This window comes from Dulcicalothrix desertica PCC 7102, assembly GCF_003991905.1.
Taxonomy (GTDB): Bacteria; Cyanobacteriota; Cyanobacteriia; order Cyanobacteriales; family Nostocaceae; genus Dulcicalothrix; species Dulcicalothrix desertica.
In genome coordinates this window covers 292,908-350,578 of sequence record NZ_RSCL01000009.1, presented here as the reverse complement: position 1 = coordinate 350,578, position 57,671 = coordinate 292,908, and the positions used below count along the sequence as shown (strand labels likewise).

Genomic DNA, 57,671 nt, shown 5'->3' with positions numbered 1-57,671 from the left:
GTTCTCTGCTAAAAAAGATTGTTCGTGAACAAACCAACTGTTGATACTGGGTTCAGTGGCAGCACCAAGTAAAACAAATTGGGCGCCGCGTTCGAGGGCATGATAAATTGCATGGTGAACTAAGTGTACACCCTTTTGAGCATCAAGGCGCCCAATATAAGCAATTAGGGGTTTATCACTATCGCTTAACTTTAACCGTTCGCGTAAAGCCTTTTTATTATATTGCTTCTGTTCAAAATCTTCACAAGCGTAATTGAAAGGAATGTATTTATCAACTTTAGGATTCCAAAATTCAAAGTCAATACCGTTGAGAACTCCTTGGAACTTATCGCGATGTAAGTATAAAGTGTGTCCTAAGCCGCAGCTAATATCAGTATGTTCGGCTTCCCAAGCATGATGCGGTGATACTGTTGTAACAGCATTTGAGTATACAATACCCGCCTTCATCATATTCAGTGCAAACGGATTAAAGTTATCCTGTAGCTTATCGTACTGATAATAATATTCAGGACGGTTCAAACCAGTTGCTTCTAAAACCTCGTTTCCACATGTACCTTGGTGTTTGAAATTGTGGATAGTATAGCAAACGCGCTGGAATTCCATACCGTTATACTTATATATCTCGTATAACATGACAGGTATTAAACCAGTTTGCCAGTCATGACAATGAATAATATCTGGGCATTTATTACTTTGTTGCAAGAACTGCAAAGCTGCTTTACTAAAGAATGCAAACCGCATATTGTCGTCATTGCACCCGTAGTAACACCCACGATGGAAAAAGTTGTCTTCTGAATGCGGTTCAATAAAGAAGCAAACTCGACCGTGTACCCAACCGCAATATACAGAGCAATGAATTCGTCCACCATACCAGGGTACCCAGAGGTCGCGGTACGCATCATGTAATCCCCATATATGGTCATAGCGCATACAATCGTACATGGGAAGAATCAATTCGACACAATGCCCCTTGTTCTCTAACTCCCTACTTAGTCCGTACACGACATCGCCCAAGCCACCTGCTTTTATTACAGGCGCACACTCTGAGGCTATTTGTACAATGTACATTTTTTACCCCCCCGGTTAATAAAAATTAATCTTATCCATCTTCTAAAATATATGCAATATGTACTTTAAAGCAAAATATTTCACTATTATTCATCGCAACGCATCGTTTTCTAAATCTTATCAAACTAAAGTATGACTATTTTCGATGGAGACGAGGCGCCATTTATCCCAACTTTTTCCCGATACCCAAGCGAAAGCGAAATTTATAGTATATATACAAGAAAGCCAACAAACGCATTCAAATAAATATAACGGAGATTAAAAATATGTCTAATGAAGCAATTGAATTATCACTGGATGAACTTGATAATGTCGCAGGTGGTTTATCTTTAATACTAGGTGATATTGGTGGGTTTGCGTCAAGTGCCAACAATAGTTTTTATCAAAAAACTTTGAATGTTGCTCAACAAACCTATGCAGGCCCTAATGGAAGCTATACTGGTTCACTATTCAATTTTAGTGAAGTAGCATCTAGTGCTGGGCAAAATATTGTTATTAGCTAGGTCTTCTGAGATGTTGGTGTGTAACTTCAAGCGTCACGCACCCGAAAAAATGATTATAATATTTATGCGTGATAATTTTTTTTGATATTTACGCTACTTTCTCAAAAAGAAAGTATGTTACTATTTTACAGATTATTGAGTAAAAAACATTAAGAATTATTGAAAATTACTCAATAATCGTATCATGGACTCTTCTAAATTATCAGCAAATACCCCTTTTGGGAATATAGATTCAGTTAGCGCTTTTATACCAAAGAATGACCTGATAGACAACCCAGGTTTTAGTTTTGATTTTAGTAAGTCTTCTAATTCATCTTCAGGAGAAATATCGAACCAACAATATAATATACCCAGGTCTAATCCAAATCCTAATTCCATTTTTAGTAATCCTGCTACATACGCCGATTTTAATGGGGATGGCAGAAAAGATTTATTGTGGCGTAATGATAAGACGGGTGAAACAGCTATTTGGATAATGGATGGCAAAAATATATCTGAAGGTAAGTTTGTGCCAAGTATGAGTTCAGACTGGGAGTACAAACTAGGTGATTTTAACCGCGATGCCAAAAGTGATATTTTTTGGCGCAATAGAAAAACAGGTGAAAATAGCTTGTGGATAATGGATGGTGGTAATGTTGCTAGCTCCACTCAACTACAAACCATAGACTCTAATTGGAAACTAGATATTGCTGATTTTGATGGTGATGGTAAAAGTGATGCATTTTGGCATAATACCGCAACTGGTGAAAATGCAACTTGGTTGATGGATAATAATAACGTCAAAACCGCAGCTTATCTGACTCGAACAGAGGATTTAGGTTGGGAACCAACGATAGTTGATTTCAATGGTGACGGTAACACAGATTTGTTTTGGCGTAATAAAAAAACCACTGAAACCGCAATTTGGCTGATGAATGGCACCAATTTCTCTGGTTCATTCTTGCAAAAAATGGATGCAAATTGGGATTATAAGATAGGAGATTTTAACGGAGACAGCCGAAATGATGTTCTATGGCACAATAAAGCCACAGGTGATACATCAATGTGGTTAATGAATGGAACTCTACTTTTCAGCAGTGACCTTGAGAAAGTAAATTCGGATTGGAAAGCTGATATCGGTGATTTTAATGGAGATGGTAAAACCGATATTTTTTGGCGTAATCAAACAACTGGAGAAAATACAGCTTGGCTGATGGATGGCTCATCGGTTTCTACTTCAGCATTTTTGGCTAAAACTGACCCATCGTTGAAATATACTATCGGTGATTTCGATGATGATGGTAAGACTGATATTTTCTGGCGTGACACCACAAGCGGTGACAATAAATTATGGTTCATGAATGGTACTACTGCTTCGGAAAGTACCGTAATTAATGCTGGCGCCGAATGGAAAACCAATATTAACTAGTAGCACAGGCCGGAAAGCCTGTGTATTATTTACCCCGCCTGTGTTTTAGGTCAGACGGGGCGCCAATTAATAATTTTTTTTGCGCTTATTCTTAGACGGTTTCAACTGGCGCCACAAACGATTTAACCAATTATTATTCTTACGAGATGTACGCTTAGAATTATTCGGTTTCATTCCCTGTTGTAAACGCGCTTCTTCTGTTATTGGTACTGCGTTTTTATCGGGAACTATTTGTGTTCCGTATCTACGTGCATATACCTGTGTAAATTCGGCGCCGAAAAATAAAATTTGAGCAGCGTAGTTAACCCAGAACAAGATTACTACTATCGAACCAGCGGCGCCATAAGTAGAGTTAAATGTGGCTCTTGCTAAGTAAAAACCTAGTAAATATCTACCAATTGAGAATAATAACGATGTTATCGAGGCGCCGATTAAAACATCACTCCAAGCAATTTTAACATCTGGAAGAACTTTAAAGATTAATCCGAATAATATAGTCGTAACAACAAAAGATACAAAAAATGTGACTAACTGCCAAATACCATCAATACCTGGTAATAGATTTTGAAAATAACCGACTGTAGCAGATAAAGCAGTACTCATCACAAGTGATACTAGCAATAAAAACCCGATTCCCAAAATCATCGTAAACGATAAAAACCTTTGGCGAATCATGTTTTTTACTGCACGTCCAGGTTTGGGCTGTACTTCCCAAATTGTATTGAGTGAATCTTGTAATTCTGTAAATAGACCAGTAGCACCAAATAATAGTACTAGAACACTAATTGCTGATGCAATCGTTCCTTGTTGAGGTTGACTTGCGCTTTGAATGGCGCCTTGAATAAGAGCAGCACTTTCTTGACCTACTAAACCTCGAAGTTGTACTTCGATAGCACCTCTTGCTGCCTCTTCACCAAATACGGCGCCGACAACAGCAATGATAATGATTAACAAAGGAGCGATGGAAAATATCGTGTAATAAGATAATGCGGCTGCTAACCGTGAAGCCTTATCCTTTGACCACTCTTCAAACGTCTCCTTAAACAGACTAACAACCTTATTAAATATCAAGTGACTCTCCTTTACTGCCTAGCGTCAACTCCACTGAATTCTATTAATACTCCACACTACTGAGGTAAGCATCCTTCTACAGACACTTCTCATCGCAGTCAAAAGAAATAAATTATAAATAAACCGGGTTTATAGGAAAAATCTTGATTTTTATGACAAGACTCAATAAAAAAAACAGTTTTTATAAATTACTGTATATATTGTAATGACGCAAAAAAGCGCTTTCCAGAGTGGTAATGCATACCGCTGTATCAGAGTGTAATGTGGAAGTCCGCATTTTCTCGGTTTATTAAGTAATCACAATCAAGGCAATATTTATAGATGTAAGTTAGAAATTGCTCAATAACAAAGCTTTGTAAGATAAAAAACAAAACGTGAAAATATGAGGGAAATAATGAACACAGCTGACTTAGACTTTTTCAACACAAACGAGATTACCGTAACCATACCTAAGCCATATCTTGAAAGATTGTATAATTTGCTCAAAGATAGCTCACAAAACAATGACCAGTCTTCAAAAGCAAAAGATGCCCAGTTACAAGAGCGAGTGCAAAAAATGCTTCAACAGCGTGAAGACCATGATATTTTGGCTTATTTAGATTGGGTGTTAAAGCAAAATAGCTAGAATTTTGATGACAGTAGTGCGTCAACTTGCGTCATGACCATTGCTGGAGTCACCGCTAATTTAGCAGACATCTGACGAAGATTACCCTCACTGTTAAAACCAATCCATTCGGTTATAATTTTGTAATCTGAACTCAATATACGATGAAGTTGACGGTCTTGTGGCGCCCACCGTTCGACTTCACCATCAAGTATTACGATACTTTTAGTGTGTAATGCAGCAGCTAAATATGATACAAAAATATTATTGCAAATTAAAAGTGAAGTATTAACTAAGAGCGCTGATAATGCTCCAATGCTGATTTTTCCCACTAAATTGACTGATGAAATTGAGGAAAGAGAAGCGACTGTGGCCGCTAAATTAGTTTGTTCTGCTGAACCTGTTAATACTACTTGATAACTGCGTTCTGTAATTGCTTCGGCAATTTTGGCTAAGTTTTCAGCTGACAAATGTCGTTGAAAATTATCTAAATCAATGCAGACATATTTATCTGGTGGTAGGTAATTTGTAACTTCAATTTTGCTCAACTCAATAAAATCTGTTTGTAAAAGTGGAAATTCTAATTCGTCGTCTTTAACTGGGATACCTAAAAATTTCATTAATTTTAGATGGCGCCATATTTCCGGTTGGTTATCAGGATAATGTATAAAGTGGGTGGGGTCTGGACAATAATAACCGCTCATATAAAATCCGGCGTTAATACGGGCACCGAGTAATGAAGTAAAGCTATTTATAATAGTACCGTTATCGTGCATTTGTAACGCTAAGTCAAACTGTAGAGCCTGAACTTTGGCTAAAAATTCTGGAATTTTGTGAACTGATGGTGATTCTGGAATACCTGGATATCCTGGAAATTCAATAAAATCGTCAATTAAGTGGCGCCATCGCTGTTTTATAATCTCTGGAGAGAATAATCCTATTAAAGTTATATGAGCATGAGGGAATGCTGCGCGTAATGCTCGCAAAGCTGGAATAATGCACATCAAATTTTCCAAACCAGGCAGCGCGCGCACTATTGCAATGCGTTCAATATGCTGCTTTAACAAAAGTTGATTCACTACCATTATTATTACCTGCGCCGCATCATCAAACAATATCCAACTATTTCCATGCCAGGTCATCGTGCTAACGGCATAATATACAATTGTTTTCTTTTATACTAAATATAGTCAATCTACGACTAAAGGTATACAGATATTTGTAATTTATACCAATAGCAGTATCATTCTCTACTATAAAATATAATTACTTTTAGCGATTGCCCAGCAAGGCGCCTAGTTAGAAGCAAGTATCGCGTATCTAATACAAACAATTGATTACGCGATGGAGCGAATGGAAGAAATGTTAAGACGCTCACTTAATCCACGTTTAGAGTGTTAATCAAATTTAAAAGGGCGGGCAAGGATGCCCACCCCACAAGAATTATTTGAAGATGTTGTTAATTTTCGTCACGTCCATGCACTTGTGCTGGTGGACTTGTTGCTTCGACTGCGGTAAATGATTCTAAGATTTTGTAGGTGTGGGATGCTCCTTTGGGAACTACCCATGAGTTACCTGGTTCAAGTTTTACTACTTGACCTTCGAGGTGTAACTCTGCTGTACCTTTAATGACGTAACCTACTGTTTCGTACTCGCGTGCTGTTGGTTCTTTAGCTTCACCTGGTTGTTCGTCTTGCCAAAGTCGCATCGAAAGGGTTTTTCCTGATGCTAAATATTTTTGTCCGAGTTGACCTGTGGGTGAGTAAGCAGAATCTACTTTTTTAACGCTTGTGTCAGCCATGATTATTTTCTCCTTTTATGGTGGTGCTGCGGCGCCGACTATTATTTCTACATTTGCTAAGGTTTTAAGACAATTTTGATGCAGTTGTCTTTTTTGTGCTTGAATATGTCGTAACCATGCGGGGCCTGATCTAATGGCAGAGTGTGTGTAATTACAAAGGTTGGGTCAATATCACCGTTTTGAATACGTTCGAGTAAAGGTTTTAAATATTTATGAACGTGTGTTTGTCCCATTTTAAAGGTTAGAGCTTTGTTCATTGCGGCGCCCATTGGCAGTTTATCAACAAATCCACCGTAGGCGCCTGCTATAGATACGTGACCACCTTTGGCACAAGAAACAATAACTTGACGTAATGCTGTAGGACGGTCGGGTTCTATTTTGACGGCTTGCAAAACTTGGTCGTGCAATGCCATAAAATCAGTACCATGCGCCTCAAGTCCTACTGCGTCAATAACTGCATCTGGGCCACGACCTCCTGTCATTTCTTTGAGCGCTTCACCTACATCTAGTTCTTCGTAGTTAAGAACCTCTGCTTTACACATGTCTTTCGCCATTTGTAAACGTTCAGGAATACGGTCAATAGCTATGACTCTTTCGGCACCTAACATAAACGCGCTTTTTATGGCAAACTGTCCAACTGGTCCACATCCCCATATAGCGACGATATCACCTGGTTTGATATGACAGTTCTCTGCTGCCATATATCCAGTTGGAAAAATATCTGTTAAAAATAAAACTTGCTCATCAGTCATTCCATCAGGTATTTTGAGTAAACCTGTATCCGCAAATGGAACACGTGCATATTCTGCTTGTCCACCAGCGTATCCTCCGAAGATGTGCGAGTATCCGAATAATCCCGAAGGTGAATGACCCATAACCTTTTCTGCTAACCAACCATTGGGGTTAGAGTTATCGCATAATGACCACAAGTCTTTTTGACAAAAGAAACAGTTACCACAAGCGATAGTAAAAGGAACAACAACTCTGTCACCAACTTTGACATTTTTGACAGATGTTCCTACTTCTACCACTTCTCCCATAAATTCATGACCTAATATATCCCCACTCTGCATTGTCGGAATATAGCCATTATATAAATGTAAGTCTGAACCGCAGATAGCTGTTGAAGTGATTTTAATTATCGCATCGCGCGGATTTAATATTTTTGGGTCTGGCACTGTATCTACTTGGACTTTATTGGCGCCATGCCAGCATACTGCTTTCATAATTATATTCCTTATTTATTTCTCTCTTCTCTTTTCGCTCTTTGCGTCTTTGCGGTTCGTTAAAAATAAACCACAAAAACACAAAGGTCACAAAGTAAGAGTTATGGTATTTGATAATAACCGCTACGAGTTCCTGTTACAGGTTCAACTGCTTTTTCTACTTGTTTTTCAGTAGTGCGTAAGAACTCTTTAGTCGCACGGGGTGTTTCTTCGTTCAAATTGAGTTTTTCTGTTACTGTTTCAGCGGTTTCTTCGATTTTTTCTTTAATTTCTTCTATGATGTTGCCGCTGCTGGTATTGTAGTTTTTGGTAGCGCTTTCGTAGCTATTTTCTCTTATGCTTTTGTGAACATCATCATCTGGCACACCTTTATAGTATACGCCTTCAGGCGATACTACTGTTCCATCGCTGCTTTGAGATTTATTTCTAGCTTGTTGTCCAACAGTGCCGTCGTCAACTTTGGTTCTATAGAACTCGGTCTCGTCAGCATTATTCTTGTAGTTCTCACCTTTGATACCGTTATTTTGTTTGTTTCTGTTGGTATCGCTATCGTAGCTATTTTGTTTGAGGTTTTTGTGAATACTATCATCTGGCGTACCTTTGTAGTATACGCCTTCGGGTGATACTACTGTGTTATCAGCAAATGCTGGTTGGATGTTGGTGTTACCAAATTGAATTGTGATGAATGCAAATGCTGCTATTAATAAAGTCAATGCTCTACGTAATATATTCATTGAAAAGTTACTCCATTGGATAGATGTAGAAATTTTGAACTCAATCGACGCAAAATTCGCCAAAAAAATTGTTTTTTACGGCTTTAAGACTACTTTAATACAGTTATCTTTCTTTTGCTGAAATATTTCGTAACCGTGCGGCGCCTGTTCAAGTGGAAGTTGATGTGTGACTACTTGTGAAGGGTCAAATTTACCTTCTAATATCATTTCGAGAAGCTTATGCATGTATTTTTGACCGTGCATTTGTCCCATGCGGAAGGTTAAACCTTTATTAAAAGCGGCGCCGAGAGGGATTTTATCAATGAAGCCTCCATATACACCCATAATGGAGAGGGTGCCACCTTTACGACAAGCTAACATCATTTGTCGTAAAACATGGGGACGGTCAGTTTCTAAACGCAATTTTTGCTTTGTTTGGTCGTAAAAGTCCTCAAATCCTACACCATGTGCTTCCAAACCTACAGCATCAATACAAGCATCAGGACCACGACCACCCGTCATTTCCTTTAATGCTTCACCTGCGTCTATTTCTTCATAGTTAATTACTTCAGCTTTGGCATATTTCTTGGCTAACTCTAACCGTTCTGGAAAGCGGTCAATACCAATAACTTTCTCAGCACCCATCATATAAGCACTGATCATTGCAAATTGACCGACTGAACCACATCCCCATACGGCTACAGTATCACCAGGTTGAATATTACATAACTCGGCGCCCATATATCCGGTTGGGATAGCATCCGAGATAAATAATAATTTCTCATCTGGTATATCTTTAGGAACTTTAAGAGTGCCAACATCCGCAAATGGAACTCTTACATACTCAGCTTGGGCGCCTGCATATCCACCAAAAGTATGAGAATATCCATAAATAGCTGAAGTGATATTACCAAATAGTTTCTCTTCCATCCAACCTTTATGGTTAGAATTATCACATAGCGACCACATATCATGCGAACAGTAGTGACAGTGACCGCAACCAATCATCGAAGGTACTACTACTCTATCACCGACTTTAAGATTACTGATATTACTACCAACATCAACTACTTCTCCCATAAATTCATGACCGATGATATCACCAGGCTGAACAGTAGGAATATAACCACCATATATATGTAAGTCCGAACCACATATGGCAGTGGATGTAATTTTCAAAATAGCATCGCGCGGGTTAATAATCTTTGGATCATCTACAGTTTCAACCCGCACGTCATTTGCTCCGTGCCAACAAACAGCTTTCATAATTTTACCTTACTTTCCGCGTGGTTGTCCTTCGGTTGTGGCTATTTCGCCAGCTTCCATTAACATCTTGAAGCGACGTAGCTCATCACCTATTTGCTGTTCTGGCTCTTCCCCGAAGAGTTTTGCAAAAGCTGCTGTTAAAGCGCCTCCTGGTGGAGTATATTCCATTACAACTTTCACTTCGGTACCTCTGTCTCCAGGTGCTTTTGTAAACCTAACAAAACCAGAGTTATCCACATCTGCATCTTCTACAGAAGCCCAAGAAATAAACTCATTCTCACGGTCTTCGAGAATTTCAGCATCCCATTCAATACTTGTACCTAATGGCGCCGTTGCAACCCAGTGTGAACGTTTGTTATCAAGCACTTTAACTTCTTTGAGATGCTTCATAAAATTAGGCAAGTTCTCCAAGTTACGCCAAAAACGGTATAACTCATCAGCAGGTTTGTTGATAGTTACCGTTTTTTCAACTTTAATAACTTGTCCTATTCCTATAGCTTCTTGTGCTTGTTGAATAGTACTTTTTTTCTTTACACCTTGGTAAAGTAGTCCACCTCCAGCTATAGCAGTCAATACTCCCCGTAGTGAACGCTGCTTCAAGCCCATTAGTACCATAGTACCGCCACCAATTAACGAAGCCCAGCGTTCAGTATCGCCTGCTTCGTTTTGATTACTACTTATATTTTCTGATGTTGATGCCACTTTTCTACTCCATACATACTATTAATATTTCTCTGTGGAGACGCGATTTATCGCGTCTTTACATAGATGAAAAGGTTTACATAGTGACAGCGGCGCCAGTTGTTGGGTTAGCTGGTTTCATATCGGCGCCAACTTTGGTACGATACAATTCAACTAAACGCTGCTCGGACATCATTAAGTCTTTGACAATTTCTGCAAAAATAGCAGTTGATATTGGGTCAGTAGTAGAAGGCATTAAATTGCTAAGGTCGCCAATACCAGTTTGCACGTCACCTAATGCTGAACGTAGCTGGAATATATCATCACTACCTGTTAGCGCAGTTTTCACTTTCGCATACTGGTTAGCTATATTCGCAGTCAACGAAGGTTTTTCGCCAAGTTGATTTAATCGCGCTTCTAAATATTGAATATGGCGCCCTTTGTTTTGAATCATCTCTCCAAAGAGTGATTTAATTTTAGAATCAGATTCTTTTTGCGAATATTGTTCGAGTGCTTCGAGGGAATATTTCTCACCAGCTAAAGCTGTATTGAGTGCTTTAACTATTTCACCCTTGGTTGAACCACCCCAAGCATCAGCTAATTTCCACCATTCTGCGTCTTTATTTCGTTCGTCTGGTAACGCTACATCCTTGCCACCGTAACCTAACCGACTCAAAATTGCTGTGCTAAATACAGCCAAATCTCCAGGTTGACGTGATGTAATTAAATTACCATCAACTACTAATGCTTCATCAATATAATTAGCGCCTGCGTTAATCATATCCTTCCGGATAGCCATATATCCAGTGGCTTTCTTACCCTTGAGCAAGTCACCTTCTATCAATAACTGAGGCCCGTGACAAACAGCAGCGACTATCTTGTTTTGTGCCATCGCTTCCTGCACAAATCTTACTGTATTACGGTTACAGCGCATTTTATCAGGCGCCATACCACCAGGTATAACAACGGCATCAAATTCAGCAGCAATAGCTTCACTTGTCGTAGCATCTGGTTTCACAGAGACTTTGCCACGCTTACCTTTATAAGTCTCGCTCATCCGAGAACCAAGGACAACTACATCCATTCCTGCTTGCTTTAAAGCATTATAAGGTACCTCAAACTCTGCATCTTCTACATCTGCTTCAATGAGAATAGCTACTTTCTTCTTATGATGACCATTACTTGACATATTATTTATCTCCAATTGTTGCTCTACAATATCAACTATGCTTTAACTTCATTTTTGACAGCAGGTAATATTTCGCTGTAATCATCAGAAAAATTTAAACGTACATCTTCAAACTCACCTGCGGATACTGCACTTTCTACAACACTAAATACCGCACGAGCGTGACTGGTGGCGACTTCCGTAGAAACACCTTCTTTGTCGCTCACCATTTTGATAAATTCGTCACACTTGAAATAATTCCCATTTTGACCTTCACGTCCATGTAAAAATTCACCTAATTCTTTAGGTAGTTGTGAAGCTAAATCTTTTGCCTCATCACCAACAATACGTTCGCGAATAGTTTCCAATGTTGCACGAGTAGCATTTATAGCTTCCTCACGGGAATTTAACTTAGCTGCATCTTGTACTTTCTTAATAAACTCGTCGTACTTCATAATCTTGGTTGAGGATATTTATTTCTATTGCATTACAAATCTACATATACAACTCGCTTTAAGAAGAAATATATGAGCTACAAGTCTAAATAAGCAATATAAGATATATTAATTATCCTTACTTATAGCCCATAAATATCAAGGAGCTAGTTGACGATTTTTGATACTTATTATGCTATCTATCAAAGAATTTCAAAGCTTCGCTCTAAAGAGAGATATACTAATTTTTTACCGTCCGAAATATAATATCTAAAAAAAAGTCAAATTTTACAAAACTTAGTCTAAAATAAAATAAAAATATTAAAAATACTGTTATAAACAAAAAAAACAGCTATGAGTCATGACATTCATAACTCATAACTATGCGTGAAGTGGCTATAGCGTGAATTGACAATTACTAGACTACGCATAATTCGCAAGTATATCTTCGCTCCAAAGGAATATCTCGGTGTATATGTATCTCTATCTAAAGTAGTACTTCTATTGGGGTATAGAGACTTGACGGAAAAACGTTATTGTGAAGTAGCGGTTGACCCCGCATAAGCACGAAGATTATGAAGATAGAATTTAATCAATGTAGAGACTGAATTAATACGGTCTCTACATTTGCAGCATAATTACGGCAAACGTGTGACGGTTGGTTGGTCTAGATAGTTATACACCAATTGAGAAACTTGGCGAATAAAATCCCTAGCTTGCGGACTATGATGAGGTCTTCTTACTAAAATACCAGCCAAATATTTTCTACCTGAAGGTGTTTGGATAATACCCGCATCTCCCAGCACAAATCTTAAAGTACCAGTTTTGTGAGCAATATTGGCGCCTTTCCCCAAACCAGAAGGTAATAATCTACGATTTTGGCATCGATACATTATATTTAAAACTTGAGTACGACTCGCATCACTAAGTAAATTACTGTTTGTCACTAAAGCTGATAAACGTACCAAGTCTTTCGCACTTGTTCTATTCGTTCCCCCAAAGTCTCCTAACATATTTCGCATTGCAGTCTGCTCAAGTCCCCACTTGCGAAAACGTTGATTTAATTTTGCAATACCTCCTAAACGTTCGATGACCATATTAGTTGCAGTATTATCGCTTATAGTCATCATTCGAGTTGCCGTCTCTAACAAACTAAATTTAGTTCCACTCCGACGAAAGCGCATATTCCCCGAACCACCCGCTAAGTGTCTGCGTTGCATCACCATTGTTTCATCCAGCCGAATTCTACCCGCATCAACTTCTTCAAATAATGCAATCAAAACTGGATATTTTATTGTACTGGCAGCAGGAAATATTCTTTCTCCATTAATATTTAAGTAATCACCTGTTTGTAAATCTAAGAAAAATAGTCCTGGTGTCAGCGACTTGTAGCGATTCATCAATGTTTTGATTTGAGTTTCTAACAATGACATCTCTTGTCTTAAACTAATAACACCAGCAAATTTAGAACTATTTATATTTACTTCTGGAACTGAGATAGGAACAGAGTCATTTCGCTCCTTCGGGGGAATGAATCGAAGTCCTGGTAATGGTATTGTATTTGTACTGAATGAAGTAGCTAGCTCGTTAACCTTTGTTGTTTGCTCCGCTTTTGCTGTCAATGGGAACAGGATAACACTTAAACAAGTAAGTAATAAAAAATTAGATTTCATGTGTATATTTTGTGAGGAACACAGAGATGTAACACGCAATTTAAAAAAGCGTGTTATAAAAAAATGCAATCGACAAACCATCGTATTTAACAATATCTATATTGTCAAGAATTCTATTTTACAGAAACCCGGTTTTTTTGTTGAAATATTGTAATAACAATAACTATTTTGCGTAAAAACCGGGTTTCTTCAGGTTTCTATTTCGCAATAAGCCAATGTTTATTGCAACGGGAGCGCCTATGTATCGTATGATTAATTGATGTACCATAGCGAGTGAGTTGTAATTTATGTATACAGCAAATTCTCTCAAAGCCGAACTAAACTCCAAAGGGTGGCGATTGACACCTCAGAGGGAAGTAATATTAGAGGTGTTTCAAAATCTGCCACAAGGAAAGCACCTAAGCGCAGAGGAACTATTTGCTCTGCTAGAAAAACGTCAAGAAGGAATTAGCTTGTCTACTATTTACCGTACCTTAAAGCTCATGACGCGGATGGGGATATTGCGGGAACTAGAGTTAGCAGAAGTACACAAACACTACGAGCTTAACACATCATCACCCAATCATCATCACCACATGGTGTGTGCCCAGTGTAATATGACAATCGAATTTGAAAATACTTCTATTCTCAAACAAGCAACAAAACAAGTTGAAAAATCAGGCTTAGAACTAATTGACTGTCAACTAACCATTTACACGATATGTCCCGAAGCAGTACGCAAAGGATGGCCAGCCGTTGTTTCATCTGACTGGGTATGCTCGCGCGCAATAAGAGCCGCTGAACTTGAAGAAGGCGCCTCTTTTTTATAAGTTGTACTCTACGTCCTTAATTTTAGGGGTAGGCACCGATTTACCAACAGTACACAACATGCAGGAAAACAACGTTTATGATTGTTGGTAAATACTTCACCCCCAAACCTGCTACCTTCTCTTGAAACTAGTTTCATACTAACTTACGCGATTGTGGCGCCTTTATCTGTGCCTTATATGTTACACTTATACGTGTAAGTAATTAATTCGAATATAAATGTATATAATTATACGTTATTTTAAAAAGCTTAGTTAAATTGACTTTAATTATGAGCATAGCTTTTAACCTGTATGATGCGCCAAAATAATTCACCTGTCTGTAGGCGCCAGTGAACCAATATATGCAGCAGCATTAGCAACAAACTGGGGAATATTCATAAAAGGTCGTACTGCCATATAGCTATAGATGAATTAATGTCTTAAATTTTTGTTGAGTCTGCAAACCCTGCTATATTTCTAGGGTAATGTGGTTCGAGAGTTAATTTAATTTACTCACGCTGATTATTAAATTACACCTTTAAATCACTTGAGTAGAGTAGGAGCCAATACCCAACTAAAGAGGGATGTCAATAGCTTCCTAAAGTTGGTCAGATGGTATGCAAGCCTGTACCTCAAGGTTGACATGATTACAAAAGTTTTGGAGAAACATCAATGGGACAAGCAAAAGTAGGTGACACAGTAACAGTACACTACACAGGTAAATTGACTGATGGCACAGTTTTTGACTCTTCGTCAGGGGGCGACCCGTTAGAGTTTACAATTGGTACAGGACAGTTAATACCTGGATTTGAGGATGCAGTTGTAGGAATGAACGCTGGTGACTCAAAAACTACTCATATCCCCGTAGAACAAGCATATGGTACATATCGTGATGACATGGTTATTGAGGTAGACCGTGAACAAATGCCACCCGAACTAGAGCCAGAAATTGGTCAACAGTTACAACTCCAGCAACCCACAGGTCAAGTTATACCCGTCGTCATCACCGAAATATCAGACTCTACCATCACTCTAGACGCAAATCATCCTCTCGCTGGCGAAGATTTGGTCTTTGATATTCAACTAGTTGGTATCGGCGCCTAAGTTTCGTAACATCGTAGGTTGGGTGAAGCCGCAGGCGTAACCCAACATAAACCAACTTCTAACTATTTTCCGTCCCTAATTCCACTTCTTGCATAACTTTGCTCTCGCCAGAAATATATTTTTTGGTTCTGGACTAGATAAACGGGCGCCTTCTGGCTTTGCGCGGTTAGCTATTGGGTTAACACTTTTTGTTGATTTAATACAAGGCATTGTCAACTTAATCAAAAATGAAGCAAAGTAATTCGATAGGTAAATACAGTAGCCAAGTCCTGGTGAAAGACTTGGCGCCACATTTAAAGTAAGTCTACCACTACTTAAAATATCTTAATTACATATGCACCAAAATTAATAAACCAAGTTACCTGTACCTGTTAACTGACGCAAAGAATTGAGACAATACGGACAGTCACAGCCAAATAGCTTAATTGCAGCATCGCTCTCTTCTTCTGTAAAATCTAACATTGCAACATTTGTATTTGTTGCCCCATTCACAACAGTTTGCGATACTACAGGTTTGGCGCCTAAGCTCCTCTCAGAATCACGAATACAAATAAAATTATGATGTCCGTGAGGATTGGTGATACATGTTTTATTGTCGCGTGTATGAATTAATTTCTGCTCTAGACGCTTTTCTACCGCGTGTGCAGGATTAATTAACGATAGTGTTGACATTAATGAGGTAAACACAGTAGAAGTTGAAAGCAAAATGAGAATGAATTTCTTGTTCATAGCCTTTCTTAAAAAAACAAGCTTGACCGCCTAAGTTGTTCGATAACCTATGTCATGGTCAAGCTATTTGTTAATAGAATACCCGTCCTTGACTAAAATAGGCGCCTAAATGTTTCTTATTTTTAAAATTTTTAAGCGCGAATAATTTATATGGTCAGATGTAACCATGCACGTTATAATTAGAAAATTTGCTTAAACAACTATTTGCTTTTTCGGGCACTAAAGTCGATAATGATAATTCATTTCAAGTGGCATATCTTGAAATGGCGATATATCATATATTTTTTGGGTATACTTTTTTAGGATTACCAGCAAAGGTGTAAAGAATGTTAAGTAATATTTCAATATCACCACGAAAGTGGCGCCTAATCAATTTGAGTTTAATGGCATTTTTAAGCTTTTACTTAGTTGTTGGTTCCGAAGCAAAAGCACACGCAATGCACATCATGGAAGGTTTTTTACCTAAAGAGTGGGCAATATTTTGGTTTATAGTTGCCTTACCGTTTTTTGTATTAGGTTTACGCAGCATCACACGCATCACCAACGAAAAACCTGAGTTAAAATTACTCTTGGCATTATCAGGCGCCTTTACCTTTGTACTATCAGCATTAAAAATACCCTCAGTTACGGGTAGCTGTTCACACCCAACAGGTACAGGACTAGGCGCCATATTATTCGGCCCATTAACAATGTCAGTACTCGGAACCTTAGTATTAATATTTCAAGCATTATTATTAGCACACGGTGGTTTAACGACATTAGGAGCCAATGCATTTTCAATGGCAATAGTTGGGCCAATCGTTGCCTTTTGGATATACCGTTTAATTGTGTCAACTGGTAAACAAAGATTAGCAATATTCTTAGCATCTGCTGTAGCCGATTTAATTACATATATAGTCACATCTATACAATTAGCCTTAGCATTCCCTGCCGCAACAGGTGGCTTTGTCGCTTCATTCCTAAAATTCGCTGGTATTTTTGCAATCACACAAATACCCCTAGCCATTAGCGAAGGACTACTAACCGTCTTAGTCTGGAACTGGTTAACTAACTACGGGCGCCAAGAATTAGAAATGCTGAATTTAATACAGAAACCAGGTTTCTTCAGCACTGAACATAACAATCTTCAATAAAAAAGAAAGAAACCTGGTTTCTCAAGTTCATTACAATATAAAAGGACTCATCATGTCAAACAAAACTAACAACTGGTTACTATTCCTTGGAGTAATAACACTAGCAGTGGCGCCATTATTATTCGTAAAAGGAGAATATACAGGTTCAGACGACAAAGCTAAAGAAGCAATAACCGAACTACACCCACAGTATAAACCTTGGTTTCAACCTGTATTCGAGTTACCTAGCTCAGAAGTTGCAAGTTTGTTATTCTCAGTACAAGCAGCAGGTGGTGCAGGTGTAATAGGTTATGTAATAGGTCTATATAAAGGACGCACCGAAAGCAAACAGCGTAATGAAAATACAGATAGACACACTCGCATACACTAATAACTTGCGGTGGCTGCCAGTTAAGCATAAATTAATATTGGCAACTACCCTTTTTGTAATTACTTATGTTTCTCATCCCCCTGTACAAATTCTAATTTTTATCTGGATGAGTATTTGGATAGTCGGATATGCACGTATTCCGATAAAAAATTTTTTGAGATTAATTTATGTTCCTTTCTTATTTTGGTTAACAAGTGTACCTGCTTTAGCTATCAATGCAGTTAATACTACTAATTTAACCAGCATACAACTCGATTCATTAGCCGGTTTAACAATTGGCTCATACTATATATATATAAGCGTACAAGGAATAATTCAAGTACTTACAATATTAACGCGGGCATTGGCTGCACTTTCGTGTTTATACTTTATCATGTTAACGGTTCCTTTTGTTGAATTGCTGCAAGCTTTACGTAAATTTGGCTTTCCCCAGCTTTTAGCAGAACTATTATTATTAATGTATCGTTTCATTTTTATTTTACTAAACACAGCAAGCGAACTATGGACAGCACAGCAAGCAAGGTTTGGGTACCGCACTTTTAATTCTGGCATGAAAAGTTTAGCGCTATTAATTGGACAATTATTTCAACGCACAATTGAGAATTATCGTCAAATGTTATTAAGTGTAGAATCGCGTGGTTTTAATGGAGAATTTCGTGTTTGGTATCCAGAACGCTATAAATCATCTAAGCGTTATTTGATAGAATCTATTTTTGGCTGTACATTATTAATTATATTAGAAATTTTTCTTAGAGATATTTAACAATGCATGAATATTTACTTGAACTTGAACAAGTATATTATACATATACAGGCGCCAATAAAAACGCCTTAAACGGATTAACATTAAAAATACCCACAGGTAAAAAGTGCGCGTTAATTGGACAAAACGGTTGTGGCAAGACTACTTTATTCTTACTAGCAAACGGATTATATAAACCTAACCAAGGTTCTGTGATTTGGCAAGGTAAACCAATACAGTACAATCGTAAATCTTTAATGCAACTGCGTCAACAAGTTGGTTTAATCTTCCAAGACCCCGAACAACAGCTAGTTGCCTCAACCGTCGAAGAAGACATTTCTTATGGTTTGTGTAATTTAAATTTACCAGAATTAGAAATTAAAACACGAGTCGAACAAGCATTAGAAGAATTTGACCTCATAGAACTCGCACAAACACCAGTTCATCATATGAGCTTAGGTCAAAAAAAACGAGTTTCTATAGCAGACGTAATGGTATTACAACCCCAACTACTTCTTCTCGACGAACCAACCGCATACCTAGACAAACTACATTCCCGTAAACTTATCACAACTCTAAAAAATATTCATCAAAATGGTACAACAGTACTGATGGCATCGCATGACCTTGACTTAATATATCGTTGGGCAGACTGGTTATTTGTCATGGATTCTGGACTACTAATATTAGAAGGAGAACCCAAACAAGTATTCAACCAGCGTAACATCATTGAAAGCTTAGATTTAGAAGTGCCGCTCATCCATGATATATTATCCATTCTCGAAACCCAACAACGAAAAAACCTTAGAAAAATTAAAATATCAAATATCCAAATATACCCTTTAAGGCACCCACAGAAAAACTACCTTAAATGTGATACTATTGAGCGAAGTTTTTTGGGTACAAATGTATGAAAACTCGAATAAAAAAAATCAGAGTTAAAAAGAACTTTTTTTGGCGCCGATTAATACTAATATCACTTATTATCGGTAGCAGTATATTAACTTACACCCTATTAAGTAAACGAAATCAACAAGAACTATTTGGGCAAGCGCAATATCCTATTCAAATGCCACTCAATACTTTCTCATCCGAAGTATTAAATCAAACATTGCCCTTTCAAACAGAGGCGCCTGTAAATAGTATATCTTTTAACGCACCATCAAATTTTGCTGGAACAGTAGTACATGACATCAAACTTCCCAAAACAGAGAAATATGTAGCTTTAACGTTTGATGACGGTCCTTGGCCTAACACCACAGACCAAATATTAAAAATACTGCGTCAAAATCATATCAAAGCCACCTTTTTCATGATAGGACAAAACGTCAAAGCCTATCCTGTTCAAGCAAAAAATGTACTGAAAGACGGTCATGTTATTGGCAACCATACATGGCATCACTGGTACATGCATATGAATCCACAGTTAGCAGCATCTGAAATTGAAAGTACAGCAGACATAATATACAAAACTACAGGCGCCAAAACAACATTATTTCGTCCACCCGGAGGAATTTTAAACAACGGTTTAGTAGACTATGCGAAAAATCAAAACCACTCAATCATTCTTTGGTCAGCTGACTCCGAAGACTATCGTATATCCTCTGCATCTACATTAATTCAACGAGTCATGAAAGTGGCGCCGGGTGGTATAGTACTAATGCACGATGGAGGAGGAAATCGTAGTCATACCGTAACAGCATTACCACAAATTATAAGTAAACTTAGAAAAAAAGGCTATAAATTTGTCACAGTTCCAGAACTTTTAGAATTACAAAACAAACAACAAACACCTACAGCAGCAACAAATTAAATTATACATAATTAAATATCTTGCCACTCACGAGCATCTATAAAACAAGATAAATATTTAAATGGGACTACGTACTCTTGTGAATATGTAGTTGTGGGAGCTTTCAATGATGGTAGTGGTAATTTGAAGTTATGTTCACAACAATATTGTTTAATTTTAGAACTAACTGCCTCTCAACTCGCAAATGTTGCTTCACAACGAGACTTTTATGTCTATCAAATGTCATGGCAACAAGCAAGCAGTATCGTTTCCGATTGGAACTCTTCGATGCGTTGTGGTATTAGTCGCACTGATGGTATCGGTTGTATCGGTACTTCTGACAACGGCGCCGAAATTGCCATATATACAGAATGACCTACGATTGATATACCATTGACGTAGAGACCGGATTAATACCTGCGGGAAAACCTCCGGTTTACACGTCTCTACAACAACGTGTCAATTTTTAATCTATCCGGAACCGTTGATTCTAATTCTGTATCTAACCTTTAAATATCAAAAGTCACCAAATATTTATTTATTAAGTAGTGGTTGCACTGATGATTTTTAGCTACTATGTGCGCTATTTTACAAATAATGCTTTGAGTACTTAATGGGGGTATCTAAAATGACACCGGAGGAACACAGCAAAGAACTCGAACGTATCGAACGCGTTCACGGAGTGTCCCGCAGGGAAATTCGTCAGCGTGAAACTGAATCACGTTTGCGCGATTTAGAGTCAAAGTCTAATAAGCAAGAGATTCAATTTTATCAAACTACCAGAGTTCCGCATAACCAAAACGAACAAGCGAAGGGAAAATTATGGAAACCCAAGGTAATTCTAGGGTTAAAGTTATTTGGTGTTGGGGTTGCGGCAATAGCTTTGGTTAGAGTTGCTGCGGTTGTTGCTAATTTGCTAATTGTGGGAACACTATTATTTGTAGGGTATAAATTGTTTTTCGATAAAAAGAAATAGTATATAGCAAGGATTATTTGAAGATGGCAGGAAATGAGACTGATACTTTTCTCAATGATTTAGAGCGTGTAATTCAGGTACGCGCGCAAGTGGCTGCATCCCTTGATAAAATGGCTGATACCATTAATCAAGCTGTAGGGGATAGTACACGCGATATTGATGATATACGTGTAGCAAGTAATAATCTCCGTACAGGAGTATTTCGCTTAATGGTGTTGGGTGACATGAAGCGAGGTAAGAGTACTTTTCTCAACGCTTTAATTGGAGAGCGGATTTTACCGAGTGACGTTAATCCTTGTACTGCCATCTTAACTGTACTTCGCTACGGTGCCGAAAAAAAAGTCACGGTGCATTTTGACGATGGCAAACCACCTCAAACTATGGACTTTGATACCTTCAAGGTCAAATATACCATCGACCCAGCTGAAGCAAAGAGGTTAGAACAAGATAATAAACAAGCTTTTCCTGGTGTTACTCATGCCATAGTAGAATATCCTTTACCTTTACTCGAACGCGGAATTGAAATTGTTGATAGTCCCGGTTTGAATGATACTGAAGCACGTAATGAGTTATCATTGGGCTACATTAATAACTGTCACGCTATTTTATTCGTTTTACGTGCGTCACAACCTTGTACGTTAGGTGAACGACGATATTTAGAGAATTATATTAAAAATCGTGGTCTTTCTGTATTTTTCCTGATAAATGCTTGGGACCAGGTAAAAGAAGCACTTATTGACCCCGACGATGAAGACGAGTTACGTGAAGCTGAAGAACGATTACGCAAAGTCTTTCACGCTAACTTAGCAGAATACTGTTTAGTCGATGGTCATAATATATATGATGAACGAGTATTCGAGCTTTCCTCTATCCAAGCGCTTCGTAAACGGTTGAAAAATCCTCAAGCTGATTTAGATGGTACAGGATTTCCGCAATTTATGGGCGCCTTAAATACTTTCCTTACCCGTGAACGTGCTGTTTCAGAACTGCGACAAGTTCGTACACTCGCACGTACTGCAAGTAACAACACCAAAGAAAGTATCGAACGAAGAATACCTTTACTTGAACAGGGTGTTGAAGAACTTCGCAGCAGAATAAACTCCGTTGAACCCGAATTTAATAAACTTACCAATATTCGTGACGACTTCCAAAAAGAAATTCTCAAAACCCGTGATACCCAAGCACATAGCATCTCCGACTCGTTCCGCAGCTACGTTTTAAACCTGGGTAATACCTTTGAAACAGACTTTCTGCGTTATCAACCAGAATTAAATATACTCGACTTTCTTAGCAGTGGTAAACGGGAAGCATTTAACGCTGCACTTCAAAAAGCGTTTGAACAATATATTGCAGATAAACTTGCTGCGTGGAGTCTGACTGCTGAACGCGATATTAATAGTGCTTTTGTACAGCTAGGTCGAAGCGCAGCTAAATACGGTGACTCATATAATCAAATTACCAATCAGATTACCGAGAAACTCACTGGTGAGAAAGTTAAACTTAATACTAATGTTTCGGGTGAAGAAGATGCACCAAGTTGGGCAAAATGGGCAATGGGACTTTTATCGTTATCTAGGGGTAATTTAGCAGGTTTTGCAATGGCAGGCGCCGGGTTTGATTGGAAGAATATATTATTAAATTACTTTACGGTATTAGGTGTCGGTGGATTGTTATCTACTGTTACTGGTATATTCCTTGGACCCATAGGTTTTGCTGTACTTGGTTTAGGTGTAGGAATGTTACAAGCAGACCAAGCACGAAAAGAATTAGTCAAAACTGCGAAGAAAGAACTCGTTAAGTATTTACCCCAAGTAGCGCAAGAACAATCTAAAACAGTGTACGATGCTGTTAAAGAATGTTTCGATGCTTATGAACGTGAAGTGAGTAAGCGGATAAACGAGGATATATTATCGCGTAAGTCTGAACTCGATAACTTACTCAAACAGAAGGAAACGCGCGAGATTAACAATGAAGCTGAAATTAAACGGTTGAATAAACTTCAAGAAGAAGTATCCACCCAGCTCAACTCTATCGAATCATCTTTCTCTAATCTTCTCACATATTACAGCTAATTACCTTTGCGAACTTTGCGTCCTTTGCGGTTTAATAAACGAACCGCAAAGTTCGCAAAGAACGCAAAGCAAGAAAAGAAAGAATTATGCAAGATTTAATAAATATCCTTAAGAGTGTATCGAAGTTACTCAACCAAGATGTAACTGCTATCTGTGACTATCTTACCAATCCGAACTTTCGCATTGCGGTATTTGGTCCCTTCAACCACGGCAAGTCTACATTATTAAATGCCATTTTGGGTAGCAAGACTTTACCCATCGATTTAATTCCAACGACAGGCGCCGCTATTACAGTAAAATATGGTACAAATATACGAACTCGTATTTTGCTTAGTAATGGGAGTGAGATATATCGTAGCGGTACAGATATCCTCAAAGAGTTTGCTGTATTAGATGGTGATAGACGAATGCGAGGTGATGTTACCTCGGTAGAAGTGTTTTATCCGCATCCATTTCTGGAAACGGGAATTGAATTTCTTGATTTACCTGGTACTAATGACCGCGAAGCACAAGATAATTTGGTTAAAGAGCAACTTTTAGGCGCCGATTTGGTTGTACAGTTATTAGACGCTCGTAAGTTGATGACTTTGGGTGAGCGTGAGAATTTACGCGACTGGTTACTCGATAGGGGTATTAAGACAGTTATTTTTGTCGCTAACTTTATTAACTTGCTCGAACCAGATGAGCAAAAAGAGGTGCAAAACCGTTTGCGGTTCGTTGCCGAAAGTTTTCGTGCGGATATTCCACCCGGTTTTAGCAATTTATATCGAGTTGATGCATTACCCGCTTTGCGTGCAAGAATTAAAGGTGATACTAGTTTGGCTAGTAGTAGCGGGTTAGTAGAATTTGAAACAGCATTACAAAATGTGGCTACTATACTCAAGCGTAACCGAAAAGAAGTTGTGGCGCCGCGAGTTGTAGCAGTAACACAACAATTACAACAAGCTTTGCAAGCAAAAATAACCTCTCTTGAGAATGAGATTAAAAAAATTACCGATAAAAGTAATGCTGCAAATGAAATTAAAAGACGTGCAGAAAGCTTGATAAAACAAGGTTTTTCTCAAAGTCTTAATAAACTACGTTCGCATTTAGAGTTAAATAAGCTGCGGGAAAAATATCAAAGTGATGCAGCTGTCGCTTTAGCACAAGAAAATTTTACCACTTGGGAAAACACCTTTAAATCAGATTTGAATAATTTACAGCTAGCAGTCACCAAATGGTTAGACCAAGCTTACGAGTTTTTCTCATCTCAGCCAAAAGAAAATTTAGTATTACCGTTACCCAAACATCCTAGAGTAACTCTACCACCCCGTACTAGTAATAGTAGTGATTTGAGTGAACCTGGTTCATTGGCAGTTGGTAGCGGTATCGGTTGGGTTCTTGGTGGGCCATTAGGCGCCGCAGTTTTAGGTAGTATTGCTTATTTAGCCAATAAAACTATTCAGGAACAAGGAAAAGAAACATTAACTCAATCATACCATCAACAGGTTGCAACATTATGTCTTGATGCAGTCGATAATTATCTCGGTACCTTTAGTTGTGAAAGCTTATCTATATTGAATGAGTACGAAGGCAAAGCAAACCTTGTTATTCGTTTCGTCGAACCTACCGATACACCAGATATTATCCAGAAGCGTCAAGAATTGTTACAGTGGCAAAATAGCTTACTTCAACTCAACCAAGCACTTGAAAACAATTTAGGAATATCAACACCGAATCAATTCAAAGTTAAAGTAACTAATGAAGTAAATAAAAATACAAATACTCAAACAGTATATCGTTCTCAAGGAGTTGGCGCCAAAGAATCTGTAGGAATACCTCAGCAAAATCAAACATCTGTTTCTGAGGCACCATTACCAAAACAACCGCTACCAAAACAACCGTTACCAAAAACAAATGTAGCAGAAGTTGAGGCAAAATTCCGCAACTGGGAACTCGATGAAGAAATTGCACAAATGAAAGCTAATATGGGTGTGCCAGGTAATCAAAAACCAAACACCCCTCCAATTAATATCAATCAAACGCATAGCCTAAGTGTGTTAGGTTTAAAGGAAGGCGCCTCAATTACAGATATTAAACAAGCATACCGAAAACTTGTAAAACAATGGCACCCTGACTTATTTACAGATAAATTACAACAACGACAAGCACAAGAAAAAATGCATCAAATTAACGAAGCATATAATTTATTATCAGAAAATTAATTGATAGTAGGTAAATACCCCTAGATTAGGTAATGAACGGTAATATTAACTTTGGTTGGGTGGAGGAACGGAACCCAACCTACGTTAAATGGTACCTAAATATTTTTACTTTTAATTTCTACTTTTATTTTTTAAATCAACAATAACGTTTACCAGATGCTCTGGGTCAACTGGTTTGGTAACATGTCTTTGAAATCCTGCTGCGAGTGCTTGCTGTTGATTCATTTCTCCAGCATAGGCAGTTAGTGCTACAGCTATAATTTCTGTGTTTTGCCCATATGTTGCTGCCCGAATGTGTCGTATCAGCGCGTAACCGTCCATTTGAGGCATTCCAATATCGCTTAGAAGCATATCAAACTTACTTTGCTCAAAAGCTTTTATAGCTTGGACTGCATTTTCTACTGATGTAACCACGGCGCCGCTTTGCTCTAATATAAAAGCAATTAAATCCCGTGTGTCTGTTTCGTCATCGACCAGCAAAATTCGCACTCCTGCAAGGGGAAGGGATGGGTGCATGGCAGATAATAAACTTGATTCAAGTTCCACATTTCCAGAGTTTCTAGGTTTTAAAAGCGGTAATTTAATAGTGAATATAGCTCCTTGCCCAACTCCAGGACTTTCTGCTTTCACAGTTCCCCCATGTAGCTCTACCAAATGACGAACTATTGCCAACCCTAACCCTAGTCCACCAAAGGTTCGAGTTGTTGTACTATCAGCTTGACAGAAATATTCAAATACGTAAGGAAGAAAGTCCGAAGAAATGCCTTTGCCATTATCGCTAACTTGAATTTGAGCTTCTTTATCTACTTTCCTAAGTTGAATTTTTACCCATCCCCCAGAAGGAGTAAATTTAACGGCGTTAGAAATTAAATTCCAGACAATTTGCTGTAAGCGAGTAGAATCTCCTAGTACTTGCAGCACATCTGAATCAAAAATTTTTTCAACTTGAATTGATTTGGCTTCTGCCGCTAACTGTACGGTTTCCATTGCGGCTGTAATAATTGAAGCTAGGTTTTGAGGCGCCATGTTAAGGCTAAGTTTACCACGCAATATGCGAGACACATCTAACAAATCTTCAATTAGTTGCACCTGTAACTTGGCGTTACGCTCAATTGTCTCCAAACCGTAAGCCGTTTTTTCGGCATCTAATTTACCTTTACGAAGCAAGTTAGACCAGCCCAAAATTGGATTAAGGGGTGAGCGCAACTCATGAGAGAGTACCGCTAAAAACTCGTCTTTAATTCGATTTGCAGTTTCGGCGGCTTCTCGCGCATCTTGCTCTCGTTGTAAAATTTGCTCTCGCTCGATTTCAATGAGCTTACGCTCAGTAATATCAATAAGCAAACCATCCCAAACTTCTTGGTCTTCTACTTGCAACGCACTCGACCGACCTTGAATCCACTTAACTTTACCACTAGGTGTGGTAATTCTACCCTGCCAATCCCAAGGTAAAAAATTTTCAATTGCGGCGCCGACAGATGCAGTAAAAGAAGCTAAATCATCAGGATGAATCAAATTCCAAATTGAGCCAGCATCCTGTAATGCCACTTGGGCTTCTACTTCAAACAAATCACGACAACCGGAACTAACAAAACTAAATTGCTTAAATATATCATTGCAAGGTATATAACGATAAACCATCCCTGGCATATTCGCGATTAAACTTTGCATTTGTGCTTCGCTTTGTTGTAATGCAACTTTTGCTAATTCAGCTTTTTGGCGAGCTTGACTACTTTGTAAAGCAGCAGCAGTAAAGTCCGCAAGGCTCGTCATTATCCTTACATCTTCACTATCGAAGTGCTGTTGCTCATCGTGAGATAAAATCCAAATCGTGCCTAGTGGCTGCTTATCAACAACTAAAGGAATAACTAAGCTCTCAACTGTTAAAGGTTTCGCCTGTTGAAAATAAGTAAAATACCGTGCGGGGTAAGAATAAAGCTGAGGCGCCCCACGTTCTAAACACACGCCACAAGGGCTAAAATTGACTGGAGCTTCCATCATCTCATACTGCTCCAACTCTCCAGCCAATGCCACCCAACGAAAAACTTTTTCTCCACTGGGTATAGTTTCTAATAAGCTAACTCCAGCAGTTCCAGCTTTACACAAATCCCTTGCCATAGTTACAAGGGTTTTGAGCATAGTTTGAGGTGCAGATGCTAGTTGCCGAGCCAGGGTATGCATGGCTTGGTTTTCGTCTTGTAAATTAGGCGTTTTGGGCAAACGATGAACTAATTCTTCTGTAATGAGAACATCTTCTAAATCTATTTGTTTTTCCCCATCACAGGTCATTGCTAATCTCCATCTCCACCAAACACTGGTTCAAACTCACCTATAATAAAATAATTTTGGTAATATTTTTCCCTCCTTGGGAAAGATAAATATAGCAATTTAGTTGTACTTAGCAGGCGCCTATGTGAAGAAACCCTAGCACGAACAAGATTAAAGCTTTTAGTAAAGCCTTAACCTTGATCACGGTGGGTGCTGCTCCACATCGATTAACTTACCACACTATCTGCGCCTCTGTTAAAAGTCTAAGTAGCGAACTATACATTCGCGCATAAAGTTAATTTCCTGTCCAGGATTTAAGGATAGGTAACACAAATTCGATAGGCTTTTTCTTTTCTACTGTTATTCTGACTGATGTTGTGGTACCAGGTGCTATTTTAAATTTCGGACCAGAGGACGATGACCATTTATAACCACTTGGTGTTGTATCAATTTGGGGTTCTGTATAAACTGCGATTTGAGGTCTTTTGTCTAATACACCTGGTAGAATATCTGGGTTGCCTATAATGTTGGCAACACCTTGTTGAGTTACTGGAAATGATGATACTTTTGTGACTTTAGCTTCAATACCACCAAATTCTTCACGTTTGACTGTGGAAGGGATAATTTGTAAAGGTGTACCAACCTTAATTTTTTTGTTTTCGCTTTCGCTTAAGAATACGATGTTTACTAATTTGGCGCCAGATTCTTGTGTGGATACTGTTCCTATTCCTAAACCTGGTTCTAATTGTTGACCTGGTTTAGCTGTTAATTCTAGCACAGTACCTGTATAATCACTAACGACTTGACTGTTTTTTTGTAGCTGCAATTCTAATTGCGCGATTAAACGTTCGGTTTCTTGAATTTCTTTTTTCCGACTCGTTGCAGTTGTAAAGTCTTGCTCTTTTTGAGTTTCTTTACGACTATCTAATGCTTTGAGTTGTGTTTTTATTTCGTTAACTTGATTCAAATTTTGCAAATATTGACGTTGAGCATCTGCTTCTTTAACATCAAGTTGATTTAATTGTGATTCTGCTTCGTCTATTTGCGCTTGAGAATTAATATATTCTTGTTCTGCGCTTAATGCTGTGTCTTTAGGTACTGCTCCTTGTTGAAAGAGTTTTTGCCGTTCTTCCCATCGCTGTTTTAATGTTGGTTGCAGTTTACGCACGTTTGCTAACCGTGAACGTAAATTAGAGCGCTCTTTTTTGATAACATCTAATCCTTTTTCTCGCAATACTGGGGTTAATGACTCCACAGTTTGTAAACTTTGTAATAATGTTTGACGCTGTTGAGCTATTGCGGTTTCTTCTACAGTAGTACGTTGTGCTTGGACTGTGTTTGCTGTTTGGTCTTGAATTCTTAGCTGCGTTAGCTTTTCTCTGTTTAATTGTAATTGTTTACGTAGTTCGGTTTGGTCAATTGTGGCGATAACTTCACCTTTTTTTACTGTATTTCCTGCTCGCAGTTTTAATTCCGAAATACGTCCTGAGCTAGATGCTTGTAGTGTTGCTACTTGGCTAGGATATACCATTATACCTTTACCTGTAACTACAATTGGTATTTCTCCTAGTACGCTCCATGCTCCTCCACTAATGACTAAGGCGCCTAGTGCAAATAAAGAAAACCAACGTTTAGGACTTGTGATTTTAATTAATTGGTCTAGTTGTTCTGGAGAAGCTACTTTGTCTAATGCTTCTTTACGAAATAGATTATTTTGATTTTTTTCGGTGTTTTGTTGCGTTACCATTTTTTTCTCCTAATCTTGTAATACTCAAAGAAACCTGGTTTCTATGAAAAATATTTATTTTTATTACAGTTTCTAATAAAGAAACCAGGTTTCTCTATTTGATTATTCAATGCGAATTCTTTTGAGCATCCAATCAAAACGGGCGCCAGCGAGTCCCATTTGTGTTAAAGAATAGTTATTAAGCTCGTTTGCAAAAGTATCATCTAAAGATTGATCGCTACTATAAGTTAATCGACCGTACCCTAAACGTTGGACGAGGGATGTTTGTTTATCTGCTAGAATTATTGCCAAAACGCGGTAAAATCTAACTGCAAAGCCAACATCGTGTAGTAACTTGGCTTCGAGGCGCCATTTTGGTATTGATAATACACGTGAGTCTTTGACTGCTTTTACGGTTACTGCTTCGGGTTGCACCTCAATGAATGGTGTTTCTCCAACCATGTCACCCCGCGATAACCTACCAAACTCGCGTTCCAACGGTTGACTTTTACTATCTTCCAAATTAGAAAAAGCATGTACAAGTATATTACCATCATCATCACTAGCATTCAAAGCAACGGCGCCATCAAGTAAAATATATAATGCTTCCGTAGGTCTACCGCTACGAATTAAAACAGACCCAGTACGAAACACTTGAATTTGACCTGCTGCAATTAACCAGTCAATATCACTATCGTGCAACTCACCAAATATTATTAAAGCTTCGCGTAATTGTGGTTTACTTAAAACAGTTGTACTGCGTCCTAATTCTTTCATTATTTGTTGAAGACGATTAGCGAGCATTACAGCAAACGCACGATATAAATGTGCAGCAAACTCTAAATCTTGATGTAGCTTCTGAATAAGGTTAGCTAAAGGAATCATCAAAACCAAAGATTTTTTTCGCGCACAAACAGTAGTAGAAGATAAATTCTTTTCAAAAAGAGGAACTCCTATTATCTCTCCCTTCTCCAAATGCGCTACTTCCCTCCCTGGTATTCCACCTTCTAACACCGCAAACGCACGTCCCAAAGGGTCAGCACTTTCTTGGTTTAACGTTACCGTTAAGGCGCCTTCGAGTAAAATATATAATGCATTTAAAGACTGACCCTGTTCCACCAAAACCGTACCAGGTAAAACTTCGACTCTTTCCCCAGTGGCTAACATCCAATCAATATCTTGATTGCTAAGTTCCTTCAGAATAACAGATGACATAGTAAGTTCCTCGTCGCGTAATTATCTTCTACCGAAAAATCCAAAAATCCCTTTAAAAAAGGTCATAATATCCTCTGAGGAATTTAAACCTATGCCCATAATTTGAAAAGCCGATGAAGATATCTGCGAAGACCCGAAACTAGAACTTCTACTTCCACGACGCGAACGTCTTCGTGACTGTGCGAACACATCACTCCTTTGGAAAGTCGAACCCGAAACAAAAATACTAATACCTCCAGAAATTCCATCAAGTTCTTCTTGAGATAACTCCACAGGAGAATGGTTATTAGTATCTATATCTTTCTCGTCTGGCATTGTTTCACCTCGGTTTTACTAAATTATTGATATATAAAGATGCACACACATAGCTGCCGGCGCCTTTGCCTATGCTTAGAATGTAAAAATAGACTATTTCTAGCGATAGAAGACTTATGCAGTCAATTGCAAAAATATTGTATAGGTGCCTTATATACTTCCAAATCAAATGCTCATCTTGTGGAATGGGCATCCTGTGGAATGGGCATCTTGTGGAATGGGCATCCTTGCCCGTTCCAAACCTGGGCGGGCAGGATGCCCACCCCACAAGAGAAGTATTTATATGGAAATCACCTTACATATCAACTTCAAACCCTCGAAACGTGATAGATATTCTTTTACCTAGATGACGCTTAGACGAAATAACCTCATGCGTCCAAGCTTTATTTGTTTGATAAGGAATAACAAACACACTGCCCTGCGTCGTTGTAAAATCTTTATAACCCTTACCTTTCCAAGGTCTTAATCTAAATATACGCTCCTCTCCAAACGAAATAATTACAATAGAGGCGCCTTGTACCATATTTACAGTAGAATCACGATGCTTACCCATATAGTGACCCAACTGCCCATCATACCAATTTATAACCATGCCATTGAGACAACTATCTATATTATGTTGACTCCATAGATGAAGCGGTTTAAGTAACGGTGGTATGGGTAAAGCTTTGTTTACTACCCCTGTATAATGATAATCAACACCATAAACCTCTTGCCAACGTGGTGTTTTTACTAGGCGCCCGTGTATCTTAAGTACTTTAAAGTCACTTGGATGCATATCCCAAAGTTCATCAAACTGTGACTGGTTAAAATTTATTTCATTAGGTAAACATGCCGTCCAAAACTCATGACTCTCATCTAGTTGATGCAATGTAAATATCTGAGTATTAAGCATATTGATGTAAATCTTATTCAAGTTTTACTGCTGTACCATAAGCTAGTACTTCAGTTACTCCCTCAGCAAATTCTGTGGCATCATAACGCATACAAATTACAGCATCGGCGCCTAAACTTTGTGCTTGTTTTATCATACGGTCATATGCTTCTTGCCGTGCTTGTTCACAAGCTACTGCATATGCTTCAATGTTTCCACCAACTAATTGCTTCAACCCACCCATTATTCCTTGTCCAATCGTTGGTGAGCGTACAACAATACCTCGCACTATACCAACGTAATTTTTAATTGCGCGTCCTGCAACATCGTTCCCTGTTGTAACAATCATAACTATACTAATATTACTTTTCTTCTTTATCTTACATAATAAATAACAGTGGCGCCTTGTATCGCAGCAAATTTTAATTTCCAGAAGTACATACATAATACCCCAAATCCTGTAGAGACGTTACATGTAACGTCTCTACACGTATTTCATAATTACGCAATCTGCTGTATCTTTATCCTGATGTTTCAATCCCTGAAAGGGATTATTTAATATTGTAATGCCTGTGGCAATCGGTGTTACCAGAGCAAAAGTGGAAAGTTTCAATCCCTGAAAGGGATTATTTAATATTGCAATGTTATTTGCCGCATTAGCGAGAAATCTTTATACGTTTCAATCCCTGAAAGGGATTATTTAATATTGCAATCAATATTTCTCCAGATAATGCCCAAAACGTTTTGTTTCAATCCCTGAAAGGGATTATTTAATATTGCAATGAAGTGCGAGAATGAAATGTTTATTAGCTACCCTGTGCGTTTCAATCCCTGAAAGGGATTATTTAATATTGCAATTCGTCACCAGGGTTATAGCTACTATCTATACCCCTTCGTTTCAATCCCTGAAAGGGATTATTTAATATTGCAATTAGCATCAGTCATAGGTTGCGCGTCAATAACATCGTTTCAATCCCTGAAAGGGATTATTTAATATTGCAATACTAGGGGCGGTTTTAAAATCCTACCATGCTGCATACGTTTCAATCCCTGAAAGGGATTATTTAATATTGCAATATGTGGGCATTATCTTGGGCAAGGGTGTTAAATTCAGGTTTCAATCCCTGAAAGGGATTATTTAATATTGCAATTGCCCGCTTGGGATAAAGCGTCGCTTCTTAGCTTTTGGTTTCAATCCCTGAAAGGGATTATTTAATATTGCAATACTTTTAGAGGAAAAGAGCTTATATTTGTACAAGAGTTTCAATCCCTGAAAGGGATTATTTAATATTGCAATCCATTGCCACAGACCCCCTAAGCTACGGCTACTTTGTTTCAATCCCTGAAAGGGATTATTTAATATTGCAATAATATGGGAATATGCTATCAAAAACAATATCATTGTTTCAATCCCTGAAAGGGATTATTTAATATTGCAATTTCGCTGGAATCTTTGTGCAATGCTTGGGAAAGAAGGAGTTTCAATCCCTGAAAGGGATTATTTAATATTGCAATAAGTTAGAAAAATGATAGGTTATCACGCTGGAGAGTGGTTTCAATCCCTGAAAGGGATTATTTAATATTGCAATGGAATTCTGCCAGAGAAGTATTTGTTAAATACCGTGTTTCAATCCCTGAAAGGGATTATTTAATATTGCAATAGTAGCAGTTGTAGTCGTGGCGCCACCATCGTTGTAGTTTCAATCCCTGAAAGGGATTATTTAATATTGCAATTGCTTGGCGTAGAAGCTTTACTGTATTTAGTTTTCAAGGTGCTGTTCCGCGAACCTAAAGTAAGAATAGCGTTTTAGAGGTTAATGTGTCAAGACAGGCGCCGTTCAAAATGGCTAAAACCGTTTTTATGGTAAGGGTTTCAGACTTACCGCGAACCTTGTAAATAGGTGGAATGCTTCAAAGCTATACTGGACAAGTGTTTACACAATAAATTCGGACTCTGCCAAAAAAACACCCTATGGTTCGCGGTGCCTGACCAAAAAAAGCTGCATCACTATCTATATAGTATTGCTTGTGCGGCTTGGTTGTGAAAACCGAGTCATGGCACTCGCAATAATTGCTTTAATATATTAACATATTATAATAAATTGCGGGTGCATGTATTGCTAATAACTTTGAAATGAAAACACAGCATCCCCAAAACACATAGAGGGAACTGAGCGTTTACTTTTAATAACAACTTCTTGAATGCTACTTGTAACACCTGTTTTTATATTTAGTCTAGGGCTGTAAGCTTGTGCTGGTGGTAATAATTTTTCCCATGCGGTTGCTGCTGTACAATTAGTTTCAATAATAATAGAGTCAACTTCAATAATTTGGTTTTTTCCTCCTCCAGTTGCAGTTAATTTTTCGGTAGCTGCTAGACGAAGACTGGATATATCTTGGTCATAATGACAAATAAAACACATTGAACCTCCCCCTTTGCTTGACGTAAATCGTCGTATCGCGCTCACTTTCATTAAAGTTGTGGAGAATGCTGCAAAAACTTTTGCAATTAGCCCGTCACCTGAGAGTATACCTAAAGAATAAGGCGCCGGAATTGGATTATCTAAAAAACCATCTAAAAGAATTGTACTCCAGCCCCATTGCTGACCTGAGCGTATAATTGTTGTATGAATTGGCACCGTATGTGGAATACGTAACGCTTTTAACGTTGCTGTAGTCCTCCAAATATTTTGGGAAACAGCAAAAGCTATTCCATAAAAGTAAGGTTTTGTTATATTTTCCTTTCCAATTCGCAAAAACTCGATGTCAAGATTACCCAAACGAATAATACCGCTGCAAAAATCACCATAATCATGAGCGGGAATGAGAATCGGAACATCAAGCTGTTTGCTGGCTGTATCCATTAGTTCGACAGGATTTGAGCATCGAATTACAATATGGTCAATGCTAGTTATTTGAATTTTATCCATAATTTAGCCAATATAAATTTTTTACTCATTTAATAATTTCTAAAAAAATGCCTAGCAGAGGCTCTACAGGTTCAAGATCAATTTTTACCCTATCAATCTTAGCTTGAACCTATCACCATATTTTTTTATCAAGGTAACCTTTTTCCTCTGGCTTGCCACTATATATATAAAGTTGTTTAGCGAGGGAGTCATGTCCGAACACAGTGATCTGGAGTTAGTTTTTCTATCACAACAGGGAAATAAAGCTGCATTCGGTTTGCTTGTGTCGCGTTATCAACAAATGGCGCAACGCCTAGCTACACGAGTGGTGGGCAATGGAGATTTGGCGCAAGAGCTTGTACAAGATGCTATGCTCCAAGCTTATCTCTCGCTAGATAAACTCAATGACCCAACACGCTTTAAAAGCTGGCTGTACGGCATTGTACTCAATGTTTGCCGAAACGATTTACGGCGCCGTAAATTAATTTGTTTTTCCCTGGAAACAATGATAGGGAATTTTATAGATAAACCGCTACCAATTGCTGGGAGTTCGCCTGACCCTCAGCTTGTGGTAGAACAGGAAGAATTACAGACTGTAATACAAGATGCAGTTGAAACTTTATCTCCCAAGAATCGCTCAGTAGTTTTACTGTTTTACAACGAACAGTTTAGTTTACAAGAAGTAGCAAATCGCTTAAATATTTCAGTTAATGCTGTAAAAGGGCGCCTACACAAATCTCGTCATCAACTGAGAGAACGATTATCTCCTCTTCAAGAACAAATTCGACCTACTTTACTTAAGGAAACAAAAACCATGACTAGTAGTGCTGTCGAAACCAAGATAGAATTATGCTGCTCATTTTGTCACAAAAGCCGAGAACAAGTGAATATTCTTATTGCAGGGCCAGGTGTATTTATCTGCGATACATGTGTGAATATTTGTAACAAAATTATTAGCAAAGAAATTCCGCCATCTCCATTGGTTCAGGAGGAAATTGATAAATTAATTGACTTAGGAAAGTTGAGCGAGTAAATCCATATAAATTAGATTACAGGATTAAGCAATTTTAGCAAGAATATAATTTACTCTGGTAATGCACACGCAGAAGCGTGCCTGTGCTACGTTTACAAGCTTCCATTTATTCAAGTGGGGGTGTACTCTATGTGTATTGCAAGATGCTGTAATCTACTTTTACCAAGTTGAAGTATATAATCTAAATGAATTGGGAGCATCCACTTTTGGAAGAAACACAAATTATATGGCGCCGGAGACCTTACTATATGGTTGGTCTAAAAAAGTCTATCTGCCTTCATTGGATGCTCCCGAATGAATTTAGGTTAATTGGAATAAATTATGTTAGATGAAGCAGCTATTGAACAGCGTCTAGCCACTCTAGAAAGAGAGGTTGCAGCCTTAAAACAAAAAAATAATAATGATTCTACTTCTGATAATTGGCTTAACAAATTAATTGGTTCAATTTCGGACGAAGCAGCTTTTCTTGAAGCTTTGGAATACGGACGTTCGTTTCGTCAATCTGATAAACCTGAAGAAACGTCTTGAGCATGAAGATTTATCAAAATAGATATAATTACTAAAGTAATGTATACAAATCTAAGGAAAAGCAAAAGTATCGCGCTTATTAAGTAATGCTTATGTTAGGCTTATATTTATATCCCTAATTTACTTGAATTTTATGTCCGTGCAAGCTTTAGCGAAACCTTCTAGCAATGATATTACGGTGACATTAAAGCGACTTGTTGCTCTTTTAGAAGAGGATGAGACAGATGAGTATGGAATTTTACAACCAAGCCAATATGCTTTTAAGTCGGTAATGCGATTGGTCGTAGATGCTTATGAAGCAATGGGAGATTCTTTTCCAAGGGCTTCAGCTTCGACGGATGAACAAGGTGGTATTCGATTAACATGGAGCAAACAGGCGCCTTCTGGTGAAGTTCGGTTAGTTTGCCCTGCGGATGCTTCTCAACAAACTTATTTATATCATGAGTTGGGAGATAATTACGCCGTTGAGCGGGACGTAACAGTATCAATATTAGTGCAGTGGTTGGAGTGGCTGAACCAAGCATGAGTCAGTTTGAGCCATTAGCAAAGGATGCAATTGTTTATAGAGCGTTGCTTCGTAAACAGTGGATTGATGAGGACACAGGAAAGGTGAAGGCAGATGCATATTTCCTAAGAGCTTCTGAACCAGGACTTTCAGTCAATTTGGCCAATGCGTGTTCTCCAGAACAGTGCGCTGAATTATTTCGTAAGTGTTATGGAGTTGCTAGTCTTGAGGTTGGGCACGTTCGGGAAATTGGTTTGGATATCAAGCAAGATTCTGTGAACCATGCGAATATTATTGGTTTACCTTTGCGAGAGGATAACCTAGCCCAAGCGGAACGATTAGCGGGATTGTTGGCGAAACGTTCGGAAATTGTATGGCAACCAAAGTAATATGGGGTAACTCCTAATTTGCACATTCCAAAATCCATATATAGCAAGGGTTCCAAAAAATGTGCATGTTTCATATTTTACTGGAGCGTGGCGCCAGTCGGAGGCTGACATCTTGCACCTCTACGTATAAATTCTTTATTTTAAATAAGCATGTTTCTAATATTACTGATTAATTTAGTTCATTTTAATGAACTTAAGCTACTCGCGCCTACGGGTTTTAACCCTAGGCGGGTATGGGCATAATTTTATAATTGGTAAATAAAATCACATGTATAAATCCAGGTGCAAGATATAATATGTTTCTTAGAAGGTAATGCACAGGCAGGATGCCTGTGCCACTATGTTAGGCACCCATTAATTCGAGTAATACTTCTGTGGACATTTTGCCGCTAATGTCGGCGCCTTCGAGTAAACTATCTGCTAGGTCACGTTTGTGATGGTGTAATTCAACGATTTTGTCTTCGATGGTGTCTTTGGCAACTAGTCTATATATAGTAACTGGTCGTTGTTGTCCTATGCGGTGCGCGCGGTCAGATGCTTGGTCTTCGACTGCTGGGTTCCACCACGGGTCCATATGAATTACATAGTCAGCAGCAGTAAGATTTAAGCCTGTTCCTCCTGCTTTTAAACTAATTAAAAATACGTCTCCTTCTCCTGCTTGGAATGCATCAACTGCTTTTTTGCGGTTTGTTACAGGTGTGCTGCCGTCTAAATATTGATAGCTGATGTTTTGTGTATCTAAATAATCACGGATAATATGTAAGTGGTCTACAAATTGACTAAATACCAGGACTTTATGACGGTTTTCTAGTAATTCTCCTAATACTTCGCCAAAAAGTTGTAGTTTGGCACTTGGTAATTTAGTGTCTTTTGCCACCAACCGAGCATTACAACAAGAACGACGCAGTTTCATTATTTCTGCTAATACTTGTAGATGTTTTTGACCTGAGAAAGGCGCCTCTTCGTTCGTAAGTTTTGCTACTGCTTCACGTCGTAATGCTTCGTAAAACGCCATTTCTTCGCGACTTAATTCTACATGTAATAATATTTCGGTACGCGATGGTAATGATTCTAATACTTGGTTCTTTGTACGACGCAGTATAAATGGTTGAATGAGTTTTTTCAACTTGGTACGGGCGCCTTTATCTTGGAATTTTTCGATGGGGTTGGCAAAGCGTTCGTTAAAGCTTTCAAATGAACCAAGTAAACCAGGATTAATAAATCTAAATAAATTCCAAAGTTCACCAAGATGATTTTCTATTGGTGTTCCGGTTGTAATTAGCTTAAAACCTGCTTTTAAATTCATTGCTGCTTGCGAGCGTTTGGTTGACATGTTTTTTATCGCTTGCGCTTCGTCTAATACTATGGTTTGCCATTCGACCTGAGATAGCATTTGCGAAACTTCTTCTTGCTGTAATAATCCATAGCTACAAATAAACATGTCAAAAGGCTTTAAATTATCCAAAACTTTTTGCCGCTTATTATTACCAAATTGAATAAGATTTAAAGTTGGCGCAAATTTTTGAGCTTCGCTAATCCAATTCATGCATACAGATGTTGGTGCAATAATTAAAGTTGCCCCAGCACTAGCACGGTTTAAAATTACTGCTAATGCTTGTATTGTTTTTCCTAATCCCATTTGGTCTGCTAAACAGGCCCCTACTCCCCAATGTGCCAAACGTGACATCCAATTAAAACCTTCAACTTGATAGTCGCGTAACTCTGCTTGAAAGGTACTTGGTAGTTTAGGCTGTAAGTTTTGACTTTCTTTTAAACGCTGTACATGCGCTTTCCAATGTTTATCTGCTTTGAGTGTACCTACTTCGTCAACAAAGTCTTCTAACCCCAGTGTTGCTAACGGATGAAACCTTATACCTTTATTAGATATTTCTGAAAATGTTTTTAATTCATCTAGGCGCCTACGGAATGCTTGTGTTAATGCTAAAAATTGACCATCACCAAGAGGAATAAATCTACCAGGTGTATTATCGAGCAGTTCTAACAACCGCTGCATATCTAACACCAAATTATCATCTAATTTTAACTCACCTGTGGCGCCGAACCAATCAGAGGAGCGTTGAATCGACATTTGCAAATCTTTCAGGTCAGCACGATGACTTACCCGCAGCTTTTCTCCTTCAGGCCACTCAATTACAACACTATCTCCTAACGCTTGTAGTTCTAATAAAAGTTCTAAACAATCTTCTGGGTTATTTATTTGCCATTCCCCATCTTCTGTTTCAATACCTGCTAAAGTTGGACAAGCTGCAATGGCATTATCTGTCAGCAACTTCTCTTCTTTTAGATTACGTCGTGTTTGTTGGCGCCTATTTTTAATTTCAGCAATAACCGTTTCGCCACCTGTACCCGGACGATAATAAGGACCACCACTGCCAAACGGACAAGATAATAAACTTACTTTCAACCCTTCTTTATTCGGTAATAATATAATATATGGTATTGTTTGTGCGGGTATCTCATCGGCGCCTCCAACCCCACCACCAATATCTGAATGTACTGTTACAATTTCTGAAACTCCATTAATTGCCTCTAATACTTGCTTTTCGGCACTAATCGGTACTACTAATCGATTATCATTCCCAATTATTTCAGCAATACGTCTGTGTTCGCTGGTAATTTCAATTACTTTAATGCGCGTAGGAGTTTCTTTGATAGCTAAAACATTTTGGCTATGGGATAGTTTTGGCGAAAACTCGATAGTTAATTTACCTTTGCGACCTTTCTTAACTATTAACTCTGGTTCTCCCTTTACAACTTCTACTCGTGTAGAAGCTGCATCGTCCCAAAATACTAAAGGATGACCAACCAAAGCTGTTATCGCTCTATCGGGAAACGAATATTCGGTTTTACCATAATAATGCCCATCATATTCAGCTTCAATACAAGCACAAGCTTTAATATCCTGCGTTGTTAAATAATCAAATTCATCCAACTCATTTTTTAAACGCTTCAAAGCTATCGGGCGCCCTTTACCCCATTCTCCCTTATTATTCACCTTTTGTTCGCGCGGTTGTAGCGTACAATTGTATGCATAATGAGTAATAAACCAAGCTAACCGTGTGGTACCCTCTTTAATAGTAGGCGCCTGTTTCTTTAAATTAGCAAGAGCATTCAAACAGCGTTGCCATGAAGATTGTGGTGCAATAGTATTAATAATACTAGTTATCCCTAATTCTTCGTTGAGATTTTCTGCCTGAGTTTCCAAACTAGCATCTGACCGAAGTCGCGATAATAATTCTACACTTTCCATCGCCAACCAAGTATAATCGTTTGTCATCGCTTGCGAATAACAGCGCTCTACCAAACCAGGTAAATGTCTTTTCGCACTATTGGCATCTGTCCAATAATGACAAAGCATAAAAAATAATGCTTCGATAATATTGTGTTCTCCAGGAAAGATGATGCGGTTAGTGAGAATAAAATGTTTATGTGAAATATCACCTAACTGAACTTCAAGTAAAATTTTTAACTGAGAGTAAACCATTCGCAGCCAATGATTACCGTGCGACATCAAGCTACAATAATCTAAAGCTTTTTCTAAATTCTTTTTTGAACCTTCTTTAATTAAAGCGAGTATAAAAAACAACCCAGCCAAATTATTAAAATAGCTTTGACGCTTACCTCGACCTGGATTTAAAGCTTTGAGGGCATTATTATAATATACAATAGCTTCATCAACATCATCGCGTAAAAAATTCATCCATCCCCGATAAACAAGAGTAATATCTTGATATGATTCAGATATAGACTCTAAACACTGCTGTGCTTCTTGTAAACGACCACGCAGTAACAACTGTTCAGTCAAAATTATCCGTAAATAATCAGAACAATGCTCACCTTGAGAAAAACATTCTTCTTTAAGTAAATTAAATGCTTCGTCAGCAGCCAATAACTTGAGAGCAGAATCTAATAAAATGATTTGTAAACAATTTTCGTATAATTCTTGAGGTAAAGCTTGAATCCACTTGGCATCAAAAGGATTGTTACATATTTTATAAATAACTTCCTGCCGTGATATTTTATTTTTAATCTGTCTACATTGTTCGTAGTCAATAAACTGTTTATCTACAAAATTTAAATTACCACGGTAAATACCAATACGAACCTCGCGTATTAACTGCGTATCATTCGAGAAATATCGAGACCCATTTATTTCATAATTCCTTATTGGTATCCCAACTTGAACCGAGTCAGCAAAAACTTCAAATTTTCCACTAGACACTGCATCTCGTGTAACAATTTCTACCAATAAATCATGACATTGAATCAACTCATTATTTTTGACAAGTAGTTCTGCTTTAACTAACCCATCTATATATACATCTAAAGTTTTACTATCTACGGCGCCTATTTTACTAAAACAGCTAGAAAACTGCTTTTTACTCACAGGCTCATAAATTATTGAGAACAATTGCACTATCTGCTTTTCAACAGGTGGTAACTCTTCGTATACAACTCTGAGTTGCACTCGTTTTCTTTTGGTGTCAGTGGTAGAAGGATTTATTGTAAACATATATTAAGTAGGCGCCTGTGGGTGAAAAACAGATTTGTATATATTTTGCTAATATTCCACTAATACACCAATACCGACCAAATACCTAAATAGTTTCAAACTGTATAATTTTATGTGTACTCTAGCAAACTTTCGTTAAATAACTTTACACAATTTTGTCCAAATTCAAAAAATGAACTTCTATTTTGCGTGATTCCTATAGATGTAGTAATTATAAATATTGAGCGAGTTCGTTTTATTGCCCACGTCCTGGTTTACAATCAGCAAAACCTAAAGCCTCTGTGTCCAGGAAACTGGCAATTGCCATTTCAATGACTGCTTCAATAGGATACTCAATTTCAGTGGCATGGGCAATTAAGGCTGCTTGAATTCTTTCGGGCAGGCGCCCTAAGATAATTTCTGCATCAGAAGAATCAAGTTGCTCTTTCGTTTTCGCTTGCATAGCTTTATTGTTCGCTTGGGATTTGCACGTTGTAAGGAGGTTCGGTTGCTCTTAAGATAATAGCTTCTAATTCTAATAGTAGCGCAGCATTATTCCAGTAAAAGATTGGTAAAATCTCTACTTAATGATTGACATTCTTCAAATGGAGTAAAAGCGATTGCATTCAGAATTTCTCTAGCTTGGGCAAGTATTTCAGAGTTATTTGTCGGCATTTTGGCAGCGCTGGTAATTGCACAGAAATTATGTTCTCACATTCTGTCTTGCTTGTAATTGTAAAAGGAGCCAAATATACATTTAACAAGGACATTGATTATTTAAAATTGCCCATCCGTTACATCCGTTTTTATCCGTTGCCAATTTTTTCAGCATGAAGTGTAATAACGGTAATTTCTGGACGACAATTAAATCTGACATGAAGTCCTGTCATACCTACACCTCGGTTTGTGTATAATTTCATTCCACCAATTTGATAGAGTCCTGCGTAATATTTTTTACCTAAGTCAGGTAATACAGGTGGTTTTAAAAAGGGTAAGCGTATTTGTCCAGCGTGGGAATGTCCTGATAATTGTAAATCAAACCTGTTGGTTGCGGCGCTGGTGTCGCCAAAGTCTGGTTCGTGTGCTAGTAATATTGCGGCGCCATTTAATGGTAAGTTTTGTAGCACTAAGTCTAACCTAGCTTTTCCTGCCCAAACATCATCTACTCCAGCTATATACAATTTTGCTGTTCCACGTTGTAATATATAATAGGTATTATTGAGATTGATGACACCAGTTTCTGCCATTGTTTTTGCAATCGCTTCGGGATTGGCGCCATAGTCATGATTCCCTAACACTCCAAATTTACCCTCTTTTGCGGTAAGTAGACCCAGTGTCTGTTGTAATTTAGGAATAAAGCGTTGTTGCTCATGTGTTACCAAGTCACCTGTAATTACTATTGAATCAGGGTTTTGCTGATTGACTAATCGAAAAATACGCTTTAAACGTGCTGAAGTCATCCATCGATTGACATGGATATCACTAATTTGTACAATTCTATATTCGTTAAATTCTTGTGGAAGGTGTGGAAGACTTAATTGTAGCGATTTAATCTCAATCCAGTTTGGTTCTATGAAGTAAGCGTATAGTAAGGTACATATTCCGAGTATAAATAAGCCTGACTTGATAAATCTAAATACCCTTCGGCGTGTATAACGGCGTTGCTTATAGTATATCAAGGTTCAATCTCCAGTCTTTTAGACTTATTTTTATATACCCTGTACTGTTTTAAGTTTGAATTCGTTTAACTGTCAAATATAAATATTTTAGATGGAGCTAACTAAACTATTATGAGTTTACCTGTTGTTGCTATTATCGGGCGCCCCAATGTGGGCAAGTCAACTTTTGTAAATCGTCTCGCTGGTGAACAAACTGCTATAGTTCACGATGAACCAGGTGTGACACGTGACAGAACCTACTTAAAAGCGTTTTGGCGTGATAGAGAGTTTACAGTCGTTGATACAGGTGGTTTGATATTCAACGATGATACCGAATTTTTACCGTTTATTCGCCAGCAAGCGATGACGGCACTCTCTGAAGCAAGTGCTGCTATTCTTTTAGTCGATGGACAAACAGGGCCAAATTCTTCTGATGAAGAAATTGCCTCTTGGTTGCGAGTTCAAAAAGTTCCCGTCTTGCTTGCAGTCAATAAATGCGAATCTCCCGAACAAGGTTTAATGCAAGCTGCTGAGTTTTGGTCATTGGGACTCGGTGAACCATATCCTATTTCTGCTATTCACGGTAGTGGTACAGGTGATTTACTCGACGAGTTAATCAACCATTTACCGATGGTACAAGATATACCAGAAAACGAAGAAATCAAAATTGCGATTGTCGGGCGCCCAAATGTCGGTAAATCAAGTCTATTAAACGCATTCGTTGGTGAAGAACGCGCCATCGTTAGTCCCATTTCCGGTACAACCCGCGATGCAATTGATACATTCATTGAACGTGACGGGCACAAATATCGTCTTATCGATACCGCAGGAATTCGCAGAAAGAAAAGTATCGAATATGGTACAGAATTCTTTAGTATTAACCGTGCATTCAAAGCTATTCGACGTTCGGATGTAGTGTTATTAGTAATAGACGCACTGGATGGAGTCACCGACCAAGACCAAAAACTAGCGGGACGAATCGTTGACGAAGGACGCGCGTGTATTATTGTTGTAAATAAATGGGACGCAATTGAAAAAGACTCCCATACAATTTACGACTATCAGAAAGCGCTTGAAGAACGATTACATTTTACCGAGTGGGCAGACACAATCTTTGTCAGCGCTCAAACCGGACAGCGTGTTGAAAAAATCTTAGAACTAGTCACCAGCAGCGTTGAGTCACATCGGCGCCGTGTTAGTACATCTGTTATCAACGAAGTTCTCGAAGACGCAGTACACTGGCATTCACCCCCAGTTAGTCGCGGTGGTAGGCAAGGTAAAATCTATTATGGCACCCAAGTAACAACGGCGCCGCCAACAATTGCCTTATTCGTCAACGAGTCCAAGCGTTTCAACGATAACTATCGTCGCTACATCGAGCGTCAATTCCGTCAACAACTAGGTTTCAAAGGTACACCTATAAGAATACTATGGCGCAGTAAGAAAGTTCGCGACGCAGAAGGCAGCGTTATTACCACAAACCGTGCAACGCGAGTGTAGTAAAGAGTGCTGAGTAGAAAGTGCGCTCGTGCTGAGTATGGGGAGAAGAGTGGAGAGTAAAGAGTAAAAGATAAGTGATGAAATATTTGAAGATAATGTGCTACTACTTATACAGCAAAACTCTTTTACTAAGCACTCTTTTACTAAGCACTCAGCACTCAGCACTTTCTACTAAAAAATGGATTTACTTCGCTCTTTACCGCTTGGTCTTTATCTCGAACAACCGCAAACCTGGTTACATAAGATTGACCCCCGTGTCAAGATTTTTTGGTTGATGAGTTTTTTGACTACTTACACTTTCGCTAATAATGAATGGCGCCTGTTGTTGGTGGTACTTTTAGTATTGACTACTTTACTATCTGGTATTCCTCGACGCATTTGGCAACAACCTCAACAAATGGCAGGGTTGTTGTTTTTAACGTTTTTTGTGTTTGTGATTGGATGTTTTACTCCCGATGGACTCGGTTTACATTATCAACCCCGTTTACCTGAATATCAGGTTGTTACACAATCTCAACCCACACCTACACCTACACAAACTCCTTCTATATCTACTTCTACTCCTACTCCTACTACATCTAATCAAACTAGTAGTAAAAAATATACATATGTTTTATTTGAACGCGGTGTTTTTAAAGTTACTCGTCGTTCACTTGATTTAGCTATCAGAATTAGCACTATTCTATTTACTGTTTTATATAGTAGTAATCTATACTTAATTACAACGGCGCCGGAAGAAATCACTGCTGCTTTAGAAGATTTGATGCAGCCGTTAAAAATGTTTAAATTACCAATCACAGAAGTGACTTTAACGTTAACTCTGTCGTTGCGATTTATACCTTTAGTGCTAGAAGAAATACAGAATTTAATCCGAGCGATAATGACACGCGCTATCAATTGGAAGAAAATCGGATTCAAAGGTGCTGCTAAAATTTGGCTGACAGTTACAGAACGATTATTTGATAATTTGTTTTTGCGTGCAGAACAAATGGCAAGTGCCATTACAGTACGTGGTTTCACAAGTCCCAACCAGCACCGTGTTCAATGGCACGATTTTAAACTCAAACCACGCGACTGGTTGGCAATTATGTTACTTATACTATTTTGGGGCGCCAGAATTGTTTATGGTAATGATGTTAATTAAGGTTAAGGGGAATCTAATTTCATATCTCTTAAGTCTTCTTCACGTAAATCGGCAGTTCTATATCTACAGTCAAAACATTGATGCACTTTTTTGAAGTGTTTTGGTAAGTGTAGTTTTTTACCAGGCTTAATAAGTGGTTTATTCGGAACTTGTAGCGGTAAAGGTTGCGGTTGTATTGTGTGTAATGTAAAAGCACTCAATAAACCTAAACTTAATGCACTTAAACTCAATCCAACCGCCAACGGGTATTTATAATTTACTTTATGAGTACGAATCGAACTACTTGTATTATTAATTGCCAATAATGCTCTTAAAGCGGTTGCAGCATCGAGAAATCTTTGTTCTTGATTGGGTGCAACCATTTTTTCTAACCAGTCAACCCAGTACAAGTTCAGTTCTGGCAATATTTGATGAATTTTAAAACGAAACGAATCGTCTATTAAATTTCCAACTTGACTGGATGGTGTTTGTGTTAACAAGCATATTAACGTTGCACCCAAACTATATAAGTCTGATGCTGTTGTCAATGACCTGCCTAATATTTGCTCCGGTGGCATAAACCCTAGTGTACCTTTCACCGTTGTACTGGCGCCCATTTCTTCCCCACTCATCCGCGCCAATCCAAAATCAACTAGATATACACTCGATTCATCTATTAATATATTCTCAGGTTTAATATCGCGATGAATTATTGACGGCGCCTGCTCTTGTAAGTATGTTAATATCTCTAACACACCTGAAGCTACTCTAAAAGCATTATCTAAAATTGAGAATGACTGTTGGGGAGATAACATCCATACAGCTAAACTAGAAGCATTAATATACTCTTGGACTAAGCAAAAACCTTTTTCTGTCTCAAAACAGTCAAGATATTTGGGTATTTGCGGATGGTCTAGGTGTTGCAGTAAATTAATTTCTTGTTCAAATGCAGCAAAACCTGACCAACTGGCGCCTACTGTGGCAAATTGAAATTGTTTAATAACTACATACTGCGAATCTGTTTTGGCTTTGTAGGTGACTCTACCACCACTCAGGTTTTGTCCTAATACACATTCAACAGCATAACCGAACTCACTAAAGTCAGGTAATTTGTTCGGAAATTTAGAAGTGTGATTAAAAATACTGTTAGCGTTGTTGTTAGGACGACTCATACCCATTCACCAATTGGAGAGAATTACACTATTCTGGCGAGGAACTCTAATTGTTGTACTATCTATATTCCACCTTTCGGTGATTGGTTACTAAAAATGCAACAAACCTTTCTCCTTTCCCCCCTAACACAAGCATGACAACTCGGTACTGGCACTCACAACCACTCAAAAATCGCACTGGTTCAAATATTTTTGCCGCTTTGTTCTCTAATCATACTTTTGCGACGCTACTTGAAAGTCCTTATCTGAATGGCAATGATAATGATAATCAAAAATTAGCACGGTATTCAATTTGTGCAGGCGCCCCACGAGTTGTTGAGGGACAGCTACAAATGTGGACACCCCAGTTAGGAGAAATTTTACCTTTTTTGCGACAATTACAACAAGAAGTAGATTTTATACCAGCGTCTGCTCCATCTCTTCCTTTTACAGGTGGTTGGTTAGGTTGGTTAGGTTATGACGTAGCGTGGGAAATTGAAAAGTTGCCTTATCATAAATATGACTCATTGCCGTTTCCGGTTGCGTATTGGTATGAACCTGAAAGCTTTGCTGTATTAGACCATATTGAGCAAGTACTCTGGCTGTTTTCAACTGAGCTTAGTCATGTATATGATATGGAAGCACAACTAGAACACAAAATACATCCAGTAGATAATAAAAATTCTGTGACAACAAAGCTTTATACTTTATCTTCCCAAGAAGAATATGAAGCTGCGGTACAACAAGCTAAAAAGTATATTCAAGCAGGTGATATTTTTCAAGCTAATTTATCACTGCGTTTTACTACAGAAATTAGTGCTTCTGGGTGGGATGTTTACCAAACGCTACAAAAAATTAATCCTTCCCCTTTTGCTTGCTACTATAAAACACCTTGGGGAGAAGTTGTTAGCTGCTCTCCTGAAAGACTCATTGAATCCACATGTAAAGACGCGACATGTAAAGACACGACATGTAAAGACGCAATTAATTGCGTCTCCACACGTCCTATTGCTGGAACACGTAGACGTGGTACTACTCCAGAACATGACGAGCTACTTGCTCACGAGCTACTAACTAGTGCAAAAGAACTGGCAGAGCATATCATGCTGGTTGACTTGGAGCGTAATGACTTGGGGAGAGTTTGCAAGTGGGGAAGCGTAAAAGTTGACGAGCTATTGACTATTGAGCGGTATAGTCATGTTATGCACTTAGTGAGTAATGTGGTGGGAATTTTAAAACCAGAATTAAATGCTATCGATTTAATCGGCGCCATGTTTCCAGGTGGTACGATTACGGGGTGTCCTAAAATTCGCTGCATGGAAATTATCGAAGAAATCGAGCCAGTACGTCGCAGTTTATTTTATGGTTCCTGTGGTTACATTGACTGGCGAGGTTATTTAGATTTGAATATTTTAATCAGAACTTTACTCGTGGCGCCCAACGGTAATAATAATACTGTCTGGGGACAAGTTGGTGCCGGAATTGTCGCAGATAGTGACCCAGAACGCGAATGGTATGAATCACTACAAAAAGCCGAAGCTCAACTAGCTGCCCTACGTATCCTATAGCACCACACATCCTACAGCACCACACATCCTACAGCACCACACATCCTACAGCACCACACATCCTACAGCACCACACATCTTGTAAGGGCGGGTTAACAGATAACCTAAAACGTAGTTTAATATCTCGTAAACCCGCCCTCTTCCCAAGACCCATCCCCTCCCATCCAAGGCCCAAAACCACACATGAACATCCGAGTCGGGACAGATATAGTCTACATACCCAGAATACAAGTACTAATAACACGCTTTGGTAATCGCTTCTTGCAACGTGTATACACACCCAACGAACAGCAGCACTGTGGAGTTAGTAATGAACTTACTCGCATGGCAATAAATAAACTTGCTGGACGCTGGGCAGCTAAAGAAGCGGTTGTTAAAGCTTTAGGCACAGGATGGCGAGGAATTGGATATACTGATGTAGAAATTTGCCGCCATTCTTCTGGTGTCCCATTTGTTGTATTCCACAACAAAGCGGAAGCTATTGTCACTGCTTCAGGGGAGCTAGATAACAATTGTCAACTTAGTTTAAGCCATGATGGAGATTATGCTACCGCTACCGCCATTTTTGTGGCGCCAGGAACATAAACAATTCTCAGTTTGCAGTTATCAATTCGCAATTATATGATTTTAAGCAAATCTTCCAGCGAAATATGGTAATAATTAGGCTGAATTTTCGTTATTAGTAGAGAAAAGGTTATATGTACAAAAAAGAAGTAACAGCACTAGATGAACTCAGATAGCTCAGAAACTTATATAAATCATCCAACTTGGGGTTTACTCTACCGAATAAGCTTGGTGGATGATAACCAAGAGCTTTTCACAACCCTTTACGCACAGCGTCTATTCTTTATAGTGACTGTCGAAGCCAAAAATATGAAGTTCCAGTCTATCGGACGCACGGAAGCACGGATGATGCTCGAAAATCGCCTGCGTTCCCTACGCCGTTCTGGCGCCTCAGAAGAATACAATCAGCTTCAAAGTGTTTTCCAGCGCACTTTTAATTAACATCCACTAATTAAAACAGACGCGCTCTTCGCCACCCAAACCGCGCGCATATGAGCAACCCATACCACGACCGCATCAACCAAATTCGTTCTCAATTACCCGCTCAGGTTCGATTAATCGCTGTTACAAAGACAGTTCCTGCGGAGGTAGTTCGCATCGCTTACACCGCAGGAATTCGCGATTTTGGCGAAAGTCGAATCCAAGAAGCTGCCGCAAAACAAGCTTTACTCCACGATTTACCAGATATCACCTGGCACTTCATTGGTCGTTTGCAAAGCAATAAAGCCAAAAAAGCTCTGGAGCTATTTCAGTGGATTCATTCTGTTGATACAGTAACGATTGCTCAACGTCTCAACCAGCTCGCTTCTACAATGAATCTCAATCCCCACATTTGTTTCCAAGTCAAAATTCTTCCTGACCCCAACAAAGCTGGGTGGGATATCCCCCAGCTGCTCGAAGATTTGCCTTTATTAAACGAATGTAAAAGTTTACAATGTCAAGGTTTGATGACAATTCCACCTTTAGGTTTGAACGAAATACAAACTTTAGAGGTGTTTAACCAAACTCGTGAATTAGCGGAAAAAATCAATGCTCAGAATTGGTCAAATATATGTATAGAGCAGCTTTCAATGGGAATGTCGGGTGATTATGAGCTTGGGATCAAAGCAGGCGCCACAATGGTCAGATTGGGAACTATTCTTTTCGGCGCCCGTTAATGAAAGCAATCTATACACACGCTGAGAGGCAGTCTAGACAAATGATACAGGCATTAAAACAAGATTAAATAAGGCATAGCATGGTATTAAGTATCGAAGATTAACTTCGGTACTGACAATATTTGATACTAAAAAAAACTATCGCATCCTGATTCACGAAGGCGTGCGAAATATAGTATTTACAAATGTGTACCTATTTAAAATATGGGTCGAAAGAAACTTTTCCTAGCGGACTACTTAGGATATAATCTTGACTCATTGTTACGTATAAAAATATGTTCTAACGTTAAGGCGTAAGACTCATAGATTTTATTTGTGCGTGATAGATGCTACAAATGACGGTAGAATTCTTAAATTGTCCGTGCGAAAAAATATGGTGAAGACAGCGAAAAGCTATTTTTACCTAACTAAGTCAAGGTATTGAGTACCAGGAGCGTGTCAAAATGAACAACATATTTACCAAATTAAAAGACTTCGTTGGTTTAAATGAACCAGTAGAAGAGTATGAGTACTACGAAGAAGTCGATAATGATAATTATCAGAACATCTACCAAGAGCAAAATCCACCACAACAACCAGCACCACAACCAGCAGAAGCACCAGCTAACAATGGACGTTGGCGTGAACCCATGACTACAATGAATACTGGTGTAGCAGGTGCAAAAACAATGAATAATGTAATAGGTATGCCCGGAGCTTTAAATGGAATTTCGGAAGTGTTAGTGCTTGAACCACGGACGTTTGAAGAAATGCCCCAAGCAATTCAGGCACTACGTGAACGTAAATCTGTGGTATTGAATTTAACAATAATGGATCCAGATCAAGCGCAGCGAGCAGTTGATTTTGTTGCAGGTGGAACATACGCACTTGATGGACATCAAGAACGTATTGGCGAAAGTATCTTCTTGTTCACACCAAGTTGTGTACAAGTAAGCACTCAAGGTGGCGTTTTACACGAAGTGCCACAGCATCCAGCACGTCCAAATCGTCCTCCTGCCACAAACCAAACTCAAACTTGGGGCTCTGACCCAGTTCGTATGGCGCAGTAACTAAGTACCTTTATTCGCAGCAATTTAAGTTATATCAGGACAAATTTGGGCACCGGGATTTTATAGGGGAAAATAAATTAAAATTCCTTGCGAGATGAATCTTTCTTAGGCTGGAAAGATTATCATTTATCCGAATTTGATGTTTAGTATTATTAGGGTGAATTCGACTTGTCAGTAAAATTTGGCTTAATCGGTGGCGGGGTAATGGGTGAAGCGCTGTTATCCCGTCTCATCAATCAAAATATTTATAAATCTTCGGAAATTATTGTTAGTGAACCTTCGAATGTACGGAGGGAGTTTTTGGCTAGTAAGTATTCAGTGCAGGTGGTTGGGGGAAACACTGAAGTGTTTATTACGAGTGGGGAGGTAGTGTTTTTAGCCGTGAAGCCCCAGGTATTCACTAGTGTAACTCACGAAATTTCTAGTGTCATCAGTCAAAGTCATTCTCCTTTGGTAGTATCTATTTTAGCAGGGGTAACTTTAGGACAGTTGGAAGCAGCTTTTGTCGGTTTACCTGTGGTACGTGCAATGCCTAATACTCCTGCCACTGTAGGCGCCGGAATTACAGCAATTTGTGCGGGTAAAGATACTCAGGCAAATCATTTAGAGAAAGCGCGTCAGTTATTTTCAGCAGTAGGGGAAGTAGTAGAAGTTTCTGAAAGTTTGATGGATGCTGTGACGGGGTTATCGGGAAGTGGACCTGCGTATGTAGCATTAATGGTGGAAGCTCTCGCAGATGGTGGTGTTGCATCTGGTTTACCACGTCCTATTGCCCAGCAATTAGCATTACAAACAGTATTAGGTACAGCTACATTATTACATGAAAGCAAAATTCATCCGGCTGAATTAAAAGACCGGGTGACAAGTCCAGGTGGTACTACTATCGCTGGAATAGCTGAATTAGAGAAAGCAGCATTTCGTTCAGCTTTAATTCAAGCTGTTAAAGCAGCTACTAACCGTTCGCAAGAGTTAGGTAAGTAATTCTTTTTTTGCACGTTGCCAAAGTTCTTCTAATTCTGCCAAGCTATATTCGGTAAGTGGACGGTCGGTAAACGCTTCCATTTTTTTGAGTCTTTGAATAAAGCGTTGATTGGTTCCTTGTAATGCTTCTGCTGGGTCGATATTATTCCAGCGTGCAAGTTGGACGAGTGAAAATAGCACATCTCCAAATTCTGAAGATTGCTGTTGAGGTGTTTCGTGCGCTAAAGCTTGTTTAAATTCTTCTAGTTCTTCCGCGAGCTTGTTCCAGACTCCATCTATATTTTCCCACTCAAACCCGGCGCCTGCCGCTTTTTGAGAGATTTTCATTGCCGCTGTTAAAGGTGGTGATTTCTTCGTGTATTTATCTAGCTTTGTGCTGAGTAATGGTTTTTGACCAGATTCTCCTTTTTCTTCAGCTTTTATTTGCTCCCAATTTTGCCGCACTTCATCAACGCTTTCTACTGATGTATCACCAAATACATGAGGATGGCGCCTAATTAGTTTTTGTGAAATGCCTTCCGCAACTTCTTTTAAAGAAAAATCTCCATGTTCACTAGCTATTTGTGCTTGTAGTACTACTTGTAACAGTAAATCTCCGAGTTCTTCGGCAATAGCATTTTTGTCACCGCTTTTAATTGCGTCTACTGTTTCGTATGCTTCTTCTATAATGTAGGGTGTTAGAGTTTGCGGTGTTTGCTCTAAGTCCCACGGACATCCCCCATCGGGGTTACGGAGTTTTGCTACTACATCAATTAGTTCTTGTAATGCCTGGAGATTTTCGTTCATAATTATTTGCTTTTGACTTTCCGCTTTCTGACGACTCGTTTACGTTTCTTAATTTTGCCATTATTTGCTAACCCCTTTAAATATTGACGAATTCCTTGTTTTTTAATGCGCTTGTAAGTCGAACCCGTCCAATCGCTAAGATAATGACTCATGGCACCGAATTCTAAACCGAGAAACAAAGCGATAAATTCAGCCTTATGAATAACTACTGTATTGGCGATGCTATCAACCAAACTATGCCAATTAAGAGTTAAATTACCGCTTTTCTCACCAATCAACAAAACAATAACTGTAACAACACTAATAAAACTTGTAAAATAAAGTACTCGTAACGCAGTCCCAATAACAGGCCCATGCGATAAAAACGAACGATGACGTAGACTCTTTTGATACGGTAACCAAATCCACTTGAACCATCCCCAGCGCTGATACTGCACCGAGTATATATCCAAGTCAGGCCCAAACATTAACCCACCCAACATAAACCCCGTAGCAATAAGCAGCGTAATATTCCCGTTACGCGTTTGCCAAAAAGTGGCGCCAACGAGAACAGGCAAAACCCAAATAGTAATACGGTCATGAGTCCGACCAGAAGGCATAAGAGAGTGCTGAGTAGAAAGTGCTGAGTGCTGAGTGAGGAGTAGAGACGGCGATTTATCGCGTCTCTAAAAAGTTAGGAGTAGGTTGGGTGGAGGCGCCTCAGTTCCAACATAATATACTTTATATATTTGTTGAACGCCAAAGTCGGGTGTGTGGCGCCATCAACCAACCTCAAACAAAGCTATAACCTAGTGGCGCCACGCACCAGCAAAGTACAAAATTAAAAGTATTCTCGCTAAGTATATTATTTAAACTGCCCGCCCACAAACATTATTTATCACTTTCCCAAAAAACTTTTAAAAAAGACTTGCATAATCAAAACAGCTTTGCTATATTTAATTCTGGCAAGAAAAACACGGGTGGTTAGCTCAGTTGGTAGAGCGCCTGCCTTACAAGCAGGATGTCACAGGTTCGAGTCCTGTACTACCCATAGGTCAAATTATTTTTATCTAGAAAAAAGATGACATGGTTACACTTTTAAGCGAAGTTAGGATATGTCATATTTTGCGCGTCAAAAGTTGCTTATCCAACACAGTGGTGTCCATCCGTTACTTTAGTAGGTATTTCCGAAATCGAAGAACCATCAGTCATGATTGAGTGATTTTTCGAGCATGGATGACAGTGGAATGATTGGAGCCTTTAAACTTGAAGTGCAAACGGTTCCTGGTAATGGCAAATTAACACGTACTGGCGCCGCCAATACAGCCAAGATTAAATATGGCGCCAATATTGCCTTGAATTACTTTAAAGCTAACTCCCAGCCAGTCAGTGCGAAGATTTACCCAAATAATTTTGATTTTTTAGTTCAGCTATTAGACCTACAAGGGGTTGGTGTTCCCTCAGAAAGCGGACTTGCACTATTTATATCCTTGTGTTCGGTTTGTCTAAAACGTAGCGTTCAAACACAGCTAGCAATATTTGGCGAAATGACCCTCGGCGGTACAATTAGCCCAGTTCGTAATGAGTGCAGGTAGTTTGCAAGTCGCATTCGATGCAGGCGCCAAACGTATATTATTACCAATGTCCAGCGCTGTTGACTTGGTAAGCGTCCCACCAGAGCTTTTTGCTAAATTTCAAACTTCCTTTTATACCGACCCCATTGATGCCGTATATAAAGCCCTTGGCGGTTGATTAGCAACCGATGAGCGCGGATGTAACGGATGATTTGTTTGTTAGAATAAAATGTTATTTTGCGGCGCCTCTAAAAACGAATCAACTATCCGTAAAGTTTTAAAACAACACAGGCAAGGATGCCTGTTCCACAAAATAAAAATTTACTAGTATCAAAAAAATCTAGTTACTTAAAATAACCCATCCGCTACATCCGTTCATCATCCGTTGCCAATCATTCGTTGCCAGAAGAACACATAATATAAATAGCGCTTAACACTTCTTAATTATTGGAATATCAGTAGAATGGCACGAGATTTACGTGGATTTATTAAAATATTGGAACAACGGGGACAATTACGGCGAATTACGGCGCCCGTGAACCCAAATTTAGAAATTGCTGAGATTTCCAACCGAATGCTCGCAAAAGGTGGACCAGGGTTAATATTTGAGAACGTTAAAGGCGCCGCGTTCCCGGTTGCAGTAAACTTAATGGGGACGGTGGAGCGTATATGTTGGGCAATGAATATGGAGCATCCCCTAGAGTTAGAAGACCTAGGCAAAAAGCTGGCAATGTTGCAACAACCAAAACCACCAAAGAAAATTTCTCAAGCAATCGATTTTGGTAAAGTATTATTCGATGTCGTCAAAGCAAAACCTGGACGTGATTTTTTCCCCGCATGTCAGCAAGTAGTTGTACAAGGTGATGATTTAGATTTAAATCAGATACCAATGATACGTCCATATCCAGGTGATGCAGGTAAAATAATTACCCTTGGACTGGTAATTACAAGGGATTGTGAAACTGGTGTACCCAATGTAGGTGTGTATCGTTTACAGCTACAATCCAAGAATACAATGACCGTACACTGGTTGTCTGTAAGAGGAGGCGCCCGTCATTTACGCAAAGCCGCCGAACGTGGTAAAAAGTTAGAGGTTGCAATTGCACTTGGTGTAGACCCCTTAATCATCATGGCAGCAGCAACACCCATACCTGTAGATTTATCGGAGTGGTTATTTGCTGGTTTGTACGGTGGTAGTGGTGTAAGTTTAGCAAAATGCAAAACAGTAGATTTAGAAGTTCCTGCCGATTCCGAAATAGTACTTGAAGGTACAATAACACCAGGTGAAGTATTGCCAGATGGGCCATTTGGCGACCATATGGGATATTACGGTGGTGTTGAAGATTCACCATTAGTACGTTTTCAATGTATGACGCACCGCAAAGACCCTATTTATTTAACTACATTTAGCGGGCGCCCACCAAAAGAAGAAGCGATGATGGCTATTGCGCTCAACCGTATATATACCCCAATTCTACGCCAACAGGTTTCAGAAATTGTAGATTTCTTCTTACCAATGGAAGCATTGAGCTACAAAGCGGCAGTTATATCTATAGATAAAGCATATCCAGGACAAGCTCGTCGTGCTGCGTTAGCTTTTTGGAGCGCACTGCCACAATTTACATATACTAAATTTGTAATTGTGGTAGACAAAGACATCAATATACGTGACCCACGTCAAGTTGTCTGGGCAATAAGTTCCAAAGTAGACCCCACACGTGATGTCTTTATTTTACCCAACACTCCATTCGACACCTTAGACTTCGCTAGCGAAAAATTGGGTTTAGGTGGACGCATGGGTATTGACGCTACTACAAAAATACCACCAGAAACAGAACATGAATGGGGGGCGCCTTTAGAATCCGACTCAGATACTGCCACAATGGTAGAAAGACGTTGGGCTGAATATGGTTTAGGTGACTTACAGTTAGGAGAAGTTAACCCAAATTTATTCGGTTACGATATGTAACCTAGAAACCGGGTTTCTTGTGACATACAATAAAAACGATAATCTAAAACAGAAACCCGGTTTCTTCTCTTATCTTCTCTTATGGCAAAGAAAGCAAATTCCTCAGACGGTTTAGCTTGGCGTGAATTTGGTGATGGTGTAAAAAACTCAGCAGCATTCGAGCGACCTGTTGAGGAATTACCACCTGAAAAGCAAAATTTGCGTGTGCAAGCAACACGTGCAGGACGTAAAGGTAAAACTGTTACCGTCATTACTGGTTTTCAAGCCAAACCAGAAACTCTACAAGCCTTATTAAAACAGTTAAAAACGCAGTGCGGTACAGGTGGCGCCTTAAAAGACTTGGAAATAGAAATACAAGGCGAACACAAACAGAAACTTTTAGAAATTCTCACCAAAATGGGTTACAAAGTCAAAATTAGTGGTGGTTAAACGATTGTACGAAATTTTAGTACGGTTTCCCGAATCTTGAACGTAATCATGTTTTCTCGTGTTGTTATTAAACTTGTAGATATAAAAAAGTTAGATGGTTAGCCCCAACTGGCGCCATCATCCTTAAGGAGGATGTAAATGGATTTAGTTCGGATTATCTGTGCTATTTTCTTGCCCCCACTGGGTGTATTTTTACAAGTTGGTATTGGTATAGATTTTTGGATTAATATACTACTAACTATGTTTGGATATATACCAGGTATAATTCACGCAGTTTGGATTATAGCTAAGAAATAACTGGCAACGGATGTAACGGATGTAACGGATGTAAGTAATAAATCATTCGTTACATCTGTTTTTTAGTTGTTTATAGCTTCATATT

At 38.7% G+C, this 57,671-nt stretch carries 57 protein-coding genes, 1 tRNA gene, 3 pseudogenes and 1 CRISPR repeat array (2 of these 62 cut by a window edge); of the genes and pseudogenes, 33 read left to right on the top strand and 28 right to left on the bottom strand.

Going from position 1 to position 57,671, the window contains the following annotated elements; genetic code table 11:
* Positions 1 to 1,068, bottom strand: the 5' portion of a protein-coding gene (gene glgA / locus DSM106972_RS20940; RefSeq protein WP_127082522.1) for a glycogen synthase GlgA. The gene continues 414 nt to the left of window position 1, outside the view; only the first 1,068 of its 1,482 coding nucleotides appear in the window; its start codon is at positions 1,066 to 1,068; its stop codon lies off the left edge, out of view.
* Positions 1,069 to 1,334: 266 nt separating this feature from the next.
* On the opposite strand from glgA, the gene DSM106972_RS20935 reads away from it, so the two are divergent.
* A complete protein-coding gene (locus DSM106972_RS20935) occupies positions 1,335 to 1,571 on the top strand; it encodes a CTB family bacteriocin (RefSeq protein ID WP_073617914.1) in 237 nt (78 codons plus the stop codon).
* Positions 1,572 to 1,755: 184 nt separating this feature from the next.
* Positions 1,756 to 2,979, top strand: coding sequence for an FG-GAP repeat domain-containing protein (locus tag DSM106972_RS20930; RefSeq protein ID WP_127082521.1), 1,224 nt, complete (start codon positions 1,756 to 1,758; stop codon positions 2,977 to 2,979).
* Positions 2,980 to 3,045: 66 nt separating this feature from the next.
* Here the strand turns inward: DSM106972_RS20930 and DSM106972_RS20925 are convergent, their stop codons facing one another.
* Entirely contained in the window at positions 3,046 to 4,050 is a 1,005-nt protein-coding gene (locus tag DSM106972_RS20925; RefSeq protein ID WP_127082520.1) for a YihY/virulence factor BrkB family protein, read from the bottom strand.
* Positions 4,051 to 4,444: 394 nt separating this feature from the next.
* On the opposite strand from DSM106972_RS20925, the gene DSM106972_RS20920 reads away from it, so the two are divergent.
* A complete protein-coding gene (locus DSM106972_RS20920) occupies positions 4,445 to 4,675 on the top strand; it encodes a hypothetical protein (RefSeq protein ID WP_127082519.1) in 231 nt (76 codons plus the stop codon).
* Here the strand turns inward: DSM106972_RS20920 and DSM106972_RS20915 are convergent.
* From DSM106972_RS20915 to DSM106972_RS20875, 9 genes are all read right to left on the bottom strand, one after another.
* On the bottom strand, positions 4,672 to 5,739 hold the full coding sequence (locus DSM106972_RS20915; RefSeq protein WP_186538719.1) for a glycosyltransferase family 9 protein: 1,068 nt from the start codon (positions 5,737 to 5,739) through the stop codon (positions 4,672 to 4,674). The genes DSM106972_RS20920 and DSM106972_RS20915 overlap by 4 nt on opposite strands.
* Positions 5,740 to 6,113: 374 nt before the next feature.
* Positions 6,114 to 6,455 (bottom strand): cupin domain-containing protein, encoded by a 342-nt coding sequence (locus DSM106972_RS20910; protein WP_127082518.1) that lies wholly within the window; start codon positions 6,453 to 6,455, stop codon positions 6,114 to 6,116.
* Between the two features lie 56 nt (positions 6,456 to 6,511).
* A complete protein-coding gene (locus DSM106972_RS20905; protein WP_127082517.1) occupies positions 6,512 to 7,681 on the bottom strand; it encodes a zinc-dependent alcohol dehydrogenase in 1,170 nt (389 codons plus the stop codon).
* 101 nt (positions 7,682 to 7,782) lie between these two features.
* Entirely contained in the window at positions 7,783 to 8,415 is a 633-nt protein-coding gene (locus DSM106972_RS20900; protein WP_127082516.1) for a hypothetical protein, read from the bottom strand.
* Between the two features lie 75 nt (positions 8,416 to 8,490).
* Positions 8,491 to 9,660 (bottom strand): zinc-dependent alcohol dehydrogenase, encoded by a 1,170-nt coding sequence (locus DSM106972_RS20895; RefSeq protein WP_127082515.1) that lies wholly within the window; start codon positions 9,658 to 9,660, stop codon positions 8,491 to 8,493.
* Positions 9,661 to 9,669: 9 nt separating this feature from the next.
* Complete coding sequence (locus DSM106972_RS20890; RefSeq protein ID WP_127082514.1) at positions 9,670 to 10,362, bottom strand: SRPBCC family protein; 693 nt, start codon at positions 10,360 to 10,362, stop codon at positions 9,670 to 9,672.
* Between the two features lie 76 nt (positions 10,363 to 10,438).
* On the bottom strand, positions 10,439 to 11,530 hold the full coding sequence (locus tag DSM106972_RS20885; protein WP_127082513.1) for a DJ-1/PfpI/YhbO family deglycase/protease: 1,092 nt from the start codon (positions 11,528 to 11,530) through the stop codon (positions 10,439 to 10,441).
* Positions 11,531 to 11,565: 35 nt separating this feature from the next.
* Positions 11,566 to 11,964 (bottom strand): DUF2267 domain-containing protein, encoded by a 399-nt coding sequence (locus DSM106972_RS20880; protein WP_127082512.1) that lies wholly within the window; start codon positions 11,962 to 11,964, stop codon positions 11,566 to 11,568.
* A 617-nt stretch (positions 11,965 to 12,581) separates the two neighbouring features.
* Positions 12,582 to 13,616, bottom strand: coding sequence for a serine hydrolase (locus tag DSM106972_RS20875; RefSeq protein WP_127082511.1), 1,035 nt, complete (start codon positions 13,614 to 13,616; stop codon positions 12,582 to 12,584).
* Between the two features lie 287 nt (positions 13,617 to 13,903).
* Between DSM106972_RS20875 and DSM106972_RS20870 the strand changes: the two are divergent.
* Positions 13,904 to 14,347 (top strand): annotated as a pseudogene (locus DSM106972_RS20870) (Fur family transcriptional regulator); the annotation flags it as partial.
* A gap of 729 nt (positions 14,348 to 15,076) precedes the next feature.
* Positions 15,077 to 15,508: an FKBP-type peptidyl-prolyl cis-trans isomerase gene (locus DSM106972_RS20865; protein ID WP_127082509.1), complete on the top strand. Its 432-nt coding sequence runs from the start codon at positions 15,077 to 15,079 to the stop codon at positions 15,506 to 15,508.
* Between the two features lie 75 nt (positions 15,509 to 15,583).
* Here the strand turns inward: DSM106972_RS20865 and DSM106972_RS20860 are convergent, their stop codons facing one another.
* Both DSM106972_RS20860 and DSM106972_RS20855 read right to left on the bottom strand, forming a co-directional pair.
* On the bottom strand, positions 15,584 to 15,799 hold the full coding sequence (locus tag DSM106972_RS20860) for a hypothetical protein (RefSeq protein ID WP_127082508.1): 216 nt from the start codon (positions 15,797 to 15,799) through the stop codon (positions 15,584 to 15,586).
* 54 nt (positions 15,800 to 15,853) lie between these two features.
* Positions 15,854 to 16,237, bottom strand: coding sequence for a hypothetical protein (locus DSM106972_RS20855; protein ID WP_127082507.1), 384 nt, complete (start codon positions 16,235 to 16,237; stop codon positions 15,854 to 15,856).
* A gap of 326 nt (positions 16,238 to 16,563) precedes the next feature.
* On the opposite strand from DSM106972_RS20855, the gene DSM106972_RS20850 reads away from it, so the two are divergent.
* The 9 genes from DSM106972_RS20850 (at position 16,564) to DSM106972_RS20810 (ending at position 25,526) form a co-directional block, all read left to right on the top strand.
* On the top strand, positions 16,564 to 17,370 hold the full coding sequence (locus DSM106972_RS20850; protein WP_127082506.1) for an energy-coupling factor ABC transporter permease: 807 nt from the start codon (positions 16,564 to 16,566) through the stop codon (positions 17,368 to 17,370).
* Between the two features lie 52 nt (positions 17,371 to 17,422).
* Entirely contained in the window at positions 17,423 to 17,740 is a 318-nt protein-coding gene (locus DSM106972_RS20845) for an energy-coupling factor ABC transporter substrate-binding protein (protein ID WP_127082505.1), read from the top strand.
* Positions 17,706 to 18,503, top strand: coding sequence for a cobalt ECF transporter T component CbiQ (cbiQ, locus tag DSM106972_RS20840; protein WP_127082504.1), 798 nt, complete (start codon positions 17,706 to 17,708; stop codon positions 18,501 to 18,503). Before DSM106972_RS20845 ends, cbiQ begins: the two co-directional genes overlap by 35 nt.
* A gap of 2 nt (positions 18,504 to 18,505) precedes the next feature.
* Positions 18,506 to 19,396 (top strand): energy-coupling factor ABC transporter ATP-binding protein, encoded by an 891-nt coding sequence (locus DSM106972_RS20835; RefSeq protein ID WP_127082503.1) that lies wholly within the window; start codon positions 18,506 to 18,508, stop codon positions 19,394 to 19,396.
* The gene (locus DSM106972_RS20830) at positions 19,393 to 20,295 is read left to right on the top strand and encodes a polysaccharide deacetylase family protein (RefSeq protein WP_233787429.1); all 903 of its coding nucleotides are present in this window, start codon (positions 19,393 to 19,395) and stop codon (positions 20,293 to 20,295) included. The genes DSM106972_RS20835 and DSM106972_RS20830 overlap by 4 nt, the downstream gene beginning before the upstream one ends.
* A gap of 93 nt (positions 20,296 to 20,388) precedes the next feature.
* Positions 20,389 to 20,649, top strand: a complete 261-nt coding sequence (locus DSM106972_RS20825; protein ID WP_127082502.1) for a hypothetical protein — start codon at positions 20,389 to 20,391, stop codon at positions 20,647 to 20,649.
* Positions 20,650 to 20,902: 253 nt separating this feature from the next.
* Complete coding sequence (locus DSM106972_RS20820; protein WP_127082501.1) at positions 20,903 to 21,250, top strand: hypothetical protein; 348 nt, start codon at positions 20,903 to 20,905, stop codon at positions 21,248 to 21,250.
* Between the two features lie 23 nt (positions 21,251 to 21,273).
* Complete coding sequence (locus DSM106972_RS20815) at positions 21,274 to 23,322, top strand: dynamin family protein (RefSeq protein WP_127082500.1); 2,049 nt, start codon at positions 21,274 to 21,276, stop codon at positions 23,320 to 23,322.
* A gap of 86 nt (positions 23,323 to 23,408) precedes the next feature.
* Positions 23,409 to 25,526, top strand: a complete 2,118-nt coding sequence (locus DSM106972_RS20810; RefSeq protein ID WP_127082499.1) for a dynamin family protein — start codon at positions 23,409 to 23,411, stop codon at positions 25,524 to 25,526.
* A 111-nt stretch (positions 25,527 to 25,637) separates the two neighbouring features.
* Here the strand turns inward: DSM106972_RS20810 and DSM106972_RS20805 are convergent, their stop codons facing one another.
* From DSM106972_RS20805 to DSM106972_RS20775, 7 genes are all read right to left on the bottom strand, one after another.
* A complete protein-coding gene (locus DSM106972_RS20805) occupies positions 25,638 to 27,815 on the bottom strand; it encodes a hybrid sensor histidine kinase/response regulator (protein ID WP_127082498.1) in 2,178 nt (725 codons plus the stop codon).
* Positions 27,816 to 28,089: 274 nt separating this feature from the next.
* The gene (locus DSM106972_RS20800) at positions 28,090 to 29,541 is read right to left on the bottom strand and encodes an NHLP bacteriocin system secretion protein (protein WP_127082497.1); all 1,452 of its coding nucleotides are present in this window, start codon (positions 29,539 to 29,541) and stop codon (positions 28,090 to 28,092) included.
* Positions 29,542 to 29,643: 102 nt separating this feature from the next.
* Positions 29,644 to 30,735, bottom strand: coding sequence for a cyclic nucleotide-binding domain-containing protein (locus DSM106972_RS20795; protein ID WP_127082496.1), 1,092 nt, complete (start codon positions 30,733 to 30,735; stop codon positions 29,644 to 29,646).
* A 21-nt stretch (positions 30,736 to 30,756) separates the two neighbouring features.
* Positions 30,757 to 31,050, bottom strand: coding sequence for a hypothetical protein (locus DSM106972_RS20790; RefSeq protein WP_127082495.1), 294 nt, complete (start codon positions 31,048 to 31,050; stop codon positions 30,757 to 30,759).
* A 295-nt stretch (positions 31,051 to 31,345) separates the two neighbouring features.
* Positions 31,346 to 31,945, bottom strand: a complete 600-nt coding sequence (locus DSM106972_RS20785) for an alpha-ketoglutarate-dependent dioxygenase AlkB (protein ID WP_127082494.1) — start codon at positions 31,943 to 31,945, stop codon at positions 31,346 to 31,348.
* Between the two features lie 13 nt (positions 31,946 to 31,958).
* On the bottom strand, positions 31,959 to 32,273 hold the full coding sequence (locus DSM106972_RS20780) for a YbjQ family protein (protein ID WP_127082493.1): 315 nt from the start codon (positions 32,271 to 32,273) through the stop codon (positions 31,959 to 31,961).
* Between the two features lie 182 nt (positions 32,274 to 32,455).
* Positions 32,456 to 33,658: direct repeats of the CRISPR family, unit length 37 nt; unit sequence GTTTCAATCCCTGAAAGGGATTATTTAATATTGCAAT.
* A 386-nt stretch (positions 33,659 to 34,044) separates the two neighbouring features.
* Complete coding sequence (locus tag DSM106972_RS20775; protein WP_127082492.1) at positions 34,045 to 34,854, bottom strand: hypothetical protein; 810 nt, start codon at positions 34,852 to 34,854, stop codon at positions 34,045 to 34,047.
* A 190-nt stretch (positions 34,855 to 35,044) separates the two neighbouring features.
* Here DSM106972_RS20775 and DSM106972_RS53630 point away from each other — a divergent pair.
* The 5 genes and pseudogenes from DSM106972_RS53630 to DSM106972_RS20755 form a co-directional block, all read left to right on the top strand.
* Positions 35,045 to 35,584: pseudogene (locus DSM106972_RS53630) on the top strand (RNA polymerase sigma factor); the annotation flags it as partial.
* Positions 35,585 to 35,647: 63 nt separating this feature from the next.
* A pseudogene (locus DSM106972_RS53625) lies at positions 35,648 to 35,800 on the top strand (ClpX C4-type zinc finger protein); the annotation flags it as partial.
* 387 nt (positions 35,801 to 36,187) lie between these two features.
* The gene (locus DSM106972_RS20765) at positions 36,188 to 36,394 is read left to right on the top strand and encodes a transferase hexapeptide repeat containing protein (protein WP_127082490.1); all 207 of its coding nucleotides are present in this window, start codon (positions 36,188 to 36,190) and stop codon (positions 36,392 to 36,394) included.
* A 133-nt stretch (positions 36,395 to 36,527) separates the two neighbouring features.
* Positions 36,528 to 36,920 (top strand): hypothetical protein, encoded by a 393-nt coding sequence (locus tag DSM106972_RS20760; protein WP_127082489.1) that lies wholly within the window; start codon positions 36,528 to 36,530, stop codon positions 36,918 to 36,920.
* The gene (locus tag DSM106972_RS20755; RefSeq protein WP_233787430.1) at positions 36,902 to 37,288 is read left to right on the top strand and encodes a hypothetical protein; all 387 of its coding nucleotides are present in this window, start codon (positions 36,902 to 36,904) and stop codon (positions 37,286 to 37,288) included. Before DSM106972_RS20760 ends, DSM106972_RS20755 begins: the two co-directional genes overlap by 19 nt.
* 343 nt (positions 37,289 to 37,631) lie before the next feature.
* Here the strand turns inward: DSM106972_RS20755 and DSM106972_RS20750 are convergent, their stop codons facing one another.
* The 4 genes from DSM106972_RS20750 to DSM106972_RS20735 form a co-directional block, all read right to left on the bottom strand.
* Positions 37,632 to 41,822, bottom strand: a complete 4,191-nt coding sequence (locus DSM106972_RS20750) for a DEAD/DEAH box helicase (RefSeq protein ID WP_127082488.1) — start codon at positions 41,820 to 41,822, stop codon at positions 37,632 to 37,634.
* A gap of 235 nt (positions 41,823 to 42,057) precedes the next feature.
* The gene (locus DSM106972_RS20745) at positions 42,058 to 42,264 is read right to left on the bottom strand and encodes a hypothetical protein (RefSeq protein ID WP_127082487.1); all 207 of its coding nucleotides are present in this window, start codon (positions 42,262 to 42,264) and stop codon (positions 42,058 to 42,060) included.
* An 89-nt stretch (positions 42,265 to 42,353) separates the two neighbouring features.
* Positions 42,354 to 42,476 (bottom strand): hypothetical protein, encoded by a 123-nt coding sequence (locus tag DSM106972_RS54950; RefSeq protein ID WP_267901136.1) that lies wholly within the window; start codon positions 42,474 to 42,476, stop codon positions 42,354 to 42,356.
* A gap of 131 nt (positions 42,477 to 42,607) precedes the next feature.
* Entirely contained in the window at positions 42,608 to 43,480 is an 873-nt protein-coding gene (locus DSM106972_RS20735; RefSeq protein WP_127082486.1) for a metallophosphoesterase, read from the bottom strand.
* Between the two features lie 111 nt (positions 43,481 to 43,591).
* On the opposite strand from DSM106972_RS20735, the gene der reads away from it, so the two are divergent.
* Together der and DSM106972_RS20725 are read left to right on the top strand one after the other, a co-directional pair.
* A complete protein-coding gene (gene der, locus DSM106972_RS20730; protein WP_127082485.1) occupies positions 43,592 to 44,959 on the top strand; it encodes a ribosome biogenesis GTPase Der in 1,368 nt (455 codons plus the stop codon).
* 178 nt (positions 44,960 to 45,137) lie between these two features.
* Positions 45,138 to 46,103 (top strand): energy-coupling factor transporter transmembrane component T family protein, encoded by a 966-nt coding sequence (locus DSM106972_RS20725; RefSeq protein WP_127082484.1) that lies wholly within the window; start codon positions 45,138 to 45,140, stop codon positions 46,101 to 46,103.
* Between the two features lie 2 nt (positions 46,104 to 46,105).
* Here the strand turns inward: DSM106972_RS20725 and DSM106972_RS20720 are convergent, their stop codons facing one another.
* On the bottom strand, positions 46,106 to 47,254 hold the full coding sequence (locus DSM106972_RS20720; protein WP_127082483.1) for a serine/threonine protein kinase: 1,149 nt from the start codon (positions 47,252 to 47,254) through the stop codon (positions 46,106 to 46,108).
* Positions 47,255 to 47,388: 134 nt separating this feature from the next.
* Here DSM106972_RS20720 and DSM106972_RS20715 point away from each other — a divergent pair, with 134 nt between their 5' ends.
* From DSM106972_RS20715 to proC, 6 genes are all read left to right on the top strand, one after another.
* A complete protein-coding gene (locus tag DSM106972_RS20715) occupies positions 47,389 to 48,801 on the top strand; it encodes an anthranilate synthase component I (protein WP_127082482.1) in 1,413 nt (470 codons plus the stop codon).
* Positions 48,802 to 48,984: 183 nt separating this feature from the next.
* The gene (acpS, locus tag DSM106972_RS20710) at positions 48,985 to 49,386 is read left to right on the top strand and encodes a holo-ACP synthase (RefSeq protein WP_127082481.1); all 402 of its coding nucleotides are present in this window, start codon (positions 48,985 to 48,987) and stop codon (positions 49,384 to 49,386) included.
* A gap of 141 nt (positions 49,387 to 49,527) precedes the next feature.
* Entirely contained in the window at positions 49,528 to 49,806 is a 279-nt protein-coding gene (gene pipX, locus DSM106972_RS20705) for a transcriptional coactivator PipX (protein ID WP_127082480.1), read from the top strand.
* 50 nt (positions 49,807 to 49,856) lie between these two features.
* The gene (locus tag DSM106972_RS20700) at positions 49,857 to 50,522 is read left to right on the top strand and encodes a YggS family pyridoxal phosphate-dependent enzyme (protein ID WP_127082479.1); all 666 of its coding nucleotides are present in this window, start codon (positions 49,857 to 49,859) and stop codon (positions 50,520 to 50,522) included.
* Between the two features lie 443 nt (positions 50,523 to 50,965).
* Positions 50,966 to 51,571, top strand: a complete 606-nt coding sequence (locus tag DSM106972_RS20695) for a cell division protein SepF (protein ID WP_073619788.1) — start codon at positions 50,966 to 50,968, stop codon at positions 51,569 to 51,571.
* Positions 51,572 to 51,739: 168 nt separating this feature from the next.
* The gene (gene proC, locus DSM106972_RS20690; RefSeq protein ID WP_127082478.1) at positions 51,740 to 52,552 is read left to right on the top strand and encodes a pyrroline-5-carboxylate reductase; all 813 of its coding nucleotides are present in this window, start codon (positions 51,740 to 51,742) and stop codon (positions 52,550 to 52,552) included.
* On the opposite strand, the gene mazG is transcribed toward proC, so the two are convergent.
* Together mazG and DSM106972_RS20680 are read right to left on the bottom strand one after the other, a co-directional pair.
* Positions 52,541 to 53,338 (bottom strand): nucleoside triphosphate pyrophosphohydrolase, encoded by a 798-nt coding sequence (gene mazG / locus DSM106972_RS20685; protein ID WP_127082477.1) that lies wholly within the window; start codon positions 53,336 to 53,338, stop codon positions 52,541 to 52,543. The genes proC and mazG overlap by 12 nt on opposite strands.
* 2 nt (positions 53,339 to 53,340) lie before the next feature.
* On the bottom strand, positions 53,341 to 53,937 hold the full coding sequence (locus tag DSM106972_RS20680; protein WP_127082476.1) for a metal-binding protein: 597 nt from the start codon (positions 53,935 to 53,937) through the stop codon (positions 53,341 to 53,343).
* A 358-nt stretch (positions 53,938 to 54,295) separates the two neighbouring features.
* On the opposite strand from DSM106972_RS20680, the gene DSM106972_RS20675 reads away from it, so the two are divergent.
* The 6 genes from DSM106972_RS20675 (at position 54,296) to DSM106972_RS20655 (ending at position 57,586) form a co-directional block, all read left to right on the top strand.
* Positions 54,296 to 54,368: transfer RNA gene (locus DSM106972_RS20675), tRNA-Val, on the top strand.
* Between the two features lie 163 nt (positions 54,369 to 54,531).
* Entirely contained in the window at positions 54,532 to 54,912 is a 381-nt protein-coding gene (locus tag DSM106972_RS20670; protein ID WP_233787902.1) for a S16 family serine protease, read from the top strand.
* Positions 54,899 to 55,069 (top strand): hypothetical protein, encoded by a 171-nt coding sequence (locus DSM106972_RS53620; protein WP_233787432.1) that lies wholly within the window; start codon positions 54,899 to 54,901, stop codon positions 55,067 to 55,069. The genes DSM106972_RS20670 and DSM106972_RS53620 overlap by 14 nt, the downstream gene beginning before the upstream one ends.
* A 285-nt stretch (positions 55,070 to 55,354) precedes the next feature.
* On the top strand, positions 55,355 to 56,860 hold the full coding sequence (locus tag DSM106972_RS20665; protein WP_127082475.1) for a UbiD family decarboxylase: 1,506 nt from the start codon (positions 55,355 to 55,357) through the stop codon (positions 56,858 to 56,860).
* A gap of 81 nt (positions 56,861 to 56,941) precedes the next feature.
* A complete protein-coding gene (locus DSM106972_RS20660) occupies positions 56,942 to 57,289 on the top strand; it encodes a translation initiation factor (RefSeq protein WP_127082474.1) in 348 nt (115 codons plus the stop codon).
* A gap of 138 nt (positions 57,290 to 57,427) precedes the next feature.
* On the top strand, positions 57,428 to 57,586 hold the full coding sequence (locus DSM106972_RS20655) for a YqaE/Pmp3 family membrane protein (RefSeq protein WP_019488807.1): 159 nt from the start codon (positions 57,428 to 57,430) through the stop codon (positions 57,584 to 57,586).
* 62 nt (positions 57,587 to 57,648) lie between these two features.
* Here DSM106972_RS20655 and DSM106972_RS20650 read toward each other — a convergent pair whose 3' ends face one another.
* On the bottom strand, positions 57,649 to 57,671 hold the 3' end of the coding sequence (locus DSM106972_RS20650) for an ATP-grasp domain-containing protein (RefSeq protein ID WP_127082473.1). Its footprint extends 802 nt past the window's final position; 23 of the gene's 825 nt are visible here — the last part of the coding sequence; its start codon lies off the right edge, out of view; the stop codon is at positions 57,649 to 57,651.

What these genes read in the sequence shown, in the direction of transcription:
- DSM106972_RS20935 (WP_073617914.1), top strand. Translation starts at nt 1,335, where the DNA reads ATGTCTAATGAAGCAATTGAATTATCACTGGATGAACTTGATAATGTC.
- DSM106972_RS20930 (WP_127082521.1), top strand. Translation starts at nt 1,756, where the DNA reads ATGGACTCTTCTAAATTATCAGCAAATACCCCTTTTGGGAATATAGAT.
- DSM106972_RS20920 (WP_127082519.1), top strand. Translation starts at nt 4,445, where the DNA reads ATGAACACAGCTGACTTAGACTTTTTCAACACAAACGAGATTACCGTA.
- DSM106972_RS20915 (WP_186538719.1), bottom strand. Translation starts at nt 5,739, where the DNA reads ATGGTAGTGAATCAACTTTTGTTAAAGCAGCATATTGAACGCATTGCA.
- DSM106972_RS20910 (WP_127082518.1), bottom strand. Translation starts at nt 6,455, where the DNA reads ATGGCTGACACAAGCGTTAAAAAAGTAGATTCTGCTTACTCACCCACA.
- DSM106972_RS20905 (WP_127082517.1), bottom strand. Translation starts at nt 7,681, where the DNA reads ATGAAAGCAGTATGCTGGCATGGCGCCAATAAAGTCCAAGTAGATACA.
- DSM106972_RS20900 (WP_127082516.1), bottom strand. Translation starts at nt 8,415, where the DNA reads ATGAATATATTACGTAGAGCATTGACTTTATTAATAGCAGCATTTGCA.
- DSM106972_RS20895 (WP_127082515.1), bottom strand. Translation starts at nt 9,660, where the DNA reads ATGAAAGCTGTTTGTTGGCACGGAGCAAATGACGTGCGGGTTGAAACT.
- DSM106972_RS20885 (WP_127082513.1), bottom strand. Translation starts at nt 11,530, where the DNA reads ATGTCAAGTAATGGTCATCATAAGAAGAAAGTAGCTATTCTCATTGAA.
- DSM106972_RS20880 (WP_127082512.1), bottom strand. Translation starts at nt 11,964, where the DNA reads ATGAAGTACGACGAGTTTATTAAGAAAGTACAAGATGCAGCTAAGTTA.
- DSM106972_RS20875 (WP_127082511.1), bottom strand. Translation starts at nt 13,616, where the DNA reads ATGAAATCTAATTTTTTATTACTTACTTGTTTAAGTGTTATCCTGTTC.
- DSM106972_RS20865 (WP_127082509.1), top strand. Translation starts at nt 15,077, where the DNA reads ATGGGACAAGCAAAAGTAGGTGACACAGTAACAGTACACTACACAGGT.
- DSM106972_RS20855 (WP_127082507.1), bottom strand. Translation starts at nt 16,237, where the DNA reads ATGAACAAGAAATTCATTCTCATTTTGCTTTCAACTTCTACTGTGTTT.
- DSM106972_RS20850 (WP_127082506.1), top strand. Translation starts at nt 16,564, where the DNA reads ATGTTAAGTAATATTTCAATATCACCACGAAAGTGGCGCCTAATCAAT.
- DSM106972_RS20845 (WP_127082505.1), top strand. Translation starts at nt 17,423, where the DNA reads ATGTCAAACAAAACTAACAACTGGTTACTATTCCTTGGAGTAATAACA.
- cbiQ (WP_127082504.1), top strand. Translation starts at nt 17,706, where the DNA reads ATGAAAATACAGATAGACACACTCGCATACACTAATAACTTGCGGTGG.
- DSM106972_RS20835 (WP_127082503.1), top strand. Translation starts at nt 18,506, where the DNA reads ATGCATGAATATTTACTTGAACTTGAACAAGTATATTATACATATACA.
- DSM106972_RS20830 (WP_233787429.1), top strand. Translation starts at nt 19,393, where the DNA reads ATGAAAACTCGAATAAAAAAAATCAGAGTTAAAAAGAACTTTTTTTGG.
- DSM106972_RS20820 (WP_127082501.1), top strand. Translation starts at nt 20,903, where the DNA reads ATGACACCGGAGGAACACAGCAAAGAACTCGAACGTATCGAACGCGTT.
- DSM106972_RS20815 (WP_127082500.1), top strand. Translation starts at nt 21,274, where the DNA reads ATGGCAGGAAATGAGACTGATACTTTTCTCAATGATTTAGAGCGTGTA.
- DSM106972_RS20810 (WP_127082499.1), top strand. Translation starts at nt 23,409, where the DNA reads ATGCAAGATTTAATAAATATCCTTAAGAGTGTATCGAAGTTACTCAAC.
- DSM106972_RS20805 (WP_127082498.1), bottom strand. Translation starts at nt 27,815, where the DNA reads ATGACCTGTGATGGGGAAAAACAAATAGATTTAGAAGATGTTCTCATT.
- DSM106972_RS20800 (WP_127082497.1), bottom strand. Translation starts at nt 29,541, where the DNA reads ATGGTAACGCAACAAAACACCGAAAAAAATCAAAATAATCTATTTCGT.
- DSM106972_RS20795 (WP_127082496.1), bottom strand. Translation starts at nt 30,735, where the DNA reads ATGTCATCTGTTATTCTGAAGGAACTTAGCAATCAAGATATTGATTGG.
- DSM106972_RS20790 (WP_127082495.1), bottom strand. Translation starts at nt 31,050, where the DNA reads ATGCCAGACGAGAAAGATATAGATACTAATAACCATTCTCCTGTGGAG.
- DSM106972_RS20785 (WP_127082494.1), bottom strand. Translation starts at nt 31,945, where the DNA reads ATGCTTAATACTCAGATATTTACATTGCATCAACTAGATGAGAGTCAT.
- DSM106972_RS20780 (WP_127082493.1), bottom strand. Translation starts at nt 32,273, where the DNA reads ATGATTGTTACAACAGGGAACGATGTTGCAGGACGCGCAATTAAAAAT.
- DSM106972_RS20775 (WP_127082492.1), bottom strand. Translation starts at nt 34,854, where the DNA reads ATGGATAAAATTCAAATAACTAGCATTGACCATATTGTAATTCGATGC.
- DSM106972_RS20765 (WP_127082490.1), top strand. Translation starts at nt 36,188, where the DNA reads ATGTTAGATGAAGCAGCTATTGAACAGCGTCTAGCCACTCTAGAAAGA.
- DSM106972_RS20760 (WP_127082489.1), top strand. Translation starts at nt 36,528, where the DNA reads ATGTCCGTGCAAGCTTTAGCGAAACCTTCTAGCAATGATATTACGGTG.
- DSM106972_RS20750 (WP_127082488.1), bottom strand. Translation starts at nt 41,822, where the DNA reads ATGTTTACAATAAATCCTTCTACCACTGACACCAAAAGAAAACGAGTG.
- DSM106972_RS20745 (WP_127082487.1), bottom strand. Translation starts at nt 42,264, where the DNA reads ATGCAAGCGAAAACGAAAGAGCAACTTGATTCTTCTGATGCAGAAATT.
- DSM106972_RS54950 (WP_267901136.1), bottom strand. Translation starts at nt 42,476, where the DNA reads ATGCCGACAAATAACTCTGAAATACTTGCCCAAGCTAGAGAAATTCTG.
- der (WP_127082485.1), top strand. Translation starts at nt 43,592, where the DNA reads ATGAGTTTACCTGTTGTTGCTATTATCGGGCGCCCCAATGTGGGCAAG.
- DSM106972_RS20725 (WP_127082484.1), top strand. Translation starts at nt 45,138, where the DNA reads ATGGATTTACTTCGCTCTTTACCGCTTGGTCTTTATCTCGAACAACCG.
- DSM106972_RS20720 (WP_127082483.1), bottom strand. Translation starts at nt 47,254, where the DNA reads ATGAGTCGTCCTAACAACAACGCTAACAGTATTTTTAATCACACTTCT.
- DSM106972_RS20715 (WP_127082482.1), top strand. Translation starts at nt 47,389, where the DNA reads ATGACAACTCGGTACTGGCACTCACAACCACTCAAAAATCGCACTGGT.
- acpS (WP_127082481.1), top strand. Translation starts at nt 48,985, where the DNA reads ATGAACATCCGAGTCGGGACAGATATAGTCTACATACCCAGAATACAA.
- pipX (WP_127082480.1), top strand. Translation starts at nt 49,528, where the DNA reads ATGAACTCAGATAGCTCAGAAACTTATATAAATCATCCAACTTGGGGT.
- DSM106972_RS20700 (WP_127082479.1), top strand. Translation starts at nt 49,857, where the DNA reads ATGAGCAACCCATACCACGACCGCATCAACCAAATTCGTTCTCAATTA.
- DSM106972_RS20695 (WP_073619788.1), top strand. Translation starts at nt 50,966, where the DNA reads ATGAACAACATATTTACCAAATTAAAAGACTTCGTTGGTTTAAATGAA.
- mazG (WP_127082477.1), bottom strand. Translation starts at nt 53,338, where the DNA reads ATGAACGAAAATCTCCAGGCATTACAAGAACTAATTGATGTAGTAGCA.
- DSM106972_RS20680 (WP_127082476.1), bottom strand. Translation starts at nt 53,937, where the DNA reads ATGCCTTCTGGTCGGACTCATGACCGTATTACTATTTGGGTTTTGCCT.
- DSM106972_RS53620 (WP_233787432.1), top strand. Translation starts at nt 54,899, where the DNA reads ATGAGTGCAGGTAGTTTGCAAGTCGCATTCGATGCAGGCGCCAAACGT.
- DSM106972_RS20665 (WP_127082475.1), top strand. Translation starts at nt 55,355, where the DNA reads ATGGCACGAGATTTACGTGGATTTATTAAAATATTGGAACAACGGGGA.
- DSM106972_RS20660 (WP_127082474.1), top strand. Translation starts at nt 56,942, where the DNA reads ATGGCAAAGAAAGCAAATTCCTCAGACGGTTTAGCTTGGCGTGAATTT.
- DSM106972_RS20655 (WP_019488807.1), top strand. Translation starts at nt 57,428, where the DNA reads ATGGATTTAGTTCGGATTATCTGTGCTATTTTCTTGCCCCCACTGGGT.